Genomic DNA, 55,732 nt, shown 5'->3' on the forward strand with positions numbered 1-55,732 from the left:
GCTGACCCGGGCCATCTGGATCGACGCGGCCACGTTCGCGGTCTGCGCGCTGCTGATCGGCGTGCTGGTCCGGCCGCCCGCACCGGCGCAACCGGCGCCCCGGGAGCCGTACCTGCGGGCGCTGCGCGGCGGCTTCGCGTACCTGCGCACCGATCGGACGTTGATGACCATGCTGATCGTGGTCTCGGTGTCGAACATGTTCGCCAACGCCAGCGTCGCGGTCTGGATCCCGCTGTGGGTCAACGAGGTGCTCGGCGACCCGGCCGGGTTCGGTCTGCTGCTGGGCGTCTTCTCGGCCGGCGCGCTGCTGGGCAACCTGCTGTTCACAGTGGTCGGCACGCGGCTGCCGGCCGGGACGACGTTCGCGCTGGGGCTGACGCTCAGCGGCGCGCCCCGGCTGCTCGCGCTGGCGCTCAGCGACGACCTGGTCGTGGTGCTCGTGGTGACGTTCCTGTCCGGCATCGGCATCGCGGCGGTGAACCCGCTGCTCGGCGCGGCGCTCTACCAGCGGGTGCCGGGCGAGCTGCAGACCCGGGTGCTGGGCATCTCCGGCTCGGTGGCGTTCCTCGGCCTGCCCGTCGGCGCGCTGCTCGGCGGCTGGTCGGTGGCGCTGCTCGACCTGACCCCGGCGCTGCTGGTGATGTCGGGCGTCTGCCTGGTGCTGACCGTCGGGCCGCTGCTGCTGACCCGCGCGTCCCGGCGCCCGGCCGCGGAACCGGCCACGCCCACGCCGGTCTGAGCCGTCGTGTCGGGGGGTTTCGGTAGGGTCGGTGCCATGGCGACCTGGGACGACGTGCGGCGCATCGCGCTGGCCCTGCCCGAGACCACCGAGCGCGGCTCGCACGACGACCTGCCCGCCTGGCGGGTACGCGACAAGATGTTCGTCTGGGAACGGCCGCTGCGCCGCGGCGACATCGAGGCGCTCGGCGCCGCCGCGCCCGACGGCCCGATCCTCGGCGTCCGGGTGCCCGACCTGGGCGCCAAGGAGGCGCTGATCGCCGACGACCCGGCAGTCTACTTCACCACGCCACACTTCGACGGCTACCCGGCGGTGCTGGTGCGGCTCGACCGGATCGACATGGACGAGCTGACCGAGCTGGTCACCGAGGCGTGGTACGCACGCGCACCGAAGCGGCTCGCCACGGCGCACCGGGCGGAGAACGCGTGACCGGCCCGGTGGACGCGATCGTCTTCGACATGGACGGCACGCTCGTCGAGTCGCACGCGGTGGTGCCCGCGGCCTACCGGGCGGCGGTGCGCGCCGGCGGCGGCCCGTCGTACACCGACGCCGAGGTCATCGCCGGCTACTCGATCGGCTCCCCGGCGGACCTGCTGACGCACCTGCTGCGCCGGCCGGCCTCCGGTGACGACCTGGACCGCTACCACGCCGAGCTGGATGCGCTCGCCGGGCGGGTACGCGTCTACCCCGGCGTCGCGGACGCCCTCGCCGAGATCGCCACCCGGGTGCCGGTCGGCGTGTTCACCGGCGCGAGCCACCGCGCCGCCGAGATCCTGCTCGACCGGGCCGGGCTGCTCGCTCACTTCGAGGTCGTCCTCGGCGGCGACCAGGTCGAGCGCCCCAAACCGGCGCCCGACGGCGTGGAGGCGGCCTGCCGCCGCCTCGGCGTGCCGCCCGGCCGCGCCGCGTACGTGGGCGACTCGCCACTTGACGTACGCGCCGCCCGGCACAGCGGCGCGGTGGCGGTGGCCGCCGCCTGGGGTCACCAGTACGACCCCGACGAGCCGGCCGACCTCAGCCTGACCCGGCCCGGGGAGCTGCTGGCCCTGCTGCCCTGAGCCTCTTTCCCCGCACGGGACGCTCGGCTAGCCTGCCGGGCATGCCATCGACGTTGACCGAGGCGACGGACCCGTGGTGCCTGCGGCCCGGAGAGGCCGCCGAACTGCTGCGCGGGCACCCGTGGCAACGGTTCGTGGTGCTGGGCGACAGCGTCGCGGAAGGGCTGTGCGAGCCGGCCGACGGCTACCCCGACCTCCAGTGGGCCGACCGGATCGCGGCCGAGCTGCGCGCGATCCGGCCGGAGCTGGCCTACCTGAACCTGGGCCGGCGCGGGCTGCGGGCACACGAGGTACGGGCCACGCAGCTCGCCGACGCGCTGGCCTTCGCACCGGACCTGGCCCTGGTGGTGTGCGGCGGCAACGACGCATTCCGGTCCGCCTACGACCCGGACGCGGTCGACGCCGAGCTGACCGCCATGATCACCGCGTTGCGGGAGGCGGGAGCGGACGTGATCACGGTGGGCATGTTCGACGTGTCGCACAGCCCGGCGGTGCCGGACGCGCTACGCGCGGGCCTGGGCGAGCGGATGCGCCGGCTGTCCCGGCACACCCGGGGCGTGGCCGAACGGCTGGGCACGCTGCACGTCCACCTGACCGACCACCCGCTGGTGGCCGACCCGTCGCTGTACAGCAGCGACGGCCGGCACGGCAGCGCTCGCAGCGACGCGATAGCCACCGCCGAAACCCTCCGAGTCCTCTCCACCCACGTCCCCCACCCCTGACCCACTCGTCCCGTCGCCCTGCCCTGCCCTGCCCTGCCCGGCCCGGCCCTGCCCTGCCCTGCCCGGCCCGGCCCGGCCCGGCCCGGCCCGGCCCGGCCCGACGATCATGAAGTTGACGGCACTGCGCGTCCATTTTGTCCCCGCCAACTTCATGATCAGCGGGATCAGGGTCGCCCAGGAGCCAACCCGCAGCCCCGGCCCACACCGTTGACCAAGGAGTTTGGGTCAGTGAGGCGCCCCTGTGAGGACGCAAACTCCTTGATCAACGCGCTGGGGGCGGGGGGAGCGAAAGGGGCGGTCAGTCGGTTAGGAGGATGCCGGTCAGGAGGACGCCTCTCGCCAGGTTGAGGACCTCGTCGCAACCCGGGTAACCGACCCGGGCGAGCGCACCCGATGCGGTGCGGTCGAACAGGTACGGGGCGAGGCTGTACGGGACGTCGGCGGTGACCGTCTCACCGGTCTCGATCTGCACGAAGTCCATCGCCACCCGGTCCGCCTCGTGGTAGCGCTGCAGGATGTTGCCGCCCTCGGCGATCGCCGCGCGTACCCCGTCCGCCCACGCCACAGCTGTCATCTCCCGGCCGATCAGCACACCGTGCCCGGCCGAGCCGCCGGCCGGCTTGGCGACCAGGTCGGCCTGTTCGGCGAGCGCCCGGTCGAGCTGGTCGGCGGTCAGCGCCACGGTGTGCGGCACGTACCGGCGGATCAGCGTCCGGTCGTCCTCCGGCAGCAGGTCCAGGTCGTCCCAGAGCCACGCGTAGTTCAGCTTGTTGCTGAGCAGCCACGCGGCGCTGCTGACGAACATCGGCAGCGTGCCGGCGGCGAGCGCGCCCGCGACCGCGTCCAGCCCGGGGCTGGGAGTGACCCGATTGGGCACGAACAGCCGGAACAGGGCATCGACCGGGGCGCCGCCGACGACGAGCCGGTTCTGCGCGTCCAGGGCGGCGGTGGCGACCGGGGCGATGACCAGGTCGATGCCGAACGGGCGGGCCTGGTCGATCAGCGGGGACAGGATCCGGATGAACGTCTCCGGGTCGTCCAGTCCCGGGTAGTCGGCGTCGAAGTCCATCAGCAACGCCACCCGCGCGCCGTCGGGCAGGCCGAGCGTGTCCCGGATGGCCACGAACCGCTGGTCCAGCAACGAGGGCGCGGGCCGCGACCCGTCGAGCAGGTCGTGCGCGCGGTACAGCTCGGCGTACCGCTGGATCACCGTGTCGGCGTCGAAGCCGCCGCCGAGGCTGCTGTCGATGTTGTACTCCACGATGCACGGCACGCCACCGGAGAACAGCACGTCGGGCCGGTACGCGGCGAGCAGCCCCTCGTGCAGTTCCTCGTCCGGGTCGAGCAGCCGGGTCTCGCCGTCCGGCACGTCGAGCAGCAGGCGCAGGTCACCGGCGGTACGGGCGCGGCGCCGGCACGCCTCCAGGATGAGCTGGGCGATGCGGTCGCAGACCTCGTTCAGCTCGCGGAACGCGTCGGCGGTGAACACCGGCGGGCGAGCCAGCCGCCACTGCTTGTTGTACGTGGCCCGGCCGTGGAAGACCTTCTCCCAGGCCGCGGCGCCGGTGGTCACCATCGCGGTACGGGTGGACTCGGGCAGGTCGGTCCACGCCTGGCCGAGCGGCGGCCACGTGTAGTTCGGGTCCATCGTTCATCCGTCCTTGAGGGTCAGTTGGATGGCGGCGGTGAGCTGGTCGCGGCCGGGTTGCACGGCCCGGTCCAGGGCCGGCGCGAAGGGCAGCACCGCGCCGTCGGGGCGGGTCACCCGCCGGGGCGGCGCGGCCAGCCGGACCCGCTCGACCACGGTGGCGATGATCTCCCCGGCGATGCCGCAGGAGCGGTTGCCGTCGTCGACGACGACCAGCCGCCCGGTGCGGCTCACCGACTCGACGAGGCCGTCCCAGTCGAACGGGTAGAGCGTGCGGGGGTCGAAGACCTCCACCGACGCCTGGCCGGCGAGTTCCTCGGCGACGGCGAGCGCATCGTGCACCAGGTGCCCGACCGCCACCACAGTGACGTCGGCGCCGGGGCGGCGGACGACCCCGCGGCCCAGCGGCACCGGCGTCAGGTCGGTGACGTCGGCGCGCAGGTCCAGGGCGCCGGCCGGGGCGAAGACCACCACCGGGTCGTCGCAGCGGATCGCGGAGACCAGCAGCCCGTACGCGTCGGCCGGGGTGGCCGGTACGACTGTGGTCACCCCGACGTGGGCGAACAACGCGTACGGGTGGTCGGAGTGCTGCCCGGCCCAGCCGGTGCGGGACCCGGAGCCGGGCACCACGTACGTGACCGGCACCGCGCACTGGCCGCCGGTCATCAGCGGGAACTTGTGCGCGTGGTTGACGATCTGCTCGAAGACCAGGAACAGCAGCGACGGGATCTGGAACTCCACCACCGGGCGGGCCCCGGCCAGCGCCGCGCCGGTGGCGAAGCTGGTGAACGCCTGCTCGGACAGCGGGGTGTCGCGGACCCGTTCCGGGCCGAACTTCTTCAGCAGGCCGGTGGTGACGTTGGCGGCGGCCACCCGGATGTCCTCGCCGAGCACCACGACCGACTCGTCGCGGGTCATCTCGTCGGCCAGCGCCCGGGTGAGCGCCCTGCGGTAGGAGAGCCGGGGCATCAGCCACCTCCGGTCCGGGCGGTGAGCCCGCTTGCGTACAGGTGGTCCAGGGCGGTCGCCGGGTCGGGGTGCGGCCCGGCGAGCGCGTACTCGACGGCGGCGTCCAGTTCCGCCTCGACCGCGGCGTCCACCTCGGCCCGCACCGCCGGGTCCAGCCGCGCTCCGGCGATGTCGACCGGATCGCGGGACCGGCCCTCGGCCACCTCCTCCGGCGGCCGGTAGTCGAGGCGTACCTGATGTTCGAAGGTGTGGTGGGCGTCGAAGCGGTAGGTGCGGGCCTCGACCAGTTCGGGGCCGCCGCCGGCGCGCATCCGCGCGACGGCGGCGGCGGTGACCTCGCGTACCGCCTCGGGGTCCTGCCCGTCGACGGCGGCCGCCGGCATGCCGAAGGCGGCGGCCCGCCCGGCGATGGTGCCGGCGACCGCGCCGTCGACCGGCATGGTGGTGGCGTAGCCGTTGTTCTCGCAGACGAACAGCACCGGTATCCGCCAGAGCGCGGCCAGGTTGAACGCCTCCAGGAGCATGCCCTCGTTGACCGCGCCATCGCCGAAGAAGGTGGCGCCGACGATGTCGGCGCCGCGCCGCCGGCGCTCCCACACCGCGCCGGTGAGGATCGCGCCGGCGGCACCGACGATGGCGTTGGCGCCGAGGACGCCGACGCCGAAGTCGGCGGCGTGCATCGACCCGCCCCGGCCCCGGTTGAGCCCGGTGACCCGGCCGCACAGCTCGGCCAGCATCCGGGCCGGGTCGGCGCCCTTCGCGAGCACGTGCCCGTGCCCGCGGTGGGTGCCGGTGACCAGGTCCTCGGCGCCCAGCGCGGCGCAGACGCCGGCGGCGATCCCCTCCTGACCGAGGTACGGGTGGATGCCGCCGACGATCTCCCCGGCGCGGACCAGCTCGATCGCGCGCTCCTCGAAGCGGCGGATCAGCCGGACCGTCCGGTAGAGCCGGAGCGGGTCGGAGCCGGTCACGCCGGACGGCCCTCCTTGACGGCGGCGAGGATGTCGTCCCAGAGGCGGGCGCGGGCGGCGAGCGCCGCGTTCACCGTGTCGGCGCACTCCTGCCACTTGGTGTCGTCGTCGCCGCACAGGTCGGCCAGCATCTGCATGGCCATCGGGGTGTGCTGCTCGCCGTCGACCTCGATGTGCCGCTCCAGGTAGTCGACGAACTTGTTCAGCCGGTTGCTGCGCTCGTTGACGGCGACGACCTGGGTGAACATCTCCGGGATGAGGTCCTCGCGGCCGAACGCGAACGCCGCGGCCTGGCAGTGCACCGGGGTGGTCTCGATGATCCGCCAGGTGGTGCCGGCGAACGCGGCCGACGCCGCGGGGACACCGGCGGCGCCGAGCGCCTCGGTGACCGGGGTGCCGTCGCGCAGCAGGTCGACGAGCTTGTTCACGGCGGTGGTGTCGGCACCGGCCTCGGTCATGCCCTGCACGTACAGCTCGAAGTGGCTGATGTAGCCGTCGCCCAGCTCGTCGCTCTCCTCGACCATCACGATGTCGTTGATCAGGCGGCGGCTGCCGGTCGGTCCGGTGGGGATCCACGGCACCGTGACGCAGGTGAGCTGCCGCTGCAACGACTTCAGCAGGGACATGAAGTCCCAGACGGCGAAGACGTGGTGCTCCATGAACGTGACGAGCGCGTCGTGGGTGTCGAGGTTGGCGTAGAGGGGGTGCTTGACCACCACGTCGCGGCGCTCGGTCACCGCCCGCTCCAGCCGCTCGATGCCCGGGTGCGTCTTACCCCAGTCGTACCGTGACATTGTCAGCCTCCCTGCTGGGCGCGGTCGCGCCAGATGACCGGGCAGTAATCGGGGTCCGCGTAGTCCGGCCGGCCCTCGTGGGTGCGGCGGACCAGCACGTCGTGGTTGTACGCGGCGAGCGTGCCGTCGGAGAGCGGATACTCCCGCCAGGCGTTGTCGCCGTCCTGCAGGTGCAGCGAAACGGCCCGGCGGGGCCGCCCGCTGACGTTCGCACCGCTGCCGTGATAGGTGCGGCAGTGGTGGAAGCTCATGTGTCCCTTGGGGATCACCATGGGGATCTTGCGGATCTGCGCGCCGTTGTACGCCGCGTTCTCGGCGAGCATCACTTCGAGCTGGTCGCGGTCCCGGTCGGCGAAGTGCCGCACCACCGTGTCGTCGGCGCCGATCTCCCGCCAGCGGTGGGAGCCGTCGACCATGGTGATGGTGCCCATCTCCTCGCCGCAGTCGTGGAACGGGATGAACGCGGTGAGCATGTTCTCCGACGACGAGGACGCCCAGTAGTGCTTGTCGAAGTGCCAGGGCACGATGTTCGACGGCTCGCCGGCGATCGGCGGCTTCCAGATCAGCGTGGACTGGAAGATGCGGATCTCGGCGGCCCGGGCCAGCCGGGCGGCGACCGCACCGATCAGCGGCTTGCGCAGGATGCGGGCGATGCCGTCGTGCTCGTGGTGGACGTAGTCGTTGTGCCGCTGCACGTCACCCCGGGACGGCTCCCAGTAGGCCAGCTTCGGCGGCCGTACCGGCAGCCGCCGGTCGCGTTCCCCGGCGTAGTAGCTGTCGGTGGCGGCGACGAGTTCGTCCACCTCGTCGTCGGTGAGCAGCTTCTTCGACAGGTACCAGCCGTGCTCGGCGTAGTGCCGGACGTCCTCGTCGGAGGGCAGCAGCGCCTCCTCCTCGGCGGTCAGCCCGGGATCGATGGTGGTCATGCCGAGCCGGCCCGGCATGGCCTCACGGCCCTCGCTTCGCTCGGTGCGTTCACTCATGCCCCAACCCCTCCGGCCGCGACAGCGGGGGTCGACCCCGCCGCGGCCAGCTCGCGTTCCTTGGCCTCGTAGAGCGCCTTGATGTTGCCGCTGCCGAAGGTGCGCGCTCCGCGCCGCTCGATGAGTTCGAGGAAGAGGGTGCGGCGCACGTGCATCGACTCGGTGAAGATCTGCAGCAGCTGCCCGTCGTGGTCGGAGTCGACCAGGATGCTCAGCTCACGCAGCCGGTCCACCGGCGCGTCCAGCCGGCCGACCCGCTGCTCCAGGCCGTCGTAGTACGCGCCGGGGGTGCTGGCGAACCGCACCCCGCGCCCGGCGAGCGCGCCGACGGCGGTGACGATGTCGTCGGTGCGCAGGCCCAGGTGCTGCACCCCGGCGCCGGCGTGCCAGCGCAGGAAGTCCTCGATCTGCCCCGGCCGGGCGCCGGTGTCCGGCTCCAGCAGCACGAAGGTGACCTTCCCGGACGGGCTCTGCACCACCTTGGAGTTCATCGCCTGGCCGGCGACCTCGATGTGCTCGGTGAAGATGTCGGCGAAGCCGAACACCTTCTCGTAGTGCGCCACCGTCTCGCCGAGCTGCCCCGGCGGCACGCAGATCGCCAGGTGGTCGACCTCGGCGAGCAGCGTGTCCGTGCCGTCCGGCGCGGTCACCGGCTCGATCGCGCCGGGCAGGAACACGCCCGGGTCGCCGCGGCGCTCGACCAGGCGGTGCACCACGTCGCCGAAGCCGCCGACCTCGGCCACCACCACCTCGGCGTCCGCGCCGGTGAAGGTGCGCGGCGGGCTCAGCGCCGTCGCGCCGCGGTCCACCAGTTCCGCGTACGCCCCGGCGGCGTCGTCGACGGCGAGCGCCACCACGGCGATGCCGTCGCCGTGCCGGTGCACGTAGGTGGCCGCCGGGTGCTCCGCGGACAGGCCGGTGGTCAGCAGCAGCCGGATGCCGGCCTGGGCCAGCAGCAGCGAGCGCTGCCCGTCCAGCCCGGTCTCCGGACCGCCCTGCCCGCACAGCCGGAAACCGACGGCGTTGTCGAAGTAGAAGGCCGCCTGCCGGGCGTCCCCCACGTACAGTTCGAGATGATCTATCCCGTTGATGGTCATGGGCTTCCCCTGTTCCCCCCGTGATCGCGACCCGGACGGACGCCCGGGACTGGAGTCCGGTCAGCCAGCGGCCGGGGTGGCGGCCCGGCGGGCCGGCCCGGAGAGCCGGCGCAGGAGCAGACTGACGTTCTGGCCGCCGAACCCGAACGAGTTCGTCAGCGCGTGGCCGGCCCGGGTGGGCCGGGGCACGGCGCGGACGTGGTCCGCCTCGCACTCCGGGTCCGGGTCGTCCAGGTGGTAGGTAGGTGGCAGCAGGCCACCGTCGAGCGCCAGCGCGGTGGCGGCGGCCTCCAGCACCCCTGATGCGCCGAGCAGGTGCCCGGTGAGCGCCTTGGTGGAGCTGACCGGCACGCCGCCGGTGCCGAACACCTCGGCCAGCGCGATCGTCTCGGCGACGTCACCGAGCTTGGTGCCGGTGCCGTGGGCGTTGACGTACCCGACGTCGGCGGGCTCGACCCCGCCGGCCGCCAGCGCCCGGCGCATGCACGCCGCCGCGCCGGCGCCGTCGGGCCGCGGCGCGGTCGGGTGGTACGCGTCGGTGTTCGCACCGAAACCGGCGACCTCGGCGTAGCCGCGCACACCCCGGCCGTCGGCGTGCCCGGCGCGCTCCAGCACCAGCAGCGCCGCGCCCTCGGCCAGCACGAATCCGTTGCGTCGCTTGTCGAACGGGCGGCTCGCCTCGGTGGGTTCGTCCCAGCCCCGGGCCAGCGCCCGGGCGTTGCCGAACGTGTCGGCGAACGTGCCGAACAGCGGCGCCTCGCTCGCCCCGCACACCACCACGTCGGCCTCGCCGGAGCGGATGAGGCGTACCCCGTCGGCGACCGCCTGGGCGCCGGAGGCGCAGGCCGTGCCGACCGACGAGCTGTAACCGCGGATGCCGTGCGCGATGGCGATCCGCGCCGAGGGCATGTTCGGCAGGATGCCGGTGAGCAGGTACGGGCTGACCGCCGCCCGGCCCCGGGCGGCCCGCGCCAGCACCTGGCCCTCCAGCGTGGACATGCCGCCCACACCGCCGACGATCACCGCGATGCGCTCCGGGTCGACGTCGCGGCCCACCTCGATGCCGGCGTCGGCGAGCGCCTCGGCGGCGGTGATCAGGGCGAGCAGCACCACCCGGTCGAGTACCTTCGTCTCCGGTCCGGAGGCCACGCTGCGCGGGTCGATGTCCGGCAGCACGCCGGCCACCTCCAGGCTGCCCGCCGCCGGGTGCCCCTCGGGCGGGCGGCTCAGCCCGGACCGGCCGGAGATCAGCGCGTCGAACGTGTCCGCCGCGCCGCGCCCGGCCGGGGTGAACAGGCCCATGCCGGTGATGACGGCGCTCACGACGGCGCCTCGGTCAGGTAGCGCTCGCGCAGCGCCACCTTGCGCACCTTGCCGGTGACGGTGACCGGGATGTCGTCGGCGCGTACCGGCACGATCCGGCGGAGCGTGGCGGCCACGTCCGGGCCGAGCGCGGTACGGATGCGCTCGGTGCGGTCCGTCCCGGGGTCGGCACCGGCGGCCAGTTCCAGCAGCACGTCGGTGGTGACGGTGCCGTCGTCCGCCTTGACGATCACCACTGTGCAGTCGGTCACGTCGGGGCAGGCGGCGAGGATGCGTTCCTCGGACAGCGCGGTGAAGAACCGCTTCCCGTCGCCTGCCTCCACCGAGTCGACCGCCCGGTCCAGGTGGTAGTAGCGGCCGTCGTCGTCGGCGTACACCAGGTCGCCGGTGAGGTACCAGCCGCGCAGCCGGAACCGGTACGTGGTGACCGAGTCGTTCCAGTAGCCGCGGAACAGCGACGGCGAGTCGATGCCGAGCCAGCCGACCTGCCCGGGCGGCAGTTCGTTGCCGTCGGCGTCGAGCACCGCGACCTTGGTGAACCGGTACGGGCGGCCGACGCAGCGGCCGTACCGGTCCGTGTCGACGGTGTGGGTGATGTGGAACATCGAGTGGCCCATCTCGCTGGAGCCGAGACCGTCGATGAACACCGACCCGGGTACCCGGGTCACGCCGCCGCGGGTCACCACGTCCCGGGAGCCGACCGCGACGAGCCGCCGGACGTGCGGCTCGTGCGAGCAGTCGCCGGTGTTGAACCACAGCCGCACCGAGTCCAGGTCGTAGCCGGACAGGTCGAAGCGGGCCAGCTCGGCCCAGGTGACCGAGAAGCCGAACACGCCGTCCGGGCGCCAGCGCTGGATCGCGTCGAGCACCCGCTCGCCGCCCTGCTCGGAGAGCAGGAACATCTCCGCCCGGTTGCCGAGCGCCTGGTTGACCATGAGCACGGTGGCGGTGTGCGGGGCGGGCAGCGCGTTGAGGATGCGCGTGGTGCCCTGCGCCTGCGGCATGGACAGCAGGTGGCGGGTGGCGGCGAACAGGCTGGCGTGCGAGTGCAGCACCGCCTTCGGCACGCCGGTGGTGCCGGAGGTGTGGGTGATGACGATCGGGTCGTCCGGGTGGTGCCGGTAGTGCGCCGGTGCCGCGTCCGGGTCGCCGGTCCCGGCCTGCGCGGGCTCGCCGATCATCGGCGCGCCCAGGTCGTGCCCGGCCAGCGCCTCGGCGTGCGCGGCGTCGGCGAGCACACCGGCGGCGCGCAGCCGGCGGATGTACTCGGCGGCGATCTCGGGGCGCAGCCTGCCGTTCATCAGCGCCGGGACGGCACCGAGGCGGGTCAGCGCCAGGAACGACAGCACCATGTCGGCGGCGGTGCCGGCCCAGACCGCCACCGGGTCGCGTGGCTTCACCCCGCGTTCGTGCAGCCAGGCCGCCCGGGCGGCGACCATCCGGTCGAGCCGGCCCAGGGTCAGCGGGGTCTCGGCCGGGTGGCCGTCGACCTCGGTGTCGAACGTGAGCCCCGGCCCGTCCGGGTCGGCGCCGTGGGCCAGCACCCGGGCGAGCACATTGCCCGCGCCCAGCTCCGCGTCGGCCGCGAGCGCGCCGCGCAGTCCCTTCGTCCTCATTGACGTGTTCCCTCCCCCAGCAGCACCGCGGTCGCCTCGCCCGGCGTACCGTCCGGTGCCAGTTCGATCAGGATCAGCAACGCCTGTGCGGCGTCGCCGTCGTACAGCAGCAGGTCCGCCTCGGCCTCCCCCTCGGCCCGCGGGTCGCCGGTCGGGCTCAGGCACACCACCGGCCCGTCCAGTCCCCAGCGCGCCGCGACGTGCCCGGCCACGCTGTTCGGCACCGACTGGAAGAAGAACAGCGGCCCGATCCGCCCGCCCGCGTCCACAGTGGCGCGGACGTGCGCCGCACCGGCGGTGTCCCCGCCCTCGCTGACCAGCACCACGGCCGTCCGGTTGCCCGGCGGCAGCGGCCCGTCGCCGTACCGCCGCGCGAGGCACCGCTGCGCCACCGCCGCCACCAGCGGATGGAACGGCGAGTGCACGAACCCCGGCACCCCGGCCGGGGCGCTGCCCTCATCCCCCGCCTCGGGCCACCGAGCCTCCGCGAGCACCACCACCCCTGCGCGCGATCTTGCAGTTGCCGCCCCGGGCGCGGGCGTTGTGCCCGTTTCGCCGGGGCCGGAAGTGCAAGATCGCGGGAGGTCGGGGTGGGGGGTGGGCGCGGTCATGAGGTGCTCACCAGGAGGGCCGTGTTGGCGCCGCCGAAGGCGGCGTTGAGGGTCAGCGCGTGCCCGGTCCGCGCGGGGCGGGGTGCGTCGCGGATGACGTCCAGCGGGCACTGCGGGTCGGTGCCGAGCCAGCCGGCGGTGACCGGCAGCTTGCCGTGCCGCAGGGCCAGCACGGTGACCAGCAGTTCCAGCAGCCCGGACGCCTCCAGCGCGTGCCCGTGCACCGACTTGGTGGAGCTGACCGGCAGCCGCCCGGCGTCCGCACCGAAGACGCGGGCCAGCGCCGCCGCCTCGGAGGCGTCGCTGAACGGGGTACCGGTGGCGTTGGCGTTGACGTAGCCGACCGCGTCCGGTGGCAGCCCGCCCCGGCGCAGCGCCGCCTCGACCGCCCGGGCCAGCCCGAGCCCGTCCGGGTGCGGCTGGCACGGGTGGTACGCGTCCCCCGCCCGGCCCCACCCGGCCACCGTCGCGAGCGTCTCGGCGCCCCGCCGGGCGGCCGCGCCCGCGGACTCCAGCACCACGGCGGCCACCCCGTCGCCCAGCAGCAGGCCCTTGCGGCCGGCGCTGAACGGGCGTACCGCACCGTCGGCGGCGAGCGCCCGGCCGGCGTCGAACAGCGCGTACTGGTCCGGTTCGACCAGGTAACCGGCCGCGACCACGACCCGATCCAGGTCGCCGCGGCGGATCAGCGCCGCCGCGTCGGCGACCGCGCTGCTCGCCGACACGCAGGCCGTGGTGTAGATCCGGGTACGCCCACCGATGCCGCACCGCGCGGCCAGGTGACCGGCGAGCGCCGGCACCGTCGGCTCGTCCCACCCCCGAGGTACGGGCAGCGAGTACGGCCCGCCGTGGGTGGCCAGGAACAGCGCCGACTCCGCCCGCCCGGCCCGGTCCAGTCCGGCGGCCCGGGCGGCAGTGTCGATCGCGTCGGCCAGCTCGTCGGCGAGCGTGCCGACGTCCGGCGTTGTGGCCGCCACCGTCACCCGGCGGCCCGTGGTGTCGAAACGGCGCACCGGCGCGAACGCCGGGGTGCCGGTGAGCACCCCGGCCAGCAGCGCGTCGGCGCCCCTGCCGAGGGCGCTGAGCGCGTACGTGCCGGTGATCCGTACGGTCTCCCGCTCAGCCATCTGCGGGAGCGGTGAGAGAGCCACGGAACACCGCGAGCGCGTCGTCGACGGTGCGGATGCCAGCGAGGTCGTCGTCGCTCAGGTCCAGCCGGCGGTCGTAACGTTGCTCGACCATGTGCACCAGCCAGGCCAGCTCCATCGAGCCGAGCCGGTCCGGCACCTGTTCGGCGGGGCTCGCGGTCAGTTCGGCGAGCATGCTCACCAGGTCAGCTCGCCCCAGGTCGGGCTGACCGGACATCAGGACTTGTCGCTGTTCGCGGCCACCCGGTCGGCGACCATCGTGGTGAACTCACCGACCGTCATCAGCGCCATCTTCTCCGACTCGTCGTCGGCGAACTTCAGGCCGTACCGGTCCTCGACGCGGACCGCGAGGTCGGCCAGGGCCAGCGACTCCAGGTCGACGCCGGACGGGCCGAGCGTGGTGTCGTCGTCGAGCTCCTCCACGTCGTAGTTCATGTCGGCGAGCTGTTCGACGACGAAGGTGCGGACCTCGTCTCGCATGGGTTCAGACCTCTTCTCCGTGTACCGGCTGACGGTGCCCGGTCGGGACACCGCGTGCGTGTGCACCGGCCGGCTCGGGCGCGCGGGTCGCGCGTTGCCCGGCCGGTCCGGGGCGGGATTCGGGGTGGACCGGACGTCCGGCGGGCGTCCGGTGGGTGTGCGGCTCGTACAGGGGGCCGGTCACGACGCCGCGTCCCGCAGCGCCGGGACGGACCGGACCAGCTTTCCGGTGGTGGTGCGGGGCATCTGGTCGAGCAGGCGCAGCGTGCGGGGACGTTTGAAGCCGGCCAGCCGCTCGGCGATCAGCTTGTCGAGCGTCTCCTCGGTCGGCGAGCCGTCGGTCTGGACGTACGCGGTGATGCCGTCGTCCCAGACCACCACCGCGGCGACGACGCCGGGCAGCCCGGCCACAGTGGCCTCCACCTCGGTCAGGTCGACCTTCAGGCCGCCCACCGACACCTGCGAGTCCAGCCGGCCCTTGATGGTGACCAGACCGGTCTCCGGGTCGACCACGCCGGCGTCGCGGGTGTGCAGCCAGCCGTCGGCCCACCGGGTCGGGTCGGCCAGTCCGACGTACGGGTTGTCCGGGCAGCTCACCCACAGCTCGCCGTCGCGCTCCCGCACCTCGATGCCGGGGGCGGGCGCGATGGCGGGACGATGCCGCCCGTACAGGTCGGTGCCGATGACGCCGACCTCGGTCATCCCGTACATGTTGCCCAGCGGAACGCCGTAGCGGTCGGTGAACGCGTTCGCCACGGCGGCGGACACCAGCTCACCGCCGGTGGTCATGCGCTTGAGCTGCGGCAGCGGCCCGGCGGGTGTGGTCGAGGCGAGCAACCCGATGTGGAACGGGACGCCGAGCACCGTGGCCGGGGTGTCCTGGGCGGCGACGGCGGCGAGGATCGCGTCGCCGCTGAGCCGCTCCGGCGGGCACAGCTCGACACCCGCGTGCAGCCCGTAGAGCAGGCCGCCGACCAGGCCGAGCACGTGCACCATGCTGGGCAGCAGGATGATCCGCTCACCGGGCAGCGCGACACCGTCGATGCGGGTGTAGCGGTGCACCTCGGCGACCAGGTCGGCGGCGGTGCGGCCGATCACCTTGGACGGTCCGGTGGAGCCGGAGCTGAGCTGGATCACCGCGTGCGGGCTGCCCGCCGGGCGGTCGGAGTATGCGCTGACCCCGGCGGTGACGTCGACGAAGATCCGCAGCGCGCCGCCGCCGGTCCGGGTCGGGGCGACCACCACCTGCGGGCTGAGCCGGCGCAGCGCCTGGTCGACCTCGTGGTCGGTGAGCCGGTGGTCGAGCAGCACCGCCTGGGCGCCGGTACGCCAGGTGGCGAGCAGATGAGCCACGTACGCCAGCGAGGGCGGCAGGCGCAGCGCGGCGGCGCCGCCGGCGCGCAGCCCGGCCCCGGCGAGCCGGTCCTGGGCCTCGCCGACGAGCCGGCGCAGCGTGCCCTTGTCCACCGGTTGGGGCAGGCGCAGGCAGACGTCGGTGTCACGGCCGGTGAACAGGATGTCGTCCACCCAGTCCACCGTCGTCGAGGCAGGATCTTCCGCCACGGGATGTGCAGTCACGACCAGCCACCGTTCCACTGAGGAACTGGGCGGATCCGCCCAGCGGGTACGTCGTTCGGGGTATGGCGGAACCCTACGACGCCCCTCTTCCGCATCGCCAGATGCAAATGGCTAGATCCAAAACAGCGGCTGGGTGGATTGCTCAGGCTCGATCGGACAGGCAGGATCGGGGCCACGCCGGCAAGGTAGTCCGCCGGCCGCCGGATGCTGTGCGCGCACGGAACCCCGCGCGGACGGCGGGGGCGGCTACGCTCACGGTATGTTCCGTGCGGCCCGGCCCGACGACTTCCCGCAGCTCATCCGCCTCTACCGGCAGCTCAACCCGGACGATCCGCACCTGCGTGACGGCTCCGACGAACGGGCCTTCGCGCGGATCCTGGCCACCGAAGGGCTGCACCTGTTCGTGCTCGACCTGGACGGCGCGGTCGTCGCCACCACCTACCTCAACGTGATCCCCAACCTGAGCCGGTCGGCGTCGCCCTACGCGGTGATCGAGAACGTGGTCGTGGACGAGGCGCGGCGCGGCACCGGCCTGGGCAGGCAGATCATGGCCGGCACGCTGCGGGCCGCCTGGGACGCGGGCTGCTACAAGGCGATGCTCATGACCGGGTCGCGCTCGCCCGCGACCCACGCCTTCTACCTGGCCTGCGGGTTCTCCGGCGATGCGAAGACCGCGTACCTGGCCCGGCCGTCGTGACGGTCAGCGTTCGCCCGCCGGCGGGGGCGCGGCGCCGCGCAGCACCAGCGCGCTGTTGAACCCGTCGAAGCCACGCGCGCCGATCAGCGCGATCCGGCTGCGCGGCGGGCGGGGCCGACGCAGGAACGTCAGCTCGCAGCCGGGCGCCGGCTCGTCCGGACCGGCCGAGGCGGGCAGCATCCCACGGCGGAACGCCAGCAGCGCGGTGGCCGCGTCCAGCGCCGACCCGCCCTGGTGCGCCCGCCCGGTCAGCGGCTTCTGCGTGGTCACCGGCGGGGTCCGGTCGCCGAACACGGCACGCAGCGCCGCCGCCTCGGCCCGGTCGTGCGCGGGCACGCCGAGCGCGTCCGGCCAGATCACGTCCACGTCGTGCGGCCGTACCCCGGCGCGCTCCAGCGCCAGCCGCAGCGCGCGGGCGTAGTGGGCCGGGTCGGGGCCGGTCGCCGGGTCGGTGGGCGCGGCGTCGTGGGTGGCGGCCCAGCCGGTGATCTCCCCGTAGACGCGGGCGCCCCGGGCCAGCGCGTGGCCGAGTTCCTCCACCACGAAGACCGCGCCGCCCTCGGCCGGCACGTATCCACTGGCCGCGACGTCGAACGGCCGGTACGCCCGCTCCGGGTCGGACACGTCGCTGAGCAGGCCGGAGCGGAGCTGGCAGGCGAGCGCGTACGGGCTCAGCGGACACTCGGTGGCCCCGGCGATCACCACCGGGGTGCCCCGGCGGATGGTGCGCACCGCGTGCGCCAGGCTGTCCAGCCCACCGGCCGACTCGGACACGGTCACCCCGGACGGTCCCTTGAACTGGTGGCGGATCGACAACTGCCCCACGCTCGCGGCGTAGAACCAGGCGATCGACTGGTACGCCCCGACGGTGCGGCTCGGACCGCCCCAGAGCCGTTGCAGCTCCCGCTGCCCGAACAGGTTGCCGCCCGAGGAGCTGGCGAGCGTGACCGCCCACTTGTACGGGTCGGGCGACACCTCGGGCAGCCCGGCGTCGGCGAGCGCCAGCTTGGTGGCGGCGAAGCCGAGGTGGGTCCACCTGTCGGTCTGCACCCGCTGCCGGGTATCGCTGAACCCGGCGGGGTCGAAGCCCGCCACCTCCCCGGCCACCCGGGTCGGGTAGCGCTCCGGGTCGAACAGCGTGATCGGCCCGGTGTGGCGGGTGCCGGCGAGCACGGTGTTCCAGTGCGCCTCGGCGCCGACGCCGCTGGGCGCGACCACACCGATGCCCGTCACCACGGCCCGCGCGGTCATGCCGGCGTCACCGCCAGCCGGCGGAACACCATCGCCGACTGGAAGCCGCCGAAGCCGCTGCCCACCGACAGCGCCACGTCCACCGGCACCTCCCGGGCCTCGTTCGGCACGTAGTCCAGGTCGCACTCCGGGTCGCGGGTGGTCCAGTTCGCCGTGGGCGGCACCACGCCGTACTCGATGGCGAGCGCGCAGGCGGCCATCTCGATCGAGCCGATGGCGCCCAGCGAGTGGCCGACCATCGACTTGATCGAGCTGATCGGCACCCGGTACGCCGTCTCCCCCAGCGCCCGCTTGAACGCGGCCGTCTCGTGCCTGTCGTTCTGCCGGGTGCCGGAGCCGTGCGCGCTGACGTACGACACGGCCGTCGGGGCGAGCCGGGCCTGCCGCAGCGCGTCGCTGATCGCCACCGCCATCTCCGCGCCGTCGGGGCGCAGCCCGGTCATGTGGAAGCCGTTGCTGCGGCTGGCGTACCCGGCGACCTCGCAGTAGACGTGCGCGCCCCGGCGCCGGGCGTGCTCGGCCTCCTCCAGGACCAGCACCGCGGCGCCCTCGGCGAGGACGAACCCGTGCCGGTCGGCGTCGAACGGCCGGGAGGCGTGCTCCGGATCGTCGTTGTCCGGGCTGGTCGCGCCGATCGCGTCGAACGAGGCGACGGTCACCGGGGAGATCGGCGAGTCGGCGGCGCCGGCGAGCACCACGTCGGCCTCGCCGTCGGCGACGAGCTGGTGGGCGTACCCGATCGCGTCGATGCCGGAGGTGCAACCCGTGGAGATCACCTGCGCCGGGCCGTGCAGGCCGTGCCGGCAGGCCACGTCGGCGGCCAGGCTGCTGGGCACCAGCGCCTGGTAGAGGTACGGGCCGCCGAGCGCGTGGTCGACCAGCCAGTGCCGGCCGGAGTCGCTGACCCGCACGTACTCCTGCTCCAGGGCCATGGTCCCGCCGACGGCGGTGCCGAGCACCACCCCGGCGCGTTCCCGCTGCGCGTCGGTGAGGGTGAGGCCGCTGTCCGCGAGCGCCTCGGCGGAGCAGGCGAGCGCGAACTGCACGTACCGGTCGGCGCGCTGCCGCTCGGCGAGCGTGATACCGGCGGCGTCCGGGTCGAAGTCGCACTCGGCGGCGATCTGCGACCGGAACGGCGACGGGTCGAAGAAGCTGATCCGCCGTGTCGCGGTGCGCCCCTCGGTGATCGTCTTCCAGAAGCGGTCCCGGGTGGCGCCGCCGGGTGCGACGACGCCGATGCCGGTGACCACCGTGCGCCGGCCGGTCACGACGGCTCCCGTGGCGGCGGCGCCGCGCTCTCGGTGTCGACGTGGCCGAGTTCCGGGCGCGGCGCGAGCGGTCCGAGGTGGAACACCACCTCGGCGGGCTCGTCGCCGGTGTTGCGCAGCCGGTGCCGCACGTCCTTCGGCACGTAGAGCGCCTCCCCGGCGGCGACCGGCACCGGCGCGTCGTCCAGGTCGACGGTGATCGCGCCGCGGGCGACGTAGAGGAACTCCTCGCTGTACGGGTGGTAGTGCTCGGCGATCCGCTCCCCCGGCGCGAGCGTGGCCACCCCCATGAAGCCGGAGGTGCTGCCGACTGTCTTCGGGCCGAGCAGCACCCGCAGTTCCCCGCCGCGGCGGCGGTCGGCCGGTACGTCGTGGACGGAGACCCGGGCGGTGGTGGTGTCGGTCATCGCGCGCCTCCCGCGTGCGCCCGCTCGATCTTCTCCTTGATCACGGCGAGCTGGATCGTGCTGTTGGTGTTGATCCGGTTGGTCATGCCGGCGTTGTCGACGGGTGCGTCCGGTTTCATCGCGAAGTCCTGCGTCCAGGTCATCCGGGTGCCGCCGGGGATCTCGTCGTAGCGCCAGTGGATGCGCATGTACTCGAACGGGCCGGTCTCGACGCGCCGGGCGTGCACCTCGCGGGTGGCCGGGTCTGCGGTGCGCTCGCTGACCCAACTCCACGACACACCGTTCTCGTCCGGGTGCATGGTGAGCCGGAAGCGCACGGTGTCGCCGTCGCGGTGCAGGATCTCGGCGGTCGCGTACTCGGTGAACAGGTCCGGCCACCGGGCCACGTCGTTGGTGATCTCCCAGACCAGCGGCAGCGGCGCGGCGATCTCCACGGCGTTCTCGGTGTGCCCGGGCGGGTCCGCCTTGCGGGCCACCAGGTCGGCGACGCCGGCGATGCTGAGCTGCGCGGCCTGTTCGGGGATCTTCACCCGCCACCTGTCGGCCACCACCGCTGACAGTTCGAGCAGCGCCAGCGAGTCCATGCCCAGTTCCTCCAGGCTCGCGGCGGGCGCGCCGGCGGCGGCGTCCGGGTCCAGGCCGCAGTGCGTGACCAGGATGTCGGTGATCTCGCGGGCGAGCGGGCGGTCGGGGGCGACGGTCATCGGTTCCTCCAGGTGGTCGGGCCGGCGGCGGGCACGGCGCTGACGGGGGTACGGCCGCCCGGCTCGGCGCGCGGGTCGGGCACGACGGCCCGCGCCGCCTCGGCCGGTGGGGCGAGCAGGCGTTCCACCAGGGCGGTGGTGTGCCGGGCGGCGCGGAAGGCCGGGTCGCGCAGCACCCGCCGGGCGAACGGGATGGTGGTACGCACGCCGGGACCGGCCACGTCGAACTCGGCCAGCGCCCGGTCGAGCCGGTCCAGCGCGGCGTCCCGGTCCGGCGCCCACACCGCCACCTTCGCCAGCAGCGAGTCGTAGTGCGGGCTGACCAGGTAGCCGACGTGTCCGTGGGTGTCGACCCGGGTGAACGGGCCGCCCGGCGGCCGGAACCGGTCCAGCCGGCCGGGTGCGGGCGCGAAGTCGCGGTCCGGGTCCTCCACGTTGACCCGGCACTCGATCGCCACGCCGTCCAGCCGTACGTCGGACTGGCGCAGCCGCAGCGGGGTGCCGAACGCCACGTGCAGTTGTTCCTGCACGAGGTCGATGCCGGTGACCATCTCGGTGACCGGGTGTTCCACCTGGATCCGGCAGTTGATCTCCAGGAAGTGGCAGCGTTCGGCCTCGTCGACCAGGAACTCGACGGTTCCGGCGCCGGTGAAGCCGACCGACAGCGCGCCGCGCAGCGCCACCTCGGCGACCGTGTCCAAAGTGGCCTGCCGCAGCGCGGGCGCGGGCGCCTCCTCGATCAGCTTCTGGTGCCGGCGCTGCACCGAGCAGTCCCGGGTGCCCAGGTGCACGCCGTTGCCGTGGCTGTCGCAGAGCACCTGCACCTCGACGTGGCGGGCGTCGGCGAGGTACCGCTCGACGTACACCCGGTCGTCGCCGAACGCGACCTGGGCGGCGGCGCGGGTGCGGGCGTACGCGCGGGGCAGCTCGGCGGCCGAGCGCACCACTGTCATGCCGCGCCCGCCACCGCCCGCCGCGGCCTTCACGATGACCGGGTAGCCGACCTCGGCGGCCACCTCCTGCGCCTCGGCGACGGTGGGCAGGGTCCGGACGCTGCCCGGCGGCAGCGGCAGCCCGGCCCGGCTCATCAGCGCCCGGGCCGTCGACTTGTCCGCGAGCGCGGCCATCACCTGCGGCGGCGGGCCGACGAAGACCAGCCCGTTCTCGGCGCAGATCTCGGCGAAGTCGGCGTCCTCGGACAGGAACCCGTAACCGGGGTGGACCGCCTGCGCACCGGTCTGCCGGGCGGCCTCCACGATCGCGGCGGCGTTGAGGTAGCTGCGGCGGCTGGCCGCCGGGCCGATCCGTACCGCCTCGTCGGCCAGCCGCACCGGCAGCGAGTCGGCGTCGGCGCTGGAGTGCACCACCACCGTGCGCACGCCGAGTTCCCGGCAGGCGCGCAGCACCCGCAGCGCGATCTCGCCCCGGTTGGCGATCAGCACCTTGTCGAACATCAGGAGTCCTGTCCGGTGACCGGTTCCAGGGCGATCAGCGGCTGGTCGTACTCGACGGGCTTGCCGTCGTCGACGAGCACCTCGACCACCCGTCCGGCCTGGCCGGCGGTCACCTCGTTCATCAGCTTCATGGCCTCGACGATGCCGACCACCTGGCCCGGGCGGACCATGTCGCCGACCGCGACGAACGGCATCGCGCCGGGTTCGGGGGCCCGGTAGAACGTGCCGACCACCGGTGAGCGCACGGCCGGCCGGTCGGCCACCGGCGCCGCGCGTGCGGCGGGTTCGGCGGCCCGGGCGGGGAGCGCCTCGGCCGGTTCGGCGGCGCGCTGCGCGGGTGCCGCCGGGTCGTGCCACTCGACCTCCAGCACCGACTCGCCGCTGCGCAGCCGCACCCGGCGTACCGGCCCGGCCAGGTCGGCGACGAGCTTGCGGGCCTGCCGGCGCAGCCCGTCGAGCACCTGCTCGGCCTCGGCGTCGGCCATCACGCCACCTCCGCCCGGCCGGCCGCGGGTGCGGCCGGGGACGGGCCGGCGGCGGCCGAGCGGGCCGCGCCGAAGCGGCGGAACCGCTGCCGGCGGCGGCGGACCAGGGTGGCCGGAGGGACGGTGAGCAGCGGGGCGAGGTTCGCCGCGACCGCCCGGCGCAGCAACTCGGCCGCGCCGCCCGGGTCGGCGTGCGCGGCCGGGCGCGGCTCCGGCACCAGCTCGTCGACCACGCCGAGGCGGCACAGGTCGGCGCCGGTGAGCCGCAGCGCGCGGGCCGCCTGCGGGGCGGCCGAGCTGTCCGGCCAGAGGATCGCGGCACAGCCCTCCGGGCTGATCACCGAGTAGACGGCGTGCTCCAGCATGAGCACCCGGTCGGCGACCGCGAGCGCGAGCGCGCCGCCGCTGCCGCCCTCCCCGGTGACCACCGCCACCACCGGCGTGGGCAGCACGGTGAGCGCGAGGATGTTCTCCGCGATCGCCGCCGCCTGACCCTGCTGCTCGGCGCTCACCCCCGGGTCCGCTCCAGGCGTGTCCACCAGCGTCACCACCGGCAGCCGCAGCCGCGCCGCGAGACGCATCAACCGCAGCGCCTTGCGGTGCCCGGCCGGGCTGGCCATGCCGAAGTTGCGGGTCACCAGCTCGGCGGTGGTGTGTCCCTTCTGGTGGCCGATCACCATCACCGGCCGGCCGTCCAGGCGGGCGATGCCGCCGACGACCGCCGGGCAGTCCGCGCCGAGCCGGTCGCCGTGCAGCTCCACGAACCCGTCGAACGCCGTCTCCAGGTAGTCCAGTGTGGTCGGCCGGCCCGGGTGCCGCGCCGTGCGTACCGTCTCCCAGGGGTCGCGGTCCGGCCGTGCCGGTGCGGTCGGCGCGGTGGCCGGCGGACGCGGGGCGGGCGAGGTCTCGGGGGCGCGGCGGCCCGCCCCGGCGGCGGCGAGCAGCGCCGCGAGCCGGCCCCGCAGCGCGTGCCGGGGCACCACCATGTCCACCTGGCCGTGCCGCAGCAGGTACTCCGCGGTCTGGAAGCCCTCCGGCAGCGTCGCGCCGGTGACCTGGCGGATCACCCGGGGCCCGGCGAAACCCAGCCGGGCGCCGCTCTCGGCCAGCACCAGGTCGGTGTTGGTGGCGAAGGAGGCGGCCACCCCGCCGTACGTGGGATCGGTGACCACGCTGACCGTGAGCAGGCCCGCCTCCCGCATCCCGGCGAGGGCCTGGCTGACTGTTGCCATCTGCATCAGCGACAGCGCGCCCTCCTGCATCCGCGCGCCGCCCGACGCGGTCACCAGCACCAGCGGGATGCCGTCGGCCAGCGCCCGCTCGGCGGTCCGGGTGATCAGCTCACCGACCGCGCAGCCGAGGCTGCCGCCGAGGAAGCGGAAGTCCATCACCGCCAGCGCGACCGGGTGCCCGCCCAGCCGGGCGGTGCCGCAGAGCACCGCCTCGTCCAGACCGGTCGCCGCGCGGGCCGCGCCGAGCCGGTGCGGGTACGGCAGCTCGTCGACGAACTCGATCGGGTCGACGCGTACCGCCCGGTCGGGCAGCGGGACGAACGAGTCCGGGTCGGCCAGCTGCGCCACCCGGTCCGGCGCGTCCAGCCTCGCGTGCGAGCCGCACTCCGGGCAGACGTCCAGGTTGCGGCGCAGCCGTTTGCGGTAGAGCAGCGACGCGCACCCGTCGCACCTCGACCAGAGCTGCTCGTCGCGCGGTGCGGTCGTGGTCACCGTGGCCGCCCGGCGATGTCGTGGGCCGGCGCGTCGTAGCGGTAGAAGCAGTGCGCCATCGCGTCGCGCGGCGATCGCCAGGTCGGCAGGTACGGCGAGATGTACGGCCGCAGCCGCTCGCTGATCCGGACGAACTCCGGATGGCCGCGGTTGTCCTCCACCGCGCCCTGCGCCGGCGTCTCCGTCTCCAGCAGATGGACGTAGAGGTCGTGCAGCCGGTACAACGAGCGGTGCCGGACCCCGACCAGGCCGGGCAGCTCGGTCGCGTCGGACTCGGCGAAGATCTCGGCCACCCGGTCCTCGGCCGTCGGCACCACCTTGGCGACGATGAGCGAACGGTCCATTCGCGCCTCCTGCACGTCCCGGTGCGCGGCGAACCAGTCGCGCCGCACGGATCGCCACACGGTCGCGCCGACGGCGTCTACCGGGCGTCAACCGGACCCCATCGCGGCACAAATATGGTGACGCTGCGTTGACGCAAGCTGTGCGTGAGCTATGCGAAGATCGCCTTCCGGTTTCCGGGTCGGCGACACTTATTCGCAGATCACGGCCGTGTTACGGGTCCGCAGCGGACAGTCAGGTGGCCGACCGACCGTTGACTGAGAGTAACAGGGATTGATATTCTCCGTCTCGGTCAGCCCGGCCACGGCGGAGGTTCCCGACCGTGGCGGAGGCGTTCCGACACCGGCGTCGCGGGCGACGGTCCGGGCAACGCAAACGGTCGGGACGAGGGTTCCGGTGCTGGGGGGTGCGCCGTGGCGGGTGGATCGAGAATGCCGACGGCGGGCGAACCCGCCCCACGGGTGTCACTGCACCTGCTCGGCGGCTTCCAACTGCTGCACGACGACACTCCCGTGGTCGTACCCCGGGGTCTGCAGCGCGTCATCGCGCTGATCGGCCTGCGCCCTGCCGCGACCCGCAGCCACCTCGCCGGGCTGCTGTGGCCGGAGACGCCGGAGGAGCGGGCGCTGTCGTCGCTGCGGACCGCGCTGTGGCGGCTGCGGCAGGACCCGTGCTGCCCGCTGCGCACCGACGGCGACACCGTCCGGCTCGGACCCACCGTCCGCCTCGACGTGGACGACCTGGTGGAGACCGCGGCGCTGGTCCGCGAGGGCGCCGTCCCGCGCGGCGCCGCCGGTGCCGGGCGGCACGACCTGCTCCCCGGCTGGTACGACGACTGGGTGCTGCTGGAACGCGAACGGCTGCGCCAGCTGCGCCTGCACATGCTCGAGGAACTCGCCGGCAACCACCTCACCGCCGGGCGGCACGGCGAGGCGCTGGAGGCCGCGCTGGAGGCGATGGCCGCCGAACCGCTGCGGGAGACCCCGCACCGCCTGGTGGTCCGCATCCACCTGGCCGAGGGCAACGCGTTCGAGGCGGTCCACTCCTTCTACGTCTACCGCGATCTGCTCCTGCGCGAGCTGCGCCTGGAGCCGTCCCCGGCGATGACCGCGCTGCTCGACGACACGCTCGCGCCGATCCGCCGGGCCAGCCGCCCGGACCCGCCGCCGCGGCGCCGCACGGACCGGACCGCCAAACCGGCGCCGCGCGCCCCCACCGCACCGCCGCCACCACCATCAATGCCCCGGGGTACGCGGTGACGGCGAGGTGACAGCGCGACCGGCACGGTGAGGCCAGCACCGCGGCGGCGAGAGGGGTCACGATGAGTCGACTGTTGGTGGTCAGCCGGATCGTGCCGGGCGCACAGGGGCGGGTGGCGCAGATCTTCGCCGAGGCCGACGCCACCGAACTTCCGCACCTCACCGGCGTCCGGCACCGGTCGCTGTACTACCTGCACGACCTGTGCGTCCATCTGATGGAGACCGTCGACGTCGCCCCCGGGCTGACCGCGGAACTGCGCGACAACCCGCTCTACGAGCAAGTGAACAAGCGGCTCTCCGCGCACACCTCCCCGTACCTGCCGACCTGGCACTCCCCCCGCGACGCGGTGGCCGGCTGCTTCTACAGCTGGGACGCCGCCGACGCGCCTGCGCCCGACCGGATCCACTGACCGGCCACGGGCGACGGACGGGACGCCCCGGAACCACGCACGGCACCCAGGTTCCGGGGCGTCTCCCTGCCCCGCGAAGCCGCTCGATCCCGGCTTCCGGCACACGCTCGGTCATCCTCCGGGCACCGGCCGACACCGCCGGTCCCACCGCCGCGGCCCGGCCCCGGGCTGCCTGTCGTGCGCCGCGCGCGTGTGCGAAGCTGCCCCGAGTCTTTCGCCACCGTCGTGCACGTATACATAGAAGGAGGTTGGCCATGCCGTCGAGCTTCGGGCAGTGGCTGTTCGTGATACTGGCCCTGCTCATCGGATTCGGCGCCGGCTGGTTCGTCGTCGGCCGCCGCCGGTCCGACGCCCCGGCGACGCCCACGGTGGAGACCACCCCCGCGGTGACCGCCACCGTCGACGAGCCGCGCCCGGTCGCGGTGGTCGACGAGCCCCCGGCGACCGCCACGGTGGCCGAGCAGCCCGCGCCCACCGAGACGGCGACCATCGAGCCGGCCGTCGCCACCGCCGCCCGTGCCGCCGACGAGCCGGAGGCGTCGCCGGTCGTCGCCGAGCCGGTGTCCTCGCCTGCCGAGTCCGAGCCCGTCGCGTCCGAGCCCGTCGCGTCGGAGCCCGCCGCCGCCGAGCCGGTGTCGTCCCCTGCCGAGCCGGTTACGGCGCCAGCGGCCGAGGCCGAGCCGATCGCCGCGGACCGTCCGGCGGACGAGCCCGCCGCCCCGGCCTCCACCGATGTGGACGAGCCGGCCGCTTCTCCGGCGCTCGTCGTCGAGTCGGAGCCCTTCGCGGCGGAGCCGGAGCGCGCCCCCGTCGCCGTTCCGGCGCAGTCGACGCCCACCGACGAGCCGGCGGTGTCGGCGACGACGTCGTCTGCTGATTCGGCTGCTGCCGAGGCGGCTGCCGCGGAGGCGGCGCCCTCGCCGGTCGAGGCCGCCGGGTCGGTCGAGGCCGCCGAGGCCGCCGAGTCGGTCGAGGCCGCCGAGGCCGCCGAGTCGGTCGAGTCGGTCGAGTCGGTCGAGCCCGCCAAGACGGTCGAGCCGGTCGGGGCCGCCACGACGGCCGAGCCGGTCGACGCCGCCACGACGGCCGAGACCGCAGAGACGGTGGAGACCACCGAGCCCGTCGCCGCCGCGCCGGCCGTCGTGCCCGCGCCGCGGGCCTCGGCCGAGAACGACGTGGCTGCGGACGCGGCCGGGGACGCGGCGGACGACTTCCGGCGGATCCAGGGCATCGGGCCGAAGCTGGCCGCCGCCCTCCAGGACGCCGGGATCCGCACCTACCGGCAGCTCGCCGAGCTGGACGAGGCCGCGCTGCGGCAGACCGTGAAGGCCGCCGGCCTGCGCTCCGCGCCGGGCCTCGCCACCTGGCCGCAGCAGGCCAAGGTGCTGGCGGGTGCCCCCGCCGACGCCGACCGGGTGCTCCCGGCCGGCGCCGAGTAGACACTCCTCCACATTCCGGGCCGGTGGTGACGATGGTCGCCACCGGCCCGGTGCCTTTCCCCACCCCGCCACCTCCCCGACCTCGCGGCCCGCCCCGCCAGTACGCCGAAGTGGTGACATCAGCACCCCGCCGACCCCGCCACAACCCCGAACTGGCGGCCGCTCCACCAGCACCATCGCCATCCCGTCACCCCTGCCCGGGCCGGTATGTCGGAAAAGTGACCGCGTGCGGGCGGGCATGACTACCGTCGGTGAAGGGCCGGGACGGCCCGCCGCGCGTACCGCCACCCGCAGGAGCGTCTCGTGCCCACCGCAGCGCCGGAGCCCGCCGGCCGGCGACCGCCGGTCCGCGATCCGGAGGCGCCGCGCCGGGTGACGCTGCTCGAACTCTTCTTCGACCTGGTGTACGTGGTCGCGCTCGCGTTGATCTCGCGCAACCTGGTCGGGTCGGTGACCTGGGAGCGGGCCGCCGAGTCGCTGGTCATGCTGATGGCGATCTGGTGGACCTGGGCGATCACCACGCTCGTCACCGACATCTACGATCCGCAGCGCACCGAGATCAAGCTGCTGATCGTGGCGGTGATGTTCGGCGCGCTGCTGATGACCACCGCCATCCCGGAGGCGTTCGGCGCCCGCGGGCTGGTGTTCGGCGGGACGTACGTGGCGATCCATCTCGGACGCGGGCTGTTCCTCATGCCCGCCGTACGGCGACATCCCGAGAGCAATCGCCGGGCCCTGCGCATCTTCAGCTGGTTCGCCGTGTCGGCGGTGCCCTGGTTGGTCGGCGCGCTGGCGGCACACGGTACCGCCCGGCTGTGGTTCTGGGCCGGCGCCCTGGCCATCGACTACCTGGGGTTCCGGCTGGCGTACCCGGTCCCCGGCCTGGGCGCGGTGCCGGAGTCCCAGCGCAACGTGACGGCCGAGCACCTGTCCGAGCGGTACCAGCAGTTCTTCATCATCGCGCTCGGCGACGCCGTGCTGGTCGCCGGCACCGTGTTCAGCCTGCACCACTCCGAGGTGGAGAACCTGGCCGCCTTCGCCACCGCGTTCGCCACCACGCTGCTGCTCTGGCGCGTCTACGTGCACAAGTCCGGTGAGCTGCTGCCGCACGCCATCGCCCGGGCCGCCCAGCCGAGCCGGTTCCTCAACACCGCGCCGTACACCCATCTGCTGATGGTGGCCGGGGTGGTGACCACCGCGGCGGGCTTCGACCTGGTCCTGCTGGAGCCGACCGGCCACACGCCGCCGGCCTGGCTGGCGGTGATTCTCGGCGGGCCGGCGCTGTTCCTGACCGGCCGGGGCGCGTTCGAGTACGAGGTGTTCAGCCGCGTCTCGCGGTCCCGGCCCGGCGGCGTGCTGGCGCTGCTCACGATCGCGCCGGCCGGGTTGTTCCTCGCACCGGTCTACGCCTCGGCCGGGGCGATGCTGGTGCTGGCCGGGGTGGCCTTCGCCGACTACCGCCGCAGCCGGGGCCGCCCGCCCGAGGAGCCGATGCCACCGCACTGAGGTAATCGGAATCGGCCGTGCCGGCACCGGTGCGCCGTTTGGCGGATCACCCGCACGGGGTACATGGCCTCCACCTCGAATCCACCACAACCCCAGTGGAGGCAACTGATGCGCGGCACCTCGATAGTCGGCGTCCTGGTCGTCATCTGGCTCATCATCGGCGCCATCGCCGCGGGTCAGCGCGGCTACTACGGCAACGACGAAACCAACTGCGCGGAGGCGGGCACGATCCTGGTCACCATCGTGGCCGGCCCGCTGAACTACATCGGCGCCAACCCGAAGGTGGACTGCAAGCTCCCCGAGCCGTCGAAGTAGGCCTCACCCCCGTACTCCCCTCCCGGCCCGCGCCCGCCCGGCGAGCGCGGGCCGTTCCGTGCCCGGGGCGCGGTGCGTCACCACCGCTACGGCGTCCTAGGAGGCTGGGTTTCGCGGGGTTTGCCCGCGGAAACGGTGGGAACGGCAGCGGTTCGCCGACGACGGAACGGAGAACCGGGCATGCGGATCGGCTACAAGCTCGCCTCGGAGGCGTTCGGGCCCCAGGAACTCATCCGGCAGGCGGTCCGCGCCGAGGAGGCCGGGTTCGACTTCGTCGAGATGAGCGACCACTACCACCCCTGGCTGGAGGTGCAGGGCCACTCCTGCTTCACCTGGAGCGCGCTCGGCGCGATCGCCGCCCGGACCACCACCCTCGGCCTCGCCACCGGCGTCACCTGCCCGTCGGTCCGCTACCACCCGGCGATCGTCGCGCAGGCCGCCGCCACCATGGCGCTGATCTCCGACGGGCGGTTCACGCTCGGGGTGGGCGCCGGCGAGCGGCTCAACGAACACGTCATCGGGCAGGGGTTCCCCAGTGTCCGCGGGCGGCACGAGCGGCTGCGCGAGGCGTTGGAGATCATCCGGCTGCTCTGGCAGGGCGGCTACCGCTCGTACGACGGCCGGCACCTGAAGCTGGAGGACGCCCGGATCTGGGACCTGCCCGACCAGCCGCCGGTGATCGCCGTGGCCGCCAGCGGCCGGGAGTCGGCCGGTCTGGCGGCCGAGCTGGGCACCGGCCTGTTCGCCACCGAGCCGAAGTCGTCGATCGTCGACCAGTACCGCAACGCCGGCGGCGGGGGTCCGCGCTACGCCGAGGTGCCGATGGCCTGGGCCGCGGACGAGGAGTCGGCGGTACGCGCGGCGAAGGAGACCAGCCGCTGGGCGATCACCGGCTGGAAGGTGATGAGCGAGCTGCCCAACCCGGTGAACTTCGACGCCGCCACCGCCTGGGTCGAGGACCACCACATCCGGCAGCAGTTCTCCGTCGGCCCGGACGCCACGCCGCACGTGGAGAAGGCGCGCACGTACGTCGAGGCCGGCTTCGACCACATCGTGCTGCAGAACGCCGGGCCCGACCCGGACGGGTTCCTGGACTTCTGCGCCCGCGACCTGCTCGCCCGGGTCCGCGGCCTCGGCTAGTCCCCCGTGCCCGGCCGGTATCGCGCTCAGCCGGTCCGCCCGGCCGGCCCTGGCGCCTCAGCCGCCGACGTGGATGCCCGGGCGGCGGGTCGGGTCCGGCTCGGACTTGCGGATGATCTCCCGCACCACGGGCGGGGTGTCGCCCCGGCCGAGGATGAGGTAGCGCAGCAGGTGCGCGATCGGGTTCCCCTCCGACCACTCGAAGTGGCAGTGCGGGCGTACGCCGGTGGCGTCGCGCAGCGCCAGCAGGATCGCGGCTATCGCGTTCGGCGCGGCCGGGCTGCTGGCGCGCAGGATCCGGTATCCGCCGGACTCCACCCCGTGCACCCGCAGCACCTGGCTGAACTGGGACGGGTCGCTCACGTCGATCTCCAGGAACAGCACGTCGGCGGCGCCTGGCACCGGGTTCATCGACCGTTGCGCCCGCTCCTTGACCCGGTACTCCTTGACCGAACCGCGCTGCCGCTTGTTGGCGATCAGGTGCAGCCGCCCGTCCCGGGCGACCGACTCGTCGACGAAGCGGCGGGCCGCCTCGTCGAACTCGATCCGCTCGGCGCGCAGCTCGGTGGTCCGGGTGACCCGGGAGATCAGCGACACCGCGATGATCCCGGCGATGAAGAACCCGGAGATGGTGATGCCGTCGGGTTTCTCCACCACGTTCTCCACCAGCGCGTACAGCAGCACGGCGGTGAGCAGCGCGAAGCCGGCCGCGGCAGCGCGGCTGCGGGCGCGCAGCGCCGCGATGGTCACCGCTATCGCGCCGGAGACCATCATCGCGAGGATGCCGGTGGCGTACGCGCCGGCCTGGGCGTTCACGTCGGCGGAGAAGGCGATCGTGATGGCGATGCTGATCGCGGTGTAGACCAGCACCACCGGGCGCACCGCCCGCCCCCACTCCGGCGCCATGCCGTACGACGGCAGGTAGCGGGGCACGATGTTGATCAGCCCGGCCATCGCCGACGCGCCGGCGAACCAGAGGATGAGCACGCTGCTGATGTCGTAGACGGTGCCGAACGCCTCGCCGAGGTGCTCGTGGGCGAGGAACGCCAGCGCCCGGCCGTTCGCCGGCCCGCCGGGGTCGAACGCCTCGGGCGGGATCAGCACTGTGGTCACGAACGTGGTGGCGATCAGGTAGACCGACATGATCAGCGCGGCTGCGGTGAGCAGCCGGCGGGTGTTGCGGATCCGGGCGTCCAGCCGCCGCTCCGGGTCGTCGCCCTCGCCCCGCACCAGCGGCATCATGCTCACCCCGGTCTCGAACCCGGACAGGCCGAGCACCAGCAGCGGGAACGCGAGCACGCTCGTGGCCAGGACGTCGCCGGGCCCGCCGGCGTCGGCCAGCCGGCCGGTCCAGTCACCGAGCAGCCCCGGGTCGGCGACGACCTCGGCCACCCCGGCGACCACCACCACCGCGTTCAACGCGAGGAACACCGCCACCAGCGGGATGGCGACCTGCACGGCCTCGCTGAACCCGAGCAGGAACACGCCGCCGAGCACCAGCAGCAGCGCCACGGTGACCAGCACCGCCGCGGTGTCGCCGTGCGGGAACGACGCGGGCAGCACCGGGTTCTCCAGCAGGTGCACGCTGGCGTCGGCGGCGGACAGCGTGATCGTGATGATCCACGAGGTGGCGACGAAGCCGAGCAGCACCAGCACGAAGACCTTGCCGCGCCAGAACGGCAGCAGCCGCTCCAGCATGGCCACCGAGCCCTGCCCGTGCGGGCTCTCCCGGGCCACCCGGCGGTACATCGGCAGCATCCCGAGCAGGGTGAGCGCCACGATCAGCAGCGTGGCCAGCGGGCTGAGCGCGCCGGCCGCCACGGCGGCGATGCCGGGCAGGTAGGACAGCGTGGAGAAGTAGTCGACGCCGGTCAGGCACATCACCTGCCACCACGGGTGGGACCGGGTCTGGTGCTCGCGGACCTCCGGGCCGACCGGCTCGACCCGGTGCGCGAACAACCACCGGTGCAGCCGGCCCGCCGGGGGCGCCGGCCGCGTCGGGGCCGCCACCCGTTCCGGCAGCTCCGGCACGGCGCGGCCGGACCGCTCGGCGTGGTCGCCGTGCCGGCCGGCCCGGGCCGCCGCGGCCGCGTGCGCCTCCCGGCGCCGCTCCCGCGTACGCCTGGGCTGCTCCGCGTCCCCCGCCTGCCCCATCTGCTCCCCTTCGTCCCTATGAAGACGGTAGGGGTTGTCCCGGGCGCGGCCGGCCGAACCGGTCAAAGATCCGGTCCGCGGGCGAGCGCGTCGCGCACCGCCGCCGGGTCGGCCACTGTCACGGTGACCGCCGGATGCCGCAGCCACGGGCCGGGCACCAGCGCCGGAACCGGTTCGGCGAAGCGCAGGCAGACGCCGCCGGCCACGCTGGCGCCGAAGCTCACCCCGCCGTCGGCCGCCGACAGGTGCGGGCCGATCGCCCGCCACCAGCGGTACGGCCCGCTCAGCTCGGCCCCGGTCACGTTGTCCGGCGTGGTGCGCAGCAGCCACGGACCGAACCGGACGACGAGCGCGTCCGGACCCCAGTCCAGCCAGGCCGTGGCGGGCCGTACGCCGAGCAGCGCCAGCGGCAGCCGGAACGCCGGGTCGAAGCGGAACGGGAAGCGGCGGACCGGGCCCGGCGGGAGCGCCCCGGGGCCGGCCGGTTCGTCTCGCGGCACGGCGACGACGTACCCGGTGCGGCGGGCGCGACACCCGCGGGCGGCGTTCCCGCGTCCCGCGCCCGGACGGCGGGACGCGGGAACCCCCCGTCCCGGCTACTGCAGGAACGCCCCGAGGGGTGACAGCAGCAGCCGGCCGAGCAGCGCGGCGTTGTCGTCCAGCCGCGTCCGCTCACACTCGCGGGCGTCCGGGTCGTGCCGGCAGCGCCAGATCTTCTGCGCGTTGCGCCAGGCCACGTTCCGGGTGTACTCCACCAGTTCGCCCTGGTACCAGTCGTCGATGTCGCCGTTGACCATGTCGATCATGAGTTGCCAGTTGTCCAGGTAGCCGCGGCGCAGCTCCGGGATCCGCTCGGCGAAGATCTTGTTGATCTCCAGGTAGTCGCGGTGCTGGTCGCTGCCGTCGATCGGCTCGGACTCCAGGCTGTCGAACGTGGTCACCAGCGCGAACGGCAGGTCGTAGTTGATGTGCGCGTTGACGCCCGCGGCGGCCGACGGCAGCGGCCGGGCGTCCGGCCCGCGCATCCGCTTGAACAGGCACGACCACGCCTTCGGGGTGCTCGGGCTGGAGTCGGTCCAGAACCGCAGCGCCTCGAAGTAGCGGGCCGCGAACTCCACGTCCAGCCGGGCCAGGAACGCCGGGTCGCAGAACCGGTCGTCGTACAGGCCGTCGAGCACCGTGCTGGTGATGACCAGGTAGAGCTTGTTGAAGTCGGCGAGCGGGCAGCTCTCCTCCAGCGGCGGCAGCCGGACCAGCAGATCCTGCAGCTTGGTCAGATGGTCCACGACCGCCGGCACGTCGGCGGGGTGGTCGGCCAGCAACCCGACGATGTCCTGGTGCACAGGCCCCCAGACCGGTTCGGTCATCTCTCCTCCACAACGGCCGGCGCCCCCACGACGCCACCACCCCTGTTCCGCGGGACAGCCTGCCAGCCGCCGTCCACACCGCGGATCCGTCGAACGACGTATTGCCGGCGTACGCCTACTCCGCGCCGTTGCGCAGGAAGATGGCGCTGGCCTGCACGCGCGTGCGGACCTGGAGCTTGTCGAAGATGTGCGAGACGTGGACGCCGATGGTCCGCTCGCTGATGAACAGCCGCTGGCCGATCTCCCGGTTGGTCAGCCCCTCCGCGACCGCGGCGAGCACCTCCCGCTCCCGCGCGGTGAGCGTCGCCAGCTCGTCCACCGCCGGCCCGGCGGGCGCCGCCGCCCGCTGCCGGGGCACCGGCGCGGGGTCCGGTGCGGCGTCCAGGGTCACCCGGGCCCGCGAGGCGATGGTACGGATCTCCGCGGTCAGCGGCACCGCGCCGAGCGACTGGGCCATCGCGTACGCCCGGTGCAGCAGCTTGCCCGCGGTGGCCACCCGGCTGCGGCGGGCCAGCAGCGCCTCGGCCTGCCGCAACCGCGAGTACGCGGCCGGGTAGGGGTGGTTGCGCCGGTCCCACTCGAGCGCGGAGCGCTCCCACAGCGCCGGGTCGCCGCGGCCGTCGTCGAGCCGGCTCAGCTCGGCGTCGCAGAGCGCGAGGAACCCCTCGGCGACGTACCGCACCGGCGCGCCTGCCTTGGCACTCTTGCCGGTCACCCGGTCGACCACCTCGCGCAGCCGGCGTACCGCGTTCGGGTCCACCTCGATCGTGCGGCTGGCCGCCGCCTCGGCCTCCGCCCGCAGCCCGTGCCAGGCCAGCGTGGCCAGCACGATCACGTCGTCGGAGCGGCTCTCGGTCAGGCCCCGCTGCACCGCCTGCCGGGCCAGGTCGTGCCGGCCCTGCCACATGGCCAGGCCGGCGCGCAGGATGAGCATCGGCAGCACGTGCCGGGCGCCGCCACCGGCCAGCACCGTCGCGACCGCCTCCAGGTCGCGGTCGGACGCCTCGACGTCGCCGTACCCGACGGAGAGCCGGCAGCGGGCGAGCAGCAGCTCGACCGCGTCGGCCCCGGACGGGCGGTGCCGCAGCGCGGCGGCGACGACCTTCTCCGCCTCGGCCCACTGCCCCACCCGGAACAGCCCGTTCGTCGCCACCGCCAGCAGCCGGGTCTCCCAGGTGCGGCCGAGCCCCAGCTCGGCGACCCGGTCGGCGCCCCGGCGGGCCACCACCACACCCTCCTCGAGGATGTTCAGCGGCCCGGTGAGCAGCTCGGCCAGGTGCAGGTACGCGCAGGCCACGTCCTCCGGCCGGCCGGACCGCTCGGCGGTGTCCAGCGCCTGGCGCATCACCGCCAGTCCGGCGGCCGGGTCCTCCAGGAACGCCTCGCTGAACCCGAGCGCGGCGCTGGCCATCACCACCTCGGAGGTGGTGCCGGGCACGTCGGCGGCGAGCGCGAGGGCTTCCCGGGCCTGGTCGCCGGCCTCGGCGTAGCGGCCCAGGTGCAGCAGCAGCTCGGCCAGCCGGGCGGCGGCTGTGCACCGCTCCTGCGGCGTGCAGTCGGGCGAGTCCAGCACCCGCCGGTACTCCTGCTCCGCGGGGGCCGACCGGCCGGCCGCGGCCAGGTAGCGGGCCCGGCGGATGTGCAGCGCGCAGACCGGCGGGCCGGACGGGTCGTCGGCCAGCTCCTCCAGCAGCGTGAGGGCGCGGGCGTGCTCACCGCTGTGGTGCGCGGCCTCGGCGGCGTGGCTGAGCAGCTCGGCCCGGTCCACCTCGACCGGCTCGGGCCGCGCCCCGTCGGGCAGGACGGCGGCCGGTTCGGTGGCCAGGGTCAGCGCCGCGGACCAGTGGCGGTGCGCCTCGGCGTACCCGTGCAGCCGTTCCGCCTCGCGGGCGGCGGCCATCGCGGCGGGCAGCGCCCGGGCCGGCTCGCCCGCGTGCCGCCAGTGGTGGGCCAGCCGGGCCTGGTGCAGCTCGGCCGGTACGGCGGTGAGCGCCTCGGCGTAGCGGCGGTGCAGCGCGGCCCGCTCGGCGGGCAGCAGCTCGTGGGCCAGGACCTCGGCGACCAGCCGGTGCCGCAGCCGGTAGCCGTCGTCGGCGCCGACCAGAAGGCGGTGCGCGACCGCCTCGCGGACCGCGTCGAGCAGCTCCTCCTCGGGCAGCCGCACCACCTGGGCCAGCAGCCAGTGCTCGACCGGCTCGACGCCCACCGCCACCGCGTGCACCACGGCGTGCGCCGGCTGGGGCAGCGCGTCGACCCGGTCGAGGAACACCTCGCGCAGCGTGTCGGAGAGGCCGTCGCGGCCGTCGCGCCGGTCGCGGGCCAGTTCCTCCACCACGAACGGGTTGCCGCCGCTGCGCTGCCAGAGCTGGTCGGCGGCGTCCGGCGGCAGCGGCGCGCCGACCACGGCGGTGGCCAGTTCGTCGGTGGCGGACCGGTCCAGCGGCATCAGGTCGATCACCCGCACCGAGCGCAGCCGGCGCAGCTCGGTGAGCACCCGGCGCAGCGGGTGCGCGCCGCGCAGCGACTCGGCCCGGATCGCGGCCAGCACGGAGAGCTGGAGGTCGCCGAGGCCGGCCAGCAGGTAGAGCAGGAGCTGCCGGGTGCTGCGGTCGACCCACTGTAGATCGTCGAGGACGAGCACCAGCGGCCGTCCGCCGGCCACCACGTGCAGGCCCTGGGCGACGCGTTCCAGCAGCGCGCCCGCGCCGTCCGGGCCGGGGGTCTCCTCGTCGAAGACCTGCAACACGCCGCGGATCGCCGAGGTGGTGCGCGCCTGCGCCTGCTCGGCGTCGAGCCGACGCAACGCCTGCCGTACCGGGTGCAGCGGCGAGGCGTCTCCGATGTCGAGGCAGGTGCCGGTGAGCACCAGGGCGCCGGTCTGCCGCAACTGCTCGCCGACCTCGGTCAGCAGGCGGGTCTTGCCCACCCCGCTCTCTCCGGTGAGGAACACCGCGCCGGTCTGCCCGGGCCGCAGGTCGTCGTAGAGCGCCGACCGCAGCGTCGCCATGGTCCCGGTACGGCCGACGAGAGGTGCCGTGTCCACGTCGCTGGCCATGGGACGCAGCCTAGTCACAGGTCCCCGCACCGTTCTACGGCCTCGGGGCCGGACCGGTACCTCTCGCGTCGACTACACGACTAATGGTTGCGGGTGCCCGACATACGTCGTCCTACAGATCCCCCGACAACCCGGTGGTGAAAGTCTGCTGAGGTCGTCGGGCACCACGATCGGGAAAGGGTGGGTGCGATGTTGATCACCACGCCCGCAGGGAGTCGGAAAGCCGTCATCGCGGCGTGCCGGCCCGTGCCCGAGGAACGACGTACCGTGACCGTCCTCTTCGTCGACATCGTCGGCTCCACCCGGCTGGTCGAGCGGCTCGACCCGGAGGACGTACGCGCGTTGCAGCGCGCCTACTTCGGCACCGTCGCCTCCGTGCTGCGCCGCTGGCGGGGCGTGGTGGAGAAGTACGTCGGCGACGCGGTCATGGCGCTGTTCGGCGCGTCCGGTTCGGACGGTCTCGACGCGTACCGGGCGGTGCGGGCCGGGCTGGACATTCAGGCCGCGCTGGAGCGGCGGCGGCCGGGCGGCGTCCGGCTGCGCGTGCGGGTCGGGGTGGCGACCGGCGAGGTGCTGCTCGACCTGGCCGGGGTCCGCGACGGCGGCCACGGCGCGGCCAGCGGCGCGGTGATCACCACGGCGGCCCGCCTCCAGGAGCACGCGCCGCCGGGCGGGGTCGTGGTCTGCCCGGAGACCCGCAGCGCGGTGGCCGGACTGGTCGAACAGCGTCCACTCGCCACCCTGACGCTCGCCGGCAAGGTGCTCCCGCTGGACGTGTGGCGGGTGACCGGGGCGGCCGGGAGCAGGCCGGCCCGGCACCGCGGCCCGCTCGTGGGCCGCCGCCGTGAGCTGGCCGGCGCGGCCGACGAGGTGACCCGGGCGCTGCGCGAGCGGCGTCCCCGGTGGATCTCACTGGTCGGCCCGCCGGGCAGCGGCCGCAGCCGGCTGCTGCACGAGGTGACCCGGGCGGTGTCGCACGTGGACGGCGTGCCGGTGCGCCGCCGGGTGACGGCCTGCCCGCCGTACCCGTGCGGGGAGCTGGCCCCGCTGGCCGACCTGGTCCGTCCCCGGCCGGACGGGACTGTCGCCGACGGGCCGGGCGGCGTGCTCGCCGCGTTCCTCGCCGCGCCGGACGACGACACGGTGGCGGCCCGCGCCGTGGTCGCCTGCCGCGAGGTGCTGCTCGGCCTGGCCGCCGACGCGCCGGTGGTGGTCGCGGTGGACGACCTGGACCGGGCCGCCCCGGCGCTGCGCCGGTTCCTGCACCAGCTCCACGTGGCGGCGGCCGAGCGGGAACTGCCGCTGGCGGTGGTCACCACGTGCGGCTCCGGCTCGGCCGACCCGTTGCCCGCACCGGCGCGGCGGATCCCGGTGGAGCCGCTGGGCCCGCTGGACACCGGGCGGTTGCTGCGGCACCTGCTCGACCGCGCCGGGCGGCCGGCCGCGCTCGCCGCGCGGCTGCTTCCGCTGGCCGGCGGCAGTCCGGCGGTCGCGACCGCGTACGCGTCGGCGGATCCGGCCGGCGAGCCGGGTGGCGTACCCGCCGTCGCGCGCCGCCTGGTGGACGCCCGGCTGGACCGGCTCGACGGTACGCACCGTGCGGTCCTGCTGGCCGGTGCCGCCCGGGGCGGCCCGGTCGTGGCGGCCGTGGTGGAGGCGATGCTCGGCTGGCCTGCCGGCCGGGCCGAGCCGGTGCTGCGGGCGCTGGCCGCGGCGGGGCTGGTACGCCCGGTCACGGCCGGCGGCTGGGCGATCGACGCGCTGGTGGCGCGGGTGGCCGCGCTGCGGCTGTCCCGTGCGGTACGCGCGGACTTCGCCCGCCGCCTGCGCGCCGCGAAGGACACCGCTGCCGGCCGCGTGCCGGGAGCGGGAACCGGCGTCCCGTCCCGGGGCGCCGGCGAGCGGGAGGTCTGCCCGCTCGGGGCGGGACGGTCGCGCCGGTCGGGTGGAGGGGCCCGACCGGCGCCCGTCCCGCCGGACTGGCTCGATCGCTTCGACGCGCTCCACCCGGTGCCCGGGCAGCCGGACCAGGCCGGCGCGCTCCGGGCGGTGCCCGGGCAGCCGGTGCGTGCCGGACCGGCGGCCGCCGCGACACGGATCATCCCGGGTGTCACGGTGTGGCCCGGGCAGCGGACCGGTCCGTCGTCCACAGTCGCGGCGTGGCCCGGGCAGCGGACCGGGCCGTCACCTGTGGTCACGGCATGGCGGGAACGGCGGACCGGTCCGCGCGGGCGGGTGGGCCGGAACCGGCGAAGAACCGAGCCCGGCGGGCACGTGCTCGGGCTGGCGGCATGACGTCCGGGTCGGAGCGGGCACGGGGCCACTCCGGCCCGGGACGTCACCGGACAGCGCGTGTCAGCGGGCCGGGTCAGCTGGTCGCGCTTGTCGGCGAGCCCGGCTGGCCGGTCGCGCGTCTCAGCGGGCCGACGCGGCGGCCTGCGGGCCCGTCGGCTGGTCGCGGGCGATGGTGCGGCTGCGGCCCCGGAACTCGGCCACCACCTCGTCGCCCCGCCGCACCGTCACGTCGTAGATACCGCTGCGGCCGTGCCGGACCCGCTCGGTGGCGTACGCCTCCAGCAGGTCGCCCTCGCGTACCGGGCGCAGGAAGCTGATCTCGCCGCCGGCCGCCACGGTGGCCGGGCCGTGGCTGTTGCAGGCCAGCGCGAACGCGGTGTCGGCGAGCAGGAACACGAATCCGCCGTGCCCGATCGCGTGCCCGTTGAGCATCGCCGCGGTGACCCGCATCCGGGCCACCGCCGCGCCGTCGCCGGCCGAGACGAGCTCGATGCCGAGCCCCTTGGACGCCACGTCGGCGTCGAACATGTCGTGCGCCGCGGTGCGGCCGCCGTCACCGGCCATGTCAGGACTCCCGCCGCTGGTCGACGATGCGGCGCATCTTGCCCATCGAGCGTTCCACCCCGTCCGGCTCGATCACCCGTACCGCCACGGACACCCCGATCGTGTTCTTGACCTGCTCGACCAGCGTGGCGCCGGCCCGCTCGGCCTCGTCGGCGGCGGCGCCCGCGCGCCGCTCCACGTGGACGGTGAGCGTGTCGAGCCGGCCCCGCCGGTCGAGCACGCACTGGAAGTGCGGCGACAGGGCCGGGGTACGCAGGATCAGCTCCTCGATCTGGGTCGGGAAGACGTTCACCCCCCGGACGATCATCATGTCGTCGGTACGCCCGGTGATCTTCTCGATCCGCCGCATCGGGCGGGCGGTGCCGGGGAGCAGCCGGGTGAGGTCGCGGGTGCGGTAGCGGACCACCGGCATGGCCTCCTTGGTCAGCGAGGTCAGCACCAGCTCACCCCGCTCTCCGTCGGGCAGCACCTCCCCGGTGACCGGGTCGATGATCTCCGGGTAGAAGTGGTCCTCCCAGAGATGCAGGCCGTCCTTGGTCTCCACGCACTCGACCGCCACACCCGGCCCCATCACCTCGGACAGGCCGTAGATGTCGAGCGCGTGCATGTCCAGGCGCTGCTCCAGCTCGCGGCGCATGTCCTCGGTCCACGGCTCGGCGCCGAAGATCCCCACCCGCAGCGAGGTGGCGCGCGGGTCGACGCCCTGACGTTCCATCTCGTCGACGATGGCCAGCATGTAGCTCGGCGTCACCATGACGACCTCCGGTTCGAGGTCGCGGATCAGCATCACCTGGCGCTCGGTCATGCCGCCGGAGACCGGGACGACCGTGCAGCCCAGCTCCTCGGCGCCGTAGTGGGCGCCGAGGCCGCCGGTGAACAGCCCGTAGCCGTACGCGACGTGCACCCGGTCGCCGCGGCGGCCCCCGGCGGCCCGGATCGAGCGGGCCATCAGCTTCGCCCAGGTGTCCAGGTCGGCGCGGGTGTAGCCGACCACAGTGGGACGGCCGGTGGTGCCGGAGGAGGCGTGCAGCCGGGCGACCCGCTCGCGGGGCACCGCGAACATGCCGAACGGGTAGTTCTCCCGCAGCTCCGCCTTCGTGGTGAACGGGAAGCGGGCCAGGTCGGCCAGTTCACGCAGGTCGTCCGGGTGCGCGCCGACGTCGTCGAACGCGCGCCGGTAGTGGGGCACGTTGTCGTACGCGTGCCGCAGCGAGTGCCGCAGCCGGTCCAGTTGCAGCGCGCGCAGCTCGTCGACGCCGATCCGCTCGACGGGATCCAGCTCGTCCGGACGGGGCGTGCGCTCCTCCACGGTGACCTCCTGGCACGAGGGGCCCCGGACGCCGCCGCGCCGGGCGCTGCCGCCCACCGTACGCCCGCCCCTCCCTCCTCCCCTCCTCTCCCCCGCGATCTTGCAGTTGCCGCCCCTCGGGTGCCGCGGATGTCCGGTATGCCGGGGCCGAACCTGCAAGGTCGACAAGGGCGAGGGCGGGCGGGGCGAGGGCGGGGCGGGGTTATGCTCTCGGTGGCGGTGGGGCCCGCCGTTCCGGCGGGTGCCGGGAGAACCGCGACGTCGCCAACGGTCCCTGCCAGTGACGAGTCCTGGTGGGAGGTGCCGTGTCCGATCCCCGCGTCGATCCGGACGTCGACCTGCGCGTACCGGCGGACCGGGCGGAACTGCCCGCGCACCCGGCGGCGGTGCTCGGCGTGATCGCCGCCGGCGGTGTGCTCGGCGCGCTGGCCCGGGCCGGCGCCCAGGCCGCCGTGCCGCACCAGCCCGGCGGCTTCCCCTGGGCCACGTTCGCCGTCAACGTCACCGGCTGCCTGCTCATCGGCGTGCTGATGGCGGTGCTCGCTGCCCGCCGGGCCCACCCGCTGACCCGGCCGTTCCTCGGCGTCGGCGGGCTCGGCGGGTTCACCACGTTCTCCGCGTACGCGGTCGACGCGCAGCGGCTGCTGACCGACGGCGCGGCCGGTACGGCGGGCGCCTACCTGGCCGCGACGGTGCTCGCCGCGCTGGCGGCGGTCGCGGCCGGGGACGCGGTCACCGCCCGGCTGCTGCGCGCCCGGAACGGGAGCCGACGATGACCGTCGCGCTGCTGCGCGCCCGGCACGGGGCGGACCGATGACGGTCCTGCTGATCGCACTCGGCGCCGCGATCGGCGCGCCGCTGCGCTACCTGACCGACCGGGCGGTGCAGGCCCGGCACGGCTCGCCGTTCCCGTGGGGCACGCTCACCGTCAACCTGGCCGGGTCGGTGCTGCTCGGCGGGCTGCTCGCGGCGCCCGTCGGCCCGGCCGTGACCGCGCTGGTCGGCACCGGCTTCTGCGGCGCGCTGACCACCTGGTCCACGCTCAGCTACGAGACGTTTCGCCTGGCCCGCACCGGCGAGCGCCGCCTCGCGTACGCGAATGTGGCGCTCAGTGTGGTCGCGGGGCTCGGTGCGGCGTTCCTGGGCTACGCGGTCGTCACCACGCTGACCGGCTGACCGGCGCCGGTCAGCGGGCCCGGCGCTCCGGGTGGGCCCGGTTCCACGCCCGCATCCGCTCCGGGTAGCCGGTGCGGGCCGCCTCGTACAGCGGCACCGCGTGCTTCTGGGCGATCCTGCCGGCGACCCGGGGCGAGCCGGTACGGCGGCGGATCCACTCGCCGTCGTGCGCGATGGCGACGACTGTGGTGTCGGTGGCGGTGGTCTCCGGTTCCAGGTAGAACTCGACCCCGCTCCGGCTGGTGACGAACGCCTCCAGTTGCGCCAGGTCCTCCTTGGTCGCCTCGCGGTCGAGCTTCGTGGGCGTCGTCGGGTCGGCGGCCCGGCGGCTGAACCAGCCCATGCCCGCCTCCTCTCCTCGCGTTCGCTCCAGTGCAGCACGCCCGTCTGGCAGGCGGCTGGGAGCGCGGTGGGAGTCGGCTGGGCCGGCTCAGCCGACCTTCGCCGCCGGGGCGCCGGCCTGCGCGTCGGGCGCGGCGGCGCGTTCTCGCAGCACCGGCACCAGCGCGAGCGTGGGCAGCAGGAGCAGCGGCACCACGCCGAGCGCGGACAGCACGCCGAAGTGGTCGCCGAGGAAGCCGAGCAGCGGCGGGCCGGCGAGGAAGGCGGTGTAGCCGATCACGGCCACCACGCTCACCCGGGCCGCGGCCCTGTCCTCGTCGTCGGCGGCGGCGCTCATCCCGACCGGGAAGCCGAGCGACGCGCCGATGCCCCACAGCGCCACGCCGGCCACGGCGAGCGGGCCGGACCCGGCCAGCACGGCGAGCGCGGCGCCGGCCGACGCCGTCGCGATGGTCGCGTACAGCACCGGCACCCGCCCCCACCTGTCGATGGCGACGGTGCCGACGGTGCGGCCGAGCGTCATGCCCACCACGAACACGCCGAACACGGCGGCGCCGACGGCCTCGTCGACCCCGTACCCGTCGACGAACGCCACCGCGAGCCAGTCGTTGGCGCTGCCCTCGGTGAACGCCATGACCAGCACGAGCAACCCGATCAGCAGGGTGCGGGGCTCGCGCCAGGCGGCCAGCAGCGCCCGCCGCCGGGCCGCCGGCTCCCCGTCGCCGGCCCCCTCGGCCGGTGCGGCGAGGAACGCCCGGGCGCCGACCAGCGTGCCGGCCAGGACCAGCACGGACAGGACCGGCAGGTGCACCCCGACGGGTACGTCCAGCCGGGCGGCGCCGGCGCCCAGCCCGGCCCCGGCCACCGAGCCGAGACTCCAGGCGGCGTGGAACCGGGGCAGGATGGTGTAGCCGAGGCGCTTCTCCACCGCGGCGCCCTCGACGTTCATCGCCACGTCGCACATGCCGGAGCCGAAGCCGAACGCGGCGAGGCCGAGCCCCACCCCGACGACCGAGCCGGCCAGGCTGGCGGACAGACCGGCCACGGTCAGGCCGAGCGAGACCAGCACCACCGACACGTTCACCGTGCGCGTCGGCCCGAGCCGCTGCGTGACCAGGCCGGCGGTCGGCATGGCCAGCAGCGAGCCCGCCGACACGCAGAGCAGCAGCAGCCCGAGCCGGCTCGGCGTGAGGTCGAGCGCCTCGCGGGCAGCCGGGACGCGGGAGAACCAGCTCGCCACCGCGAGCCCGTTGAGGGCGAAGACGACGGCCACGCCGTTGCGGGCGGTCAGCACCGCCCGGGGCGCCGGTGGCCGCTTCCCGGCCGGTGCGTCGATGGTGCTGCTCACGGTGCGGTGATCCCTTCCCCCGTCTGATCCCGACGACAATCGCACACCTGAGAGCGCTTCCACCACAAGCGCCGTTATGGCTTCGCCCATCCGCGCCGGAGCAGGCATGATGCGGGCATGGGTACGCCGACCGCACGTCCCGCCACGCTCGACGACGTGGCCCGCGACGCCGGGGTGTCCCGGGCCACCGCCTCCCGGGTGCTCGGCGGCTACGGGTTCACCTCGGTGGACGCCCGTGCCCGGGTGCGGGCCGCCGCCGAGCGCCTCGACTACGTACCGGACCTCGCGGCCCGGGCGCTGGTGCGCGGGGCCGGGGTACGCCTGGTGGTGGCGGTGGTGGGCCGCGACGACACGGTGCTGGACGACCCGTACGTGCACCGGGTGGTGAGCGCGGCGTCGCGGGTGTGCGCGCCGCACGGCGTCGGCGTGGCGCTGGAGTGGCTGCCGCTGGCCGACCCGTCGGGGCTGGCCCGGCTCGGCGCGGACCGGGGCGTGTGCGGCGTGATTCTGGTCAACACGACCCAGGCGGCGCTGGACGCGGTGCCGCCGAGGCTGCGCGGCCGCGTCGTCTCGATCGGTCAGGGCTCGCCGACGGTGCCGTCGTTCGACGTCGACAACGCCGGTGGCGCGGGCGAGGTGCTACGCCACCTGTACGCCACCGGCCGGCGCCGCATCGTCATGGTCACCGGTCCGCGCTGGCTGAGCTGCGCCGAGCGGTCGGTCACCACGTACCGGGAGCTGATGCGGGAGTCGGGGTCGCCGGAGCGGCTGGTCACCGGCGACTTCACCACGGCACGGGGCGGCCGGGCGGCGCTGGAGGCGCTGCGCCGGTGGCCGGACGCCGACGCGGTCTACGCGGCCAGCGACGCCACCGCCTTCGGCGTGATCGCGGCGCTGCGCGGGCGCGGCGTGCGGGTGCCGCACGACGTGGCGGTGGCCGGGTTCGACGACCTGCCGTACGCGGCGATCAGCAGCCCGCCGCTGACCACCGCGACCCACCCGGTCGACCGGATCGCCGCCGCCGCGGCCACGGCCGTGCTGACGCGCGCGCCGGCCGCCCCGAGCACCGCGTTCCCGTCGACGCTGGTCACCCGCGAGAGCGCCTGACCGGCCACTCGGCCCGGTCCCGTCCGGGCCGGCCGGCCCTGGCCGTCGCCCCCGCGCCGTCCGCTAATGGAGGGCGGGGAAGGGAGTTTCCGATGCGGCGGTGGCGACCCACCAGATGGATGTACCGGGGCGGCCGGCCGAACCGGCTGGCCCGGATGATGAACGCGCTGTCGGCCTGGCAGTACGGCGCCGGCCTCGCCCCGCGGCACTGGGTGACGATGGAGGTGCCGGGCCGCCGCACCGGCCGGACCGTCTCGGTGCCGATCGTGGTCGCCGACCTCGACGGCGAGCGGTACGTCGTGTCGATGCTGGGCGATCGGGCCAACTGGGTGGCGAACGTGCGCGCTGCGGGCGGGCGGGTCGTGCTGCGCCGTCGCGGCCGCGAGCCGGTCCGGCTGGTCGAGGTGCCGGTGGCGCAGCGGCCACCGGTCCTGCGCCGGCACCTGGCGCTCGCCCCGGGCGCCCGGGCGCACGTGCCGGTGGACCGGCACGCCCCGCTCGCCGACTTCGCCCGGGTCGCCGCCGGTGTTCCGGTCTTCCGGATCGTGCCGGCGGACAACCGGTGAAAGCGCCCGCGCACAAAACTCCAGAATATCGAGCGCGGCGGTTTCCGCGGGTCGGCCGAATGGGAGAGACGGCGGGTAAGATCGGCGACACGAAGGCGGCTGATCGCTGACTGTCGCGCCCGGCGCGGGCGCTCACACTTGCCGCATGAATACGAGACTCCGCCGCAGCCGGGCATTCGGCCTCGCGGTGTGTCTCGCCCTCGTGGCGATATTGAGCGGCTGCATGCAGCTCAACCTCGGGCTGACCGTGAACGACGACGACACCGTCTCCGGTCAGCTCCTGCTCACCGCGCCGAAGTCCGTGCTCAAGCAGCGGAACCCGGACCCGGCGGTGGCGTTCGCCGAACTGCGGCCGAACATTCCCTCACTTCCGCCCGGGGCGGAGACCCGGTACGAGGACGCCACCTCGTACGGCATTCAGATCACGTACCGGAAAACACCGCTGGCGCAATTCACGAGTGAAAGCGTGAATCTTGTTCGGGACGAAGATCTCTATCGCTTCTCGCTCCCGCTGGACCCGAAGAAATACGGCGGCAAGTTCGGCCAGCAGGATCCGCGCCAGCAGCAGGCGTTCATGACCTTGATGGAGTTCGAGATCTCGGTGACGTTCCCCGGCCGGGTGCTCGACACCAACGGCACGATCACCGGGCGTTCGGTCAGCTGGAAGGTGGTCGCCAACCAGCCGAAGCCGGCCGAGTTGCGTGCCGTCGCCCAGGCGCCCCCGCCGCCCGCCACCAGCCCGGCCGCGGTGGTGACCGGGAATGGTTCCTTCCCCTGGCTGCCGGTCGTCGCCGGCGTGGTCGTCGTGCTGCTGGTCGTCGCCGTCGCGGTGGCGCTGCTGTTGCGGCGGCGTTCCCACGGAGCCGCTCCAGCCGCGGCGACGCCCACCGGTCCGGCCCCGGCCGGCACCGGCGCCCCGCCCGCACCCGGCGCCCCGGCCGCGCCCGCACCGCCCGCCGGTCCGCCGGCCTGAGCCCGGCCGGACCCTCCGACCACCGACGGCGCCCGCGCCGGCGGCCCACCACACACCGGGCGGACCCCGGGGTACGCCCCGGACGCCGCCGCACCACCCACCCCGACCGCACCACCGCACAGTGGAAAGAGGGGGATCGCCGTGAACGATCTCTTCACCTGGGCCGCCCTGGGCAGCCTCACCGGCGCCAGCGCCGCCACCCTGCTCGCCACCAACGTCATCGGCGGGCTGATCGGCCCGAGCGGTGACAAGGCGCGCAAGTGGATCGCGCTGGGCTTCGCGCTCCTGCTGTCGTACCTGACCGCCGCGTTCGCCACCGAGGCCGGCCCGGAGAAGTGGGTCATCGCGTTCTTCAACGGGCTGGTGATCTTCTCCGCCGCGCTCGGCGTCAACCAGCTCCCCCCGGGCAACCGGCAGGCGACGCAGGCGTCGCCGACCCAGCTCGCCCAGGGGCACGAGCCCCGCTTCGTCCGCTCCTGGGTCTGAGAGAGGTGACCCCATGATCTTCGGCATCCTCAGCGCGGCCGTCCAGGTCGTCTTCGGCGCCGCACTCGGGCAACTCGCCGCCGGCACCGTCGGCCTGCTGGTCGGCGCGGTCGTCGGACTGCTGCTCGGCGCGCCGTTCGGCTGGGCGTCCGCCTCGGCCGGCACGTACGGCGCCGACCCGAAGGGGATCTTCCTCTTCGTCGTCGACCACACCTGGAGCCTGCTCAACACGTTCGCCGGGGCGCTGTTCCTGGCGCTGCACCTGGTCTTCGGCCACCAGCTCGACCGGGTCGTCTCGGCCGGCAGCGGCCGGGTCAACGTCGTCGAGGGCGTCTCCCCCCGGTACGCCACCACCATCGGCACGGTCTGCGCCGGGTCCAGCCCGGGCATCCAGCGGCACGAGGACGTGCACGTGTTCCAGGCCCGGCTGCTCGGCCCGTTCTACCTGCCGCTGGTGGCGCTCAACTACGTGCTGTTCACAGTCGCCCCGGTGTGGCTGCTCTGGCACGACCACACCAACGCGCCGATCAACCGGTTCACCCGATACTTCGAGATCGGCGTCTACCCGCACGTGTGGAACGAGGCCATCGCGTACCGCATCCAGGGGACGCCACCGCGATGACCGGCGCGATCGAGGCGGCCGTCGCGGACGTCGCGAGCTGGCTGGCCGGGGCCGCGGGTGAGCCCGTACCGGTCGGTCCGCCGCGCGACGACCCCGACGGCGGCCTCACGGTCTGGCCGCTGGAGCTGCGGCCGGCCCGGCAGACCGCGACCGGCGGCGCGACGCGCGAGCCGTACCGGTTCGTGGTCCGCCTGCTGGTCGCCGGCGGCGGGCCGGCGGCGCTGCCCGCGCTGGACCGGGTGCTCGCCGCCGCCACCACGGCGGGCCGGCCGGAGCTGGTGCTGGCCGCCGGCGACCCGGCGCTGTGGCGGGCGCTCGGCGTGGCGCCCCGGCCCGCGCTGCTGCTGGACGCGCCGGCCCGGGTGGAACGGCCGGTCCCGGTCGCGCCACCGGTACGCCAGCCGCTGCGGCTGCGGCAGCTCGGCATGCGCACGCTCGACGGGCGGGTGGTCGGGCCGCAGGACCAGCCGCTCGCCGCCGTCCGGGTGGAGCTGGTGGGCGCCGCCCAGGCCACCGAGACCGACGCCGCCGGGCGGTTCCGGCTGGTCGGCGTCCCGCACGACCCCGACGCGCCGGACGCCCCGGTGCGGATCCGGCTCACCGGCGCGGGGCGCGTCCACACCGCCGAACTCGATCCGGAAGGCGACGGCCTGATCGTCGTCCGCGCCCCCGACTGACGTCCCGAGGAGGACCGATGCCCACCTACTTCTCCCCCGGCATCTACGTCGAGGAGGTGCCCAGCGGGGCCCGCCCGATCGGGCCGGTCGGCATGAGCACCGCCGCGTTCGTCGGGATCGCGCCCGACCGCGGCGCCCACGTCGGCGAGGCGCTGGCGGTGAACAGCTGGACCGAGTTCCTGCGGCTGTACGCCGACGGCGAGCATCTGGAGAGCACCCCGCTGGCCCGCGCCGTGTTCGGCTTCCTGGACAACGGCGGCACCCGCTGCTGGATCGTCAACGTCGGCGAGGGCGGCCAGCTCACCGGCACCGGCGGACGGCGCGGCGGCCTGCAACTGCTGGAGGCGATCGACGAGATCTCCATCCTGGCCGCGCCGGGCTACCACGACCCGGTCTCGCACGAAGCACTGATCAGCACGGCCGAGCGGCTGCGCACCATGGTGGCGATCTGCGACCCGCCGCCGGAGGTCACCGACGTCTCGCGGCTCACCCGCGTCGCCACGCCCGGCAAGCCGCCCAGGTCCGGGTCGGCCGGGTCCGCCGGTTCGGCCGGGTCCGCCGCATCGGCCGGGTCGGCCGGGTCGGCCGGGTCGGCCGGGTCGGCCGGGTCGGCCGACAAGCCCGCCGAGGGTACGCCGGGCGACGGCGACGGCGAGCCGCCCGGCACCGGCGGCGACCGGCCCCGGCAGTCGGACTACGCCACCTTCTACTTCCCGTGGATCCGGGTCCGCGACCCGCTCAGCGGCGACCTGGTGCTCACCCCGCCGAGCGGGCACGTCGCCGGCATCTGGGCCCGCACCGACGCGCTGCGCGGCGTGCACAAGGCACCGGCCAACGAGCCGGTACGCGGTGCCGTCGACCTCGCGTACCGGGTGACCCGGCCGGAGCACGACGTGCTCAATCCCAAGGGCGTCAACGTGATCCGCTTCTTCGCCGGGGAAGGGATCCGGCTGTGGGGCGCCCGTACGCTCGCCGCCGAGGCGAGCGAGTGGCGCTACCTGAACGTGCGGCGGCTGTCCATCTCCATCGAGCAGGCCATCGCCAACGGCACCCGCTGGATGGTGTTCGAGCCGAACGACTTCACGCTGTGGCGCTCGATCCGCCGCGACATCGGGGCGTTCCTCACCCGGGTCTGGCGTGACGGCGCGCTGCTCGGCCGTACGCCCGAGGAGGCGTTCTTCGTCAAGTGCGACGAGGAGACCAACCCGGCCGACGTCCGCGACGCCGGGATGGTGGTGGCCCACATCGGCATCGCGGTGGTCAAGCCCGCGGAGTTCGTGGTGTTCAAGCTGAGCCAGTGGGCCGGCGGCACCGAGACCGAGACGATCGGAGGCTGACATGCCCACCACGGCCACCCCGCAGCCCGGAGCACCCGTCGACCCGTACCGGGCGTACCACTTCAAACTGCTGATCAACGGCATCACCAACGGGCACTTCACCGAGGTCAGCGGCTTCGAGGTGGCGATACCGGCGCTGTCGTACCGGGAGGCGGGCAACGAGCGCATCCGGGCCGTGCCCGGCCAGGTCGAGTACGCCCCGGTCACCCTCCACTTCGGCCTGACCAGCTCACGCGAGCTGTGGGACTGGGTGAACGCGGCCGCCAAGGGCACCGTCAACCGGCGCAACGTGTCGGTGGTGCTGCTGGACCCGGCCGGCACCGCCGAGGTGCTGCGCTGGAACATGATCAACGCTTGGCCGACCCGGTGGCGGGGCGCGCACCTGAACACGCTGTCGCAGGAGATCGCCATCGAGGCGCTGACCCTGGCGTACGAGGGCCTGGAGCTGGAGGCCGGCGGTGCCGCCGCCCCGGCGACCGCGTGACCGGCTGGCCCGCGCGTTGCGGGCCACCGCCGATCGGTTGTCCGCACCGGGGTCGCCGGACGCACCGGGCTCACCGGGCTCACCGGGCTCACCGGGCTCACCGGAGGATGTGTCGCGTCCTCCCGGTCAGCCGCCCGAGCACTGGCGGCGCCTGGTCGCGGCGCACGCCCCCGGCCTCCTGCGCGACCTGCCTCCGCCCCCGTCCCCCGTCGAGCCCGGACTTCTCACCGACCCGTCCGCGAACGGCAGCCCGGACCAGACGCGGACACGACGGGGCGAGCCGGGCCGACGCGGGATGGGCCGGTTGTGGCGAGGATGGAAGGCGCTGTTGGCCGACCGCTTCGGCACACCCCGTTCCCGAACGCGCTATCCCCACGGGGCCGATCCCGGTTCGTCGTCGAGATCTTGGTACGAAACGGCCCCCATAGGGGCCATTTCCTACCAAGATCTCCAGGGCGTCCCGTTCGGCGGGACGGGGGTTCCGGGAGCTGGGAGCCGGGAGCCGGCGGGGGTCGACGGCGGGACGCCGGGATCGGCCGGGCCAGGCGTAGCAGCGAGCCGTGCCGGCGCAGGACCGACTCGGACGGCGTCTACATGCAACGGTCCGGGAAGCGCACCGGCCCGTGCAGGGAGCGGGCCGGCCGGTGCAGGGAACGGGCCGGCCGGTGCGGGGAACGGAACGGGACGGGCGAGGGCGAGAAGCGGATCGGCCGAAGCCGGGCCTTCGGCACCGGCGGCCGGTGCCGCCTTCAGCCGCTATGACGCAGGGCCCGACACCGTCGCGGCGCCTGGCCTCACGCCGGCATCCCGGTACGTGACAGGGCCGGGCCGGCCGACGAAGGCAGCCGACGCGGACGTGACCGGATCGGCGGGCACACCGGGAGGGGTACGAACGCCGGGCACAGCGCGCAGGTCGGACACGGCCGGTTCGACTGATGCGGCCGGGTCGGCGCGTACAGCGCGCACCACCGGCGGCACGGAGACGGCCGGATCACGCGCCACGGGCACGGCCGGATCACCCGGCACACCGACGTCGGGCGGACCGGACCGGCAGTCACCGGCCACGGGGTGGCCCGGCCTCGGCGTGGATCGGGCGGACGCCCTCACGCGGCGCGCTCGGGCCGACCGGAGCCGGGAACGGCGCCGGGCCGACGACCCCGGGACGGAACCGTCGCCCGCTCGGGACGACGTACTCCCGCTCCTGTTCGCGGCCGCCTCACCGCACGGGTGGCAGGGACGGGCCGGAGACGACCCGGGGCGGGCCGCGGGCTCGCCGTACCCGAACGGGCGTCACCCGGCCCCCGGCGGCGATTCCCGGGCTCGACCGGGGCAGCGACCCGCGCGGCCCACGCCCGGCGGCCCCTGGCCGGCGCTGCCGGACGACGCCGGCCCGGCCCCGGCGACGAACCCGACCGGCGCGGCCCGGGCGACCGACGGCAGCGCGGATCCGTGGCCGGCGCTACCGGGCGAACCGGCGTGGTGGACCCCGGCGACGCGGGCCACCCCGTGGAGTGACACGGCCCGGCTGGACCGGGAACAGGCGGGTGACTGATGGAGCGCGTCGCCTTCCTCGTGGACGAGTCCGGCACCCGGGTCGACTGCCTGCTCAACCCGGAGACCGTGCAGGTGACCCGGCTGGCCGGGGTACGCCCGCGCGGCGGGCCGGACGGGCCGCTCACCGGCGCCGGGCTGGCCGACGATCCGCTCGTCTTCACCGGCGGCGGGCGTACCGAACTGGTCCTGGATCTGCTGTTCGACGTCGACTTCGTGGAGTCGCCGGCCCGGCCCGAGGACGTCCGCGCGCTGACCCGGCCGCTGTGGATGCTCGCCGAGAACTCGGCGGTCGAGCACGGCTGGCTGCGCCCGCCGCTGGTCCGCCTGGTCTGGGGCAAGACCTGGAACGTCCCCGGCGTGATCACCGCGATCGCGGAACGCTTCGACGCGTTCACCCTCACCGGTACGCCCCGGCGGTCCTGGCTGCGGTTGAAGCTGGTCCGCGTCGCGGAGGGCGCGGAGGCGGCGCGCGCCGGGTTCGAGGAGGAGCTGGCGGCGGCGAGCACACCCGCTGTCGCGCCCGGGTCGGCGGTGGTGGCCGCCGCCGACGGCGCGGCCGAGCCGGGCTGGTCCGGGGTCCGCTTCGACCTGCTCGCCCACGACGCGCTGGGCTCGCCGCTGCGGTGGCGGCTGCTCGCCGAGCACAACCGGATCACCGACCCGCTGACCGTGCCGGCCGGCACCGCGCTCGCCGTTCCGCCGGTCGGCGCCGCCACCGTCCCGCCGGACGCCGTCACCACGGGAGGCACCCCGTGACCGGCCACGCGACCGGCGCCCCGCGCCACCCCGCCCCCGCGAACACGACTCCCCTGAGCGGCGACGCGACAAGAAGCGCCGCGCGGCCAGCGACCGCCGGGTGTGCGCCGTGAGCCGGGCCGCCCTGGTCACGATCGACGGGAGGCCGCTCGCCGACCCGGCCCGGCTGCGTGGCATCCGCGTCGCCGCCCGCCTGGACCGGCCGGCGCAGTGCGAGCTGACGCTCACCGCCGCGCCCGGCGCGGGCCCGCTCGACCCCCCGGTACGCCCCGGCGCCACAGTCGACGTACGGCTCGACGGGCAGTCGGAGGCGCTGTTCACCGGCGAGGTGACGGCCGTCGAGCGGGAGTACGCCGGTGACGGCGCGGCGCTGGCGCGGATCCGGGCGTACGACCCGCTGCACCGGCTGCGCAAGCGGCAGGAGCTGCGGGTGTTCGAGTCGGTGACCGCCGCCGAGCTGGCCGGTGAGCTGTGCGCCGGGCTGGGGTTGAGCGTGGCGGCCGAGGACGACGGGCCGCGCCTGGACCGGCTGCTCCAGCACCGGCACACCGACCTGGACCTGCTGTGCGAGGTGGCCGGGCGGGCCGGGCTGCACCTGGGCGTCGACGGTGACCGGTTGCGGCTGTTCACGCTGGACGGGTACGGGGAGCCGCTGCCGTTGACGCTCGGCGAGACGGTGCACGCGTTGCGGGTCACCGAGAACCTGGACCGGGCGGGCGCGGAGTGCGCCGTACTCGGCTGGCATCCGCAGCGCGCGGAGCCGCTGGGCCAGCGGTCGGGCGAGGCGCGCAGCGGGCGGCGCATCCCGCTGCGCCCGGCCCCGGGCGGCGTCGGCGCGGACGGTGTGCGTACCGCTGTGGACCAGCCCGGGCGCAGCGACGACGAGCTGGCCGCGCTGGCTCAGGCCGGGCTGGACGCCCGGGTCGCGGCGCTGGTCACCGCCGAGGGCACCGCGGAGGGCGACCCGGCGCTGCGGCCGGGCCGGCGGATCGCCCTCGCCGGTGTCCCGGAGCCGGTCGCCGGGGTGTACGTGCTCACCGAGGTGGTGCACACGGTGGACGCGGACGGGCACCTGACCCGGTTCTCCACGGCGCCGCCCGGCCCGCCGCCGTCGGCCGCGCCCCCGGCGGCCACTGTCACGCTCGGCACCGTCACCGACATCGACGACCCGGACGGGCTGGGGCGGGCCCGGGTGACGCTCCCGGCGTACGGCGATCTGGACGCCGGCTGGCTCGCGGTGCTCTGCCCGGGCGCGGGCCGGGGCAAGGGGATCGTCGCGCTGCCCGACCCGGACGACACAGTGCTGGTGGCGCTGCCCGGCGGCGAGCCGGCCTCGGGCGTGGTGCTCGGTTCGCTGTTCGGCGCGGTCGAGCCGTACGACGCGGGGATCGTGTCCGGGCGCTCGCGCCGCTGGTCGATGCGGACCGGCACCGGCCAGTCGATCGTGATCGACGACGACGGGCGGACGCTGCGGCTGGCCACCGACGCGGGCAGCTTCGTCGAGCTGCGTCCCGAGCTGACCACCGTGCACGCGGCGGGTGACCTGGTGCTCTCCGCGCCCGGCCGGGCCGTCGTGGTACGCGGCCGCACCGTCGACTTCCTGCACGCCCCGGCGGTCGAGGACGCCGAGACCGCCGCCGCGCAGGCCCGTACGCTCGCCCGTTCCGCCGGAGGTGGCTGATGCGCTGGATCCACCGCGACTCGCTGATCACCTGCGGGCACGACGGACGGGTGCGCAACCGCCCGTCGCAGGACTGGGTGACGGTGCGGGGCGTGCCGGTGCTGGTGCGGCCCGACCCGGAGGGGCGCGACGTCACCGCCTGCCCCAACTACGGCCCGACGATCAAACCGTGCCTGCACACGCTGACCGTCACTGTGGGTTACAGCACGTGGGTGCGGGTGGACCGGCAGCCGGTGGTGTTGTCGCACCTGGACGGCCTCACCGACGGCACCCCGCCGGGCACCGTGCACCACCAGGTCCGCGACGTGCGGCAGGGTTTCCTGGGGACGGACGCATGAGGGCCTTCCGCTTCGTCGGCGCCGGCTTCGACGCCGGCCGCGCCGGTGGTCTCGCGCTCACCGCCGCCGGCGGGCTCGCCATGACCGACGGCGACGAGACGGTACGCCAGGCGCTGTACCTGCTGCTGTCCACCACGCCCGGGGAGCGGCTGATGCGTCCCGGGTACGGGTCGCGGCTGCACCGGCTGGTCTTCGCGCCCAACGACGACACCACCGCCGGGCTGGCGATCCACTACGTGCGGCAGGCGATCCGGCGCTGGGAGCCCCGGATCGAGGTGCTGGACGTGGACGCCGGTCCCGACCCGGACGACCCGTGGCGCCTGGTGATCCGGCTGGACTACCGGGTCCGGGCCAGCCTCTCCCCCGGCCACCTCGTGTTCTCGGTCGACCTGCTGCCCGCCGACGAGGAAACCCCCGACGAGGAGGGCACGCCATGACGCTGCCGGTGCCGCACCTGGACGACCGCGCCTTCCTCGACCTGGTCACCGAGGCGCGGGAACGCATCGCCCGATCCTGCCCGGACTGGACCGACCTGTCCGCGCACGACCCGGGCATGGCGCTGCTGGAGGCGTTCGCCTACCTCACCGAGGTGATGATCTACCGGCTGAACCAGTTGCCGGAGAAGGCGTACGTCGCGTTCCTGAACCTGCTCGGCGTCACCCGGCACCCACCGGCGGCGGCCTGGGCGGACGTGCGCCTGACCCGCACCGGCCCGGACCGCGGTCCGGTGCGGGTGCCGGCCGGCACCCGCGTCGCCGCGGCCCGCGGCGCGGACCCCCGGCCGGTCGTCTTCGTGACCACCGAACCGGCGGTGCTGCCCGCCGGCGAGACCACTGCGACGGTACGCGTGCACCACTGCGAACCGGTCGAGGCGGAGCTGCTGGGCACCGGCACCGGGCAGCCCGGTCAGGTGTTCCGGGCCGCACGCGCGCCGCTGACGCGTACCACCGAGGCGCTGGACCTGCTACTCGGCGTGGAGGTGCCGGCCGGCTCGGTGGAGCTGGGTGCCGCGGCCCGGGAGCACGAGGGGCGCACGTACGAGATCTGGCGGCCGGTGGACAGCTTCGCCGGTGTCGGCCCGCAGGCGAAGGTCTACCTGGTGGACCGGGCCTCCGGGGTGGTCACGTTCGCCCCGGCGCTGGACCTGCGCCCGGCCGGGGGCGCCCCGGCCGTCGAGGGGGTGGCCGGGGCGACCACGGTGGCGGCGGTGCCGGCGGCCGGGCGGCAGGTGCGGCTCTGGTACCGCTGCGGCGGCGGCCCGGCCGGCAACGTCGCGGCGGGCGTGCTGACCAGCCTGCGCGACCCGCTGCCGGGAGTGAAGGTGGACAACCCGGAGCCGGCCACCGGCGGACGGGAACTGGAGTCGCTGGAGTCGGTGCTGGCGCGCGGGCCGTACGAGTTCT

The 55,732-nt window shown here is 74.8% G+C and carries 56 protein-coding genes (2 of these 56 only partly in view); 27 read left to right on the plus strand and 29 right to left on the minus strand.

Translation table 11 applies throughout. The features are described from left to right. The 4 genes in view from M8C11_RS08625 to M8C11_RS08640 are tightly spaced (at most 41 nt apart) and all read left to right on the plus strand, a layout consistent with a single transcriptional unit that may run on beyond the window. On the plus strand, positions 1–739 hold the 3' portion of the coding sequence (locus M8C11_RS08625) for an MFS transporter (protein WP_252449170.1). 482 nt of this gene lie to the left of the window's left edge; 739 of the gene's 1,221 nt are visible here — the last part of the coding sequence; its start codon lies beyond the left edge, outside the window; its stop codon occupies positions 737–739. Between the two features lie 36 nt (positions 740–775). Further along, complete coding sequence (locus M8C11_RS08630) at positions 776–1,168, plus strand: MmcQ/YjbR family DNA-binding protein (RefSeq protein WP_252449171.1); 393 nt, start codon at positions 776–778, stop codon at positions 1,166–1,168. Continuing rightward, positions 1,165–1,797, plus strand: a complete 633-nt coding sequence (locus tag M8C11_RS08635; protein ID WP_252449172.1) for an HAD family hydrolase — start codon at positions 1,165–1,167, stop codon at positions 1,795–1,797. Before M8C11_RS08630 ends, M8C11_RS08635 begins: the two co-directional genes overlap by 4 nt. Before the next feature lie 41 nt (positions 1,798–1,838). Then, positions 1,839–2,519: an SGNH/GDSL hydrolase family protein gene (locus M8C11_RS08640; protein WP_252449173.1), complete on the plus strand. Its 681-nt coding sequence runs from the start codon at positions 1,839–1,841 to the stop codon at positions 2,517–2,519. Between the two features lie 298 nt (positions 2,520–2,817). Here the strand turns inward: M8C11_RS08640 and M8C11_RS08645 are convergent, their stop codons facing one another. From M8C11_RS08645 to M8C11_RS08705, 13 genes are all read right to left on the minus strand, one after another. Then, a complete protein-coding gene (locus M8C11_RS08645) occupies positions 2,818–4,167 on the minus strand; it encodes a hypothetical protein (protein ID WP_252449174.1) in 1,350 nt (449 codons plus the stop codon). Between the two features lie 3 nt (positions 4,168–4,170). Further along, positions 4,171–5,136 (minus strand): alpha-ketoacid dehydrogenase subunit beta, encoded by a 966-nt coding sequence (locus M8C11_RS08650; RefSeq protein ID WP_252449175.1) that lies wholly within the window; start codon positions 5,134–5,136, stop codon positions 4,171–4,173. Continuing rightward, positions 5,136–6,107 carry a thiamine pyrophosphate-dependent enzyme gene (locus M8C11_RS08655; protein WP_252449176.1) on the minus strand — a complete coding sequence of 324 codons (972 nt, stop codon included), beginning with the start codon at positions 6,105–6,107 and terminating at the stop codon, positions 5,136–5,138. The genes M8C11_RS08650 and M8C11_RS08655 overlap by 1 nt, the downstream gene beginning before the upstream one ends. Then, a complete protein-coding gene (locus tag M8C11_RS08660; protein WP_013286631.1) occupies positions 6,104–6,901 on the minus strand; it encodes a DUF3050 domain-containing protein in 798 nt (265 codons plus the stop codon). Before M8C11_RS08660 ends, M8C11_RS08655 begins: the two co-directional genes overlap by 4 nt. Positions 6,902–6,903: 2 nt before the next feature. After that, positions 6,904–7,827, minus strand: a complete 924-nt coding sequence (locus tag M8C11_RS08665; RefSeq protein WP_120569636.1) for a phytanoyl-CoA dioxygenase family protein — start codon at positions 7,825–7,827, stop codon at positions 6,904–6,906. Between the two features lie 53 nt (positions 7,828–7,880). Further along, positions 7,881–8,981, minus strand: coding sequence for a 4-hydroxyphenylpyruvate dioxygenase (gene hppD / locus M8C11_RS08670; protein ID WP_252449177.1), 1,101 nt, complete (start codon positions 8,979–8,981; stop codon positions 7,881–7,883). A 60-nt stretch (positions 8,982–9,041) separates the two neighbouring features. After that, on the minus strand, positions 9,042–10,304 hold the full coding sequence (locus M8C11_RS08675; RefSeq protein ID WP_252449178.1) for a beta-ketoacyl synthase: 1,263 nt from the start codon (positions 10,302–10,304) through the stop codon (positions 9,042–9,044). After that, a complete protein-coding gene (locus M8C11_RS08680) occupies positions 10,301–11,920 on the minus strand; it encodes a class I adenylate-forming enzyme family protein (RefSeq protein ID WP_252449179.1) in 1,620 nt (539 codons plus the stop codon). Before M8C11_RS08680 ends, M8C11_RS08675 begins: the two co-directional genes overlap by 4 nt. Beyond that, positions 11,917–12,417, minus strand: a complete 501-nt coding sequence (locus M8C11_RS08685) for a hypothetical protein (protein WP_252449180.1) — start codon at positions 12,415–12,417, stop codon at positions 11,917–11,919. The genes M8C11_RS08680 and M8C11_RS08685 overlap by 4 nt, the downstream gene beginning before the upstream one ends. A gap of 110 nt (positions 12,418–12,527) precedes the next feature. Continuing rightward, complete coding sequence (locus tag M8C11_RS08690; RefSeq protein ID WP_252449181.1) at positions 12,528–13,658, minus strand: beta-ketoacyl synthase; 1,131 nt, start codon at positions 13,656–13,658, stop codon at positions 12,528–12,530. Further along, positions 13,651–13,896, minus strand: coding sequence for an acyl carrier protein (locus M8C11_RS08695; RefSeq protein ID WP_252449182.1), 246 nt, complete (start codon positions 13,894–13,896; stop codon positions 13,651–13,653). Before M8C11_RS08695 ends, M8C11_RS08690 begins: the two co-directional genes overlap by 8 nt. Further along, entirely contained in the window at positions 13,896–14,159 is a 264-nt protein-coding gene (locus tag M8C11_RS08700; protein WP_120569629.1) for an acyl carrier protein, read from the minus strand. The genes M8C11_RS08695 and M8C11_RS08700 overlap by 1 nt, the downstream gene beginning before the upstream one ends. 180 nt (positions 14,160–14,339) lie before the next feature. After that, on the minus strand, positions 14,340–15,737 hold the full coding sequence (locus M8C11_RS08705) for a class I adenylate-forming enzyme family protein (RefSeq protein ID WP_252449183.1): 1,398 nt from the start codon (positions 15,735–15,737) through the stop codon (positions 14,340–14,342). Between the two features lie 259 nt (positions 15,738–15,996). On the opposite strand from M8C11_RS08705, the gene M8C11_RS08710 reads away from it, so the two are divergent. Then, complete coding sequence (locus M8C11_RS08710; RefSeq protein ID WP_252449184.1) at positions 15,997–16,434, plus strand: GNAT family N-acetyltransferase; 438 nt, start codon at positions 15,997–15,999, stop codon at positions 16,432–16,434. 3 nt (positions 16,435–16,437) lie between these two features. On the opposite strand, the gene M8C11_RS08715 is transcribed toward M8C11_RS08710, so the two are convergent. From M8C11_RS08715 to M8C11_RS08750, 8 genes are read right to left on the minus strand one after another with little or no spacing between them, the layout of a single operon-like run. Next, on the minus strand, positions 16,438–17,685 hold the full coding sequence (locus M8C11_RS08715) for a beta-ketoacyl synthase N-terminal-like domain-containing protein (RefSeq protein WP_252449185.1): 1,248 nt from the start codon (positions 17,683–17,685) through the stop codon (positions 16,438–16,440). Next, on the minus strand, positions 17,682–18,953 hold the full coding sequence (locus tag M8C11_RS08720; RefSeq protein WP_252449186.1) for a beta-ketoacyl synthase: 1,272 nt from the start codon (positions 18,951–18,953) through the stop codon (positions 17,682–17,684). The genes M8C11_RS08715 and M8C11_RS08720 overlap by 4 nt, the downstream gene beginning before the upstream one ends. Then, positions 18,950–19,360 carry a cupin domain-containing protein gene (locus M8C11_RS08725; RefSeq protein WP_216934463.1) on the minus strand — a complete coding sequence of 137 codons (411 nt, stop codon included), beginning with the start codon at positions 19,358–19,360 and terminating at the stop codon, positions 18,950–18,952. Before M8C11_RS08725 ends, M8C11_RS08720 begins: the two co-directional genes overlap by 4 nt. Then, a complete protein-coding gene (locus M8C11_RS08730; RefSeq protein ID WP_252449187.1) occupies positions 19,357–20,064 on the minus strand; it encodes an SRPBCC family protein in 708 nt (235 codons plus the stop codon). The genes M8C11_RS08725 and M8C11_RS08730 overlap by 4 nt, the downstream gene beginning before the upstream one ends. Next, positions 20,061–21,518, minus strand: a complete 1,458-nt coding sequence (locus M8C11_RS08735; protein WP_252449188.1) for an acetyl/propionyl/methylcrotonyl-CoA carboxylase subunit alpha — start codon at positions 21,516–21,518, stop codon at positions 20,061–20,063. The genes M8C11_RS08730 and M8C11_RS08735 overlap by 4 nt, the downstream gene beginning before the upstream one ends. Continuing rightward, complete coding sequence (gene accB, locus M8C11_RS08740; RefSeq protein WP_252449189.1) at positions 21,518–22,003, minus strand: acetyl-CoA carboxylase biotin carboxyl carrier protein; 486 nt, start codon at positions 22,001–22,003, stop codon at positions 21,518–21,520. The genes M8C11_RS08735 and accB overlap by 1 nt, the downstream gene beginning before the upstream one ends. Then, complete coding sequence (locus M8C11_RS08745; RefSeq protein WP_252449190.1) at positions 22,003–23,727, minus strand: acetyl-CoA carboxylase carboxyltransferase subunit alpha; 1,725 nt, start codon at positions 23,725–23,727, stop codon at positions 22,003–22,005. Before M8C11_RS08745 ends, accB begins: the two co-directional genes overlap by 1 nt. Continuing rightward, complete coding sequence (locus M8C11_RS08750) at positions 23,724–24,071, minus strand: TcmI family type II polyketide cyclase (protein WP_091418459.1); 348 nt, start codon at positions 24,069–24,071, stop codon at positions 23,724–23,726. The genes M8C11_RS08745 and M8C11_RS08750 overlap by 4 nt, the downstream gene beginning before the upstream one ends. A 411-nt stretch (positions 24,072–24,482) precedes the next feature. Between M8C11_RS08750 and M8C11_RS08755 the strand changes: the two genes are divergently transcribed. The 6 genes from M8C11_RS08755 to M8C11_RS08780 all read left to right on the plus strand — a co-directional run bounded on the left by M8C11_RS08755 (position 24,483) and on the right by M8C11_RS08780 (position 30,138). Further along, positions 24,483–25,328 carry a BTAD domain-containing putative transcriptional regulator gene (locus tag M8C11_RS08755; protein WP_252449191.1) on the plus strand — a complete coding sequence of 282 codons (846 nt, stop codon included), beginning with the start codon at positions 24,483–24,485 and terminating at the stop codon, positions 25,326–25,328. A 62-nt stretch (positions 25,329–25,390) separates the two neighbouring features. Then, on the plus strand, positions 25,391–25,738 hold the full coding sequence (locus M8C11_RS08760) for a TcmI family type II polyketide cyclase (protein WP_091417709.1): 348 nt from the start codon (positions 25,391–25,393) through the stop codon (positions 25,736–25,738). A 254-nt stretch (positions 25,739–25,992) separates the two neighbouring features. Next, positions 25,993–27,177: a helix-hairpin-helix domain-containing protein gene (locus tag M8C11_RS08765; protein ID WP_252449192.1), complete on the plus strand. Its 1,185-nt coding sequence runs from the start codon at positions 25,993–25,995 to the stop codon at positions 27,175–27,177. A 303-nt stretch (positions 27,178–27,480) separates the two neighbouring features. Then, a complete protein-coding gene (locus M8C11_RS08770) occupies positions 27,481–28,683 on the plus strand; it encodes a low temperature requirement protein A (RefSeq protein WP_252449193.1) in 1,203 nt (400 codons plus the stop codon). A 108-nt stretch (positions 28,684–28,791) separates the two neighbouring features. Next, a complete protein-coding gene (locus tag M8C11_RS08775; protein WP_013286658.1) occupies positions 28,792–28,998 on the plus strand; it encodes a hypothetical protein in 207 nt (68 codons plus the stop codon). Between the two features lie 180 nt (positions 28,999–29,178). Next, positions 29,179–30,138 (plus strand): TIGR03557 family F420-dependent LLM class oxidoreductase, encoded by a 960-nt coding sequence (locus M8C11_RS08780; RefSeq protein ID WP_252449194.1) that lies wholly within the window; start codon positions 29,179–29,181, stop codon positions 30,136–30,138. Between the two features lie 57 nt (positions 30,139–30,195). Here the strand turns inward: M8C11_RS08780 and M8C11_RS08785 are convergent, their stop codons facing one another. The 4 genes from M8C11_RS08785 to M8C11_RS08800 form a co-directional block, all read right to left on the minus strand. Then, positions 30,196–32,292 carry an amino acid transporter gene (locus M8C11_RS08785; protein ID WP_252449195.1) on the minus strand — a complete coding sequence of 699 codons (2,097 nt, stop codon included), beginning with the start codon at positions 32,290–32,292 and terminating at the stop codon, positions 30,196–30,198. A 62-nt stretch (positions 32,293–32,354) separates the two neighbouring features. Continuing rightward, positions 32,355–32,792, minus strand: a complete 438-nt coding sequence (locus M8C11_RS08790; RefSeq protein WP_252449196.1) for a hypothetical protein — start codon at positions 32,790–32,792, stop codon at positions 32,355–32,357. A 96-nt stretch (positions 32,793–32,888) separates the two neighbouring features. Then, positions 32,889–33,659: a DUF5995 family protein gene (locus M8C11_RS08795; protein WP_013286663.1), complete on the minus strand. Its 771-nt coding sequence runs from the start codon at positions 33,657–33,659 to the stop codon at positions 32,889–32,891. A 115-nt stretch (positions 33,660–33,774) separates the two neighbouring features. Continuing rightward, on the minus strand, positions 33,775–36,714 hold the full coding sequence (locus tag M8C11_RS08800) for a helix-turn-helix transcriptional regulator (RefSeq protein WP_252449197.1): 2,940 nt from the start codon (positions 36,712–36,714) through the stop codon (positions 33,775–33,777). 189 nt (positions 36,715–36,903) lie between these two features. Between M8C11_RS08800 and M8C11_RS08805 the strand changes: the two genes are divergently transcribed. Continuing rightward, on the plus strand, positions 36,904–39,009 hold the full coding sequence (locus M8C11_RS08805; RefSeq protein ID WP_256485794.1) for an adenylate/guanylate cyclase domain-containing protein: 2,106 nt from the start codon (positions 36,904–36,906) through the stop codon (positions 39,007–39,009). 120 nt (positions 39,010–39,129) lie between these two features. On the opposite strand, the gene paaI is transcribed toward M8C11_RS08805, so the two are convergent. Together paaI and paaK are read right to left on the minus strand one after the other, a co-directional pair. Then, the gene (gene paaI / locus M8C11_RS08810) at positions 39,130–39,573 is read right to left on the minus strand and encodes a hydroxyphenylacetyl-CoA thioesterase PaaI (RefSeq protein ID WP_252449199.1); all 444 of its coding nucleotides are present in this window, start codon (positions 39,571–39,573) and stop codon (positions 39,130–39,132) included. 1 nt (position 39,574) lies between these two features. Then, complete coding sequence (paaK, locus tag M8C11_RS08815; RefSeq protein ID WP_252449200.1) at positions 39,575–40,882, minus strand: phenylacetate--CoA ligase PaaK; 1,308 nt, start codon at positions 40,880–40,882, stop codon at positions 39,575–39,577. 293 nt (positions 40,883–41,175) lie between these two features. Between paaK and M8C11_RS08820 the strand changes: the two genes are divergently transcribed. Both M8C11_RS08820 and M8C11_RS08825 read left to right on the plus strand, forming a co-directional pair. Beyond that, positions 41,176–41,658 carry a CrcB family protein gene (locus M8C11_RS08820; RefSeq protein WP_252449201.1) on the plus strand — a complete coding sequence of 161 codons (483 nt, stop codon included), beginning with the start codon at positions 41,176–41,178 and terminating at the stop codon, positions 41,656–41,658. A 37-nt stretch (positions 41,659–41,695) separates the two neighbouring features. Then, on the plus strand, positions 41,696–42,058 hold the full coding sequence (locus M8C11_RS08825; RefSeq protein WP_252449202.1) for a CrcB family protein: 363 nt from the start codon (positions 41,696–41,698) through the stop codon (positions 42,056–42,058). Between the two features lie 10 nt (positions 42,059–42,068). On the opposite strand, the gene M8C11_RS08830 is transcribed toward M8C11_RS08825, so the two are convergent. Together M8C11_RS08830 and M8C11_RS08835 are read right to left on the minus strand one after the other, a co-directional pair. After that, on the minus strand, positions 42,069–42,401 hold the full coding sequence (locus M8C11_RS08830) for a hypothetical protein (protein WP_210895159.1): 333 nt from the start codon (positions 42,399–42,401) through the stop codon (positions 42,069–42,071). Between the two features lie 87 nt (positions 42,402–42,488). After that, positions 42,489–43,748: an MFS transporter gene (locus M8C11_RS08835; RefSeq protein WP_252449203.1), complete on the minus strand. Its 1,260-nt coding sequence runs from the start codon at positions 43,746–43,748 to the stop codon at positions 42,489–42,491. A 117-nt stretch (positions 43,749–43,865) separates the two neighbouring features. On the opposite strand from M8C11_RS08835, the gene M8C11_RS08840 reads away from it, so the two are divergent. The 13 genes from M8C11_RS08840 to M8C11_RS08900 form a co-directional block, all read left to right on the plus strand. Beyond that, positions 43,866–44,855: a LacI family DNA-binding transcriptional regulator gene (locus M8C11_RS08840; protein ID WP_252449204.1), complete on the plus strand. Its 990-nt coding sequence runs from the start codon at positions 43,866–43,868 to the stop codon at positions 44,853–44,855. Positions 44,856–44,947: 92 nt separating this feature from the next. After that, positions 44,948–45,421 carry a nitroreductase family deazaflavin-dependent oxidoreductase gene (locus tag M8C11_RS08845; protein ID WP_252449205.1) on the plus strand — a complete coding sequence of 158 codons (474 nt, stop codon included), beginning with the start codon at positions 44,948–44,950 and terminating at the stop codon, positions 45,419–45,421. 145 nt (positions 45,422–45,566) lie between these two features. After that, positions 45,567–46,394 carry a DUF3153 domain-containing protein gene (locus M8C11_RS08850; protein ID WP_252449206.1) on the plus strand — a complete coding sequence of 276 codons (828 nt, stop codon included), beginning with the start codon at positions 45,567–45,569 and terminating at the stop codon, positions 46,392–46,394. Between the two features lie 141 nt (positions 46,395–46,535). After that, the gene (locus tag M8C11_RS08855) at positions 46,536–46,880 is read left to right on the plus strand and encodes a hypothetical protein (RefSeq protein WP_252449207.1); all 345 of its coding nucleotides are present in this window, start codon (positions 46,536–46,538) and stop codon (positions 46,878–46,880) included. A gap of 13 nt (positions 46,881–46,893) precedes the next feature. Further along, positions 46,894–47,502 (plus strand): glycine zipper family protein, encoded by a 609-nt coding sequence (locus tag M8C11_RS08860; RefSeq protein WP_121685597.1) that lies wholly within the window; start codon positions 46,894–46,896, stop codon positions 47,500–47,502. After that, positions 47,499–48,179, plus strand: a complete 681-nt coding sequence (locus M8C11_RS08865) for a carboxypeptidase-like regulatory domain-containing protein (RefSeq protein ID WP_252449208.1) — start codon at positions 47,499–47,501, stop codon at positions 48,177–48,179. The genes M8C11_RS08860 and M8C11_RS08865 overlap by 4 nt, the downstream gene beginning before the upstream one ends. Before the next feature lie 17 nt (positions 48,180–48,196). After that, positions 48,197–49,516, plus strand: a complete 1,320-nt coding sequence (locus tag M8C11_RS08870) for a phage tail sheath subtilisin-like domain-containing protein (protein WP_252449209.1) — start codon at positions 48,197–48,199, stop codon at positions 49,514–49,516. A 1-nt stretch (position 49,517) separates the two neighbouring features. Continuing rightward, positions 49,518–50,000 (plus strand): phage tail protein, encoded by a 483-nt coding sequence (locus M8C11_RS08875; RefSeq protein WP_013286679.1) that lies wholly within the window; start codon positions 49,518–49,520, stop codon positions 49,998–50,000. A 1,551-nt stretch (positions 50,001–51,551) separates the two neighbouring features. After that, on the plus strand, positions 51,552–52,310 hold the full coding sequence (locus M8C11_RS08880) for a hypothetical protein (protein ID WP_030499327.1): 759 nt from the start codon (positions 51,552–51,554) through the stop codon (positions 52,308–52,310). A gap of 109 nt (positions 52,311–52,419) precedes the next feature. Then, positions 52,420–53,991: a phage baseplate assembly protein V gene (locus tag M8C11_RS08885; RefSeq protein WP_252449210.1), complete on the plus strand. Its 1,572-nt coding sequence runs from the start codon at positions 52,420–52,422 to the stop codon at positions 53,989–53,991. Beyond that, positions 53,991–54,329, plus strand: coding sequence for a hypothetical protein (locus M8C11_RS08890; RefSeq protein ID WP_252449211.1), 339 nt, complete (start codon positions 53,991–53,993; stop codon positions 54,327–54,329). Before M8C11_RS08885 ends, M8C11_RS08890 begins: the two co-directional genes overlap by 1 nt. Next, the gene (locus M8C11_RS08895) at positions 54,326–54,766 is read left to right on the plus strand and encodes a GPW/gp25 family protein (RefSeq protein WP_121685591.1); all 441 of its coding nucleotides are present in this window, start codon (positions 54,326–54,328) and stop codon (positions 54,764–54,766) included. Before M8C11_RS08890 ends, M8C11_RS08895 begins: the two co-directional genes overlap by 4 nt. Beyond that, positions 54,763–55,732, plus strand: partial view of a putative baseplate assembly protein gene (locus tag M8C11_RS08900; RefSeq protein WP_252449212.1) — the beginning only. It continues 1,652 nt past the right edge of the window; the window shows 970 of its 2,622 coding nt (coding positions 1–970); it begins with the start codon at positions 54,763–54,765; the stop codon falls past the right edge of the window. The genes M8C11_RS08895 and M8C11_RS08900 overlap by 4 nt, the downstream gene beginning before the upstream one ends.

The sequence above is a fragment of the Micromonospora sp. CPM1 genome, from assembly GCF_023896895.1.
GTDB classification, from domain to species: domain Bacteria; phylum Actinomycetota; class Actinomycetes; order Mycobacteriales; family Micromonosporaceae; genus Micromonospora; species Micromonospora tulbaghiae.

Excerpts from the sequence above, each read along its gene's own strand:
- accB (WP_252449189.1), bottom strand. The coding sequence starts at position 22,003 with ATGGCCGACGCCGAGGCCGAGCAGGTGCTCGACGGGCTGCGCCGGCAG.
- M8C11_RS08645 (WP_252449174.1), bottom strand. The coding sequence starts at position 4,167 with ATGGACCCGAACTACACGTGGCCGCCGCTCGGCCAGGCGTGGACCGAC.
- M8C11_RS08860 (WP_121685597.1), top strand. The coding sequence starts at position 46,894 with ATGATCTTCGGCATCCTCAGCGCGGCCGTCCAGGTCGTCTTCGGCGCC.
- M8C11_RS08725 (WP_216934463.1), bottom strand. The coding sequence starts at position 19,360 with ATGACCGACACCACCACCGCCCGGGTCTCCGTCCACGACGTACCGGCC.
- M8C11_RS08695 (WP_252449182.1), bottom strand. The coding sequence starts at position 13,896 with ATGTCCGGTCAGCCCGACCTGGGGCGAGCTGACCTGGTGAGCATGCTC.
- M8C11_RS08780 (WP_252449194.1), top strand. The coding sequence starts at position 29,179 with ATGCGGATCGGCTACAAGCTCGCCTCGGAGGCGTTCGGGCCCCAGGAA.
- M8C11_RS08825 (WP_252449202.1), top strand. The coding sequence starts at position 41,696 with ATGACGGTCCTGCTGATCGCACTCGGCGCCGCGATCGGCGCGCCGCTG.
- M8C11_RS08630 (WP_252449171.1), top strand. The coding sequence starts at position 776 with ATGGCGACCTGGGACGACGTGCGGCGCATCGCGCTGGCCCTGCCCGAG.
- M8C11_RS08700 (WP_120569629.1), bottom strand. The coding sequence starts at position 14,159 with ATGCGAGACGAGGTCCGCACCTTCGTCGTCGAACAGCTCGCCGACATG.
- M8C11_RS08805 (WP_256485794.1), top strand. The coding sequence starts at position 36,904 with ATGTTGATCACCACGCCCGCAGGGAGTCGGAAAGCCGTCATCGCGGCG.
- M8C11_RS08870 (WP_252449209.1), top strand. The coding sequence starts at position 48,197 with ATGCCCACCTACTTCTCCCCCGGCATCTACGTCGAGGAGGTGCCCAGC.
- M8C11_RS08890 (WP_252449211.1), top strand. The coding sequence starts at position 53,991 with ATGCGCTGGATCCACCGCGACTCGCTGATCACCTGCGGGCACGACGGA.
- M8C11_RS08665 (WP_120569636.1), bottom strand. The coding sequence starts at position 7,827 with ATGACCACCATCGATCCCGGGCTGACCGCCGAGGAGGAGGCGCTGCTG.
- M8C11_RS08680 (WP_252449179.1), bottom strand. The coding sequence starts at position 11,920 with ATGAGGACGAAGGGACTGCGCGGCGCGCTCGCGGCCGACGCGGAGCTG.
- M8C11_RS08850 (WP_252449206.1), top strand. The coding sequence starts at position 45,567 with ATGAATACGAGACTCCGCCGCAGCCGGGCATTCGGCCTCGCGGTGTGT.
- M8C11_RS08840 (WP_252449204.1), top strand. The coding sequence starts at position 43,866 with ATGGGTACGCCGACCGCACGTCCCGCCACGCTCGACGACGTGGCCCGC.
- M8C11_RS08785 (WP_252449195.1), bottom strand. The coding sequence starts at position 32,292 with ATGGGGCAGGCGGGGGACGCGGAGCAGCCCAGGCGTACGCGGGAGCGG.
- M8C11_RS08715 (WP_252449185.1), bottom strand. The coding sequence starts at position 17,685 with ATGACCGCGCGGGCCGTGGTGACGGGCATCGGTGTGGTCGCGCCCAGC.
- M8C11_RS08690 (WP_252449181.1), bottom strand. The coding sequence starts at position 13,658 with ATGGCTGAGCGGGAGACCGTACGGATCACCGGCACGTACGCGCTCAGC.
- M8C11_RS08875 (WP_013286679.1), top strand. The coding sequence starts at position 49,518 with ATGCCCACCACGGCCACCCCGCAGCCCGGAGCACCCGTCGACCCGTAC.
- paaI (WP_252449199.1), bottom strand. The coding sequence starts at position 39,573 with ATGGCCGGTGACGGCGGCCGCACCGCGGCGCACGACATGTTCGACGCC.
- M8C11_RS08760 (WP_091417709.1), top strand. The coding sequence starts at position 25,391 with ATGAGTCGACTGTTGGTGGTCAGCCGGATCGTGCCGGGCGCACAGGGG.
- M8C11_RS08795 (WP_013286663.1), bottom strand. The coding sequence starts at position 33,659 with ATGACCGAACCGGTCTGGGGGCCTGTGCACCAGGACATCGTCGGGTTG.
- M8C11_RS08765 (WP_252449192.1), top strand. The coding sequence starts at position 25,993 with ATGCCGTCGAGCTTCGGGCAGTGGCTGTTCGTGATACTGGCCCTGCTC.
- M8C11_RS08660 (WP_013286631.1), bottom strand. The coding sequence starts at position 6,901 with ATGTCACGGTACGACTGGGGTAAGACGCACCCGGGCATCGAGCGGCTG.
- M8C11_RS08845 (WP_252449205.1), top strand. The coding sequence starts at position 44,948 with ATGCGGCGGTGGCGACCCACCAGATGGATGTACCGGGGCGGCCGGCCG.
- M8C11_RS08800 (WP_252449197.1), bottom strand. The coding sequence starts at position 36,714 with ATGGCCAGCGACGTGGACACGGCACCTCTCGTCGGCCGTACCGGGACC.
- hppD (WP_252449177.1), bottom strand. The coding sequence starts at position 8,981 with ATGACCATCAACGGGATAGATCATCTCGAACTGTACGTGGGGGACGCC.
- M8C11_RS08865 (WP_252449208.1), top strand. The coding sequence starts at position 47,499 with ATGACCGGCGCGATCGAGGCGGCCGTCGCGGACGTCGCGAGCTGGCTG.
- M8C11_RS08775 (WP_013286658.1), top strand. The coding sequence starts at position 28,792 with ATGCGCGGCACCTCGATAGTCGGCGTCCTGGTCGTCATCTGGCTCATC.
- M8C11_RS08650 (WP_252449175.1), bottom strand. The coding sequence starts at position 5,136 with ATGCCCCGGCTCTCCTACCGCAGGGCGCTCACCCGGGCGCTGGCCGAC.
- M8C11_RS08880 (WP_030499327.1), top strand. The coding sequence starts at position 51,552 with ATGGAGCGCGTCGCCTTCCTCGTGGACGAGTCCGGCACCCGGGTCGAC.
- M8C11_RS08830 (WP_210895159.1), bottom strand. The coding sequence starts at position 42,401 with ATGGGCTGGTTCAGCCGCCGGGCCGCCGACCCGACGACGCCCACGAAG.
- M8C11_RS08750 (WP_091418459.1), bottom strand. The coding sequence starts at position 24,071 with ATGGACCGTTCGCTCATCGTCGCCAAGGTGGTGCCGACGGCCGAGGAC.
- M8C11_RS08710 (WP_252449184.1), top strand. The coding sequence starts at position 15,997 with ATGTTCCGTGCGGCCCGGCCCGACGACTTCCCGCAGCTCATCCGCCTC.
- M8C11_RS08895 (WP_121685591.1), top strand. The coding sequence starts at position 54,326 with ATGAGGGCCTTCCGCTTCGTCGGCGCCGGCTTCGACGCCGGCCGCGCC.
- M8C11_RS08735 (WP_252449188.1), bottom strand. The coding sequence starts at position 21,518 with ATGTTCGACAAGGTGCTGATCGCCAACCGGGGCGAGATCGCGCTGCGG.
- M8C11_RS08640 (WP_252449173.1), top strand. The coding sequence starts at position 1,839 with ATGCCATCGACGTTGACCGAGGCGACGGACCCGTGGTGCCTGCGGCCC.
- M8C11_RS08730 (WP_252449187.1), bottom strand. The coding sequence starts at position 20,064 with ATGACCGTCGCCCCCGACCGCCCGCTCGCCCGCGAGATCACCGACATC.